We start from the raw sequence: 57,671 nt of genomic DNA, 5'->3' as shown, positions 1-57,671 counted from the left end.
GGCTCCGCCACCAAAGGCCTTGGCGATGTCGCCCGGAATTTTGCAGCCGCCGTCCGAGATAATCTGGCCACCCAATCCGTGGGCCGCATCGGCACATTCAATAATAGCAGAAAGTTGCGGATAGCCTACACCCGTTTTAACCCGTGTGGTACAAACACTACCGGGCCCAATACCGACTTTTACAATATCTGCCCCGGCAAGAATGAGTTCTTCCACCATTTCTCCCGTAACCACATTTCCGGCCATAATTATCTTGTCGGGATAGGTTTTTCGGGTTGTTTTTACAAAATCCACAAAATGTTCCGAATATCCATTGGCAACATCAATACAAATAAGCTGTAGCTTTGGGTGCTTTTCAACAATGTCGCTTAATTTCTCGGCATCCCTTTTGCTGGTTCCGGTACTTACCGCTATATAATTATAAAAGTCATCGTTTTTGTTCAAAAGGAAAGTACTCCATTCATCGACTGTGTAATGTTTATGGATTGCGGTAATTATTTGTTGCTGCGATAAAACCCGAGCCATTTCAAAAGTACCCACTGTATCCATGTTTGCTGCAATTATAGGGATACCGCTCCATATGTGGGAGCTGTGCTTAAATTTAAATTCGCGTTCCAGGCTTACATCGCTTCGGGATTTTAAAGTTGACCGTTTTGGGCGGATCATAACATCTTTAAACCCTAACTTAATATCGCTTTCAATTCTCATGTTGATGAGTTTTATTAAATGAATGTAGTAAAATTAATCAAAAAGAAGATGGGGTGTAAAAATCTTCTTAACCTTAACAAATATCTTTTTTAAATATTGGTAAGTGTATCTATTTCAGTATAAAATTTTTTATTTGAAGCTACGCGGTATTAAAACAGGCACTAAAACTTGTTTTGTATGTTGTTGAAAGGCGTTTGGTAGATGGTTTAAAAAGATATTTTAAATTTAATTTAGTAATTTTAAGAAAATCCATAAACTCCTTTCCATGCTTTTTCTATTGATTCAAGGCCAAGATGCACAAACCGAACTAAAAACGTCGGTATTAAACTTTGTAGATAATTTTATTGCCTCGATACCGCATTACATTTTCGGGTTGCTTATTTTAATTTTAGGAATATTTATAGCAGGGTGGATAAGCAATTTTGCAAGGGCCCGTATACATCACCGTACACAAGACCCGTTAATGAGCAAGTTTTTGGGTAGGGGCATCCGTTTTGTAATTTCTATTATTTTTATCATGTTGGCACTTAATGCTGCGGGAATGGGAAGGATTTCTGCGGGTATTTTGGCGGCGGCGGGGGCAAGTACCGTAATTCTGGGCTTTGCTTTTAAGGATATTGGTCAAAATTTTATAGCTGGGGTTATATTAAGCTTCAACCGGCCGTTTGATGTGGACGATACTGTAGAGATAGGCGATATTTTTGGGAAGGTTAAAGCATTGGAATTCCGGTATACAAAACTAAAGACCTTTGATGGTAAAGATGTATACATCCCGAACAGCGACGTTATAACCTTGCCTGTTACCAATTACACTGAAGATGGCTTTTTTCGTTGGGATTTCATTATCGGTATTGCCTATGAAGATAACATTGATGGAGCCAAAAAAGTGGTCTTAAAAGCATTAAAAGAAGAACCAATGGTCATCAACGATGGGGTGCACCATAATTTTGTAATCGAAGACGAATTGGCGACTAGCACCGTTAACTTAAAAGTATTTTTTTGGGTAGATACCAAAGATTTTAGAATGCAGGCGCTTATAACCAAAGGAAACGTTGTACGGCGCATAAAAGAAGCATTGGAAGATGCAGGTTACTACATGCCGGCCGATATCCAGGAAATTAAACTGTACGGAAAAGAATTGGAGCTTCCTTTAAGCTTTATAGATAAAGAAGCCAATAAATAAGCCTTCAGCAAAAAAATCTTAATGTATCGTGATTTTCTATGGTTTCACACGGTTACCATTTATCCGTTACCGCAATTTTGGATATTTACCCGGGTTGGTCTCGTGCATGATAGCGTAGACCTTTTCAAAAATATCTTCGGCATTGGGTTTGGAAAAATAATCGCCGTCACTGGCATAGGCTGGTCTATGGGCCTTGGCAGAAAGCGTTTGCGGGGCACTGTCCAAAAACTTGTACGCCCCTTGATTTTCCACGATTTCCTGTAGCAAATAAGCAGAGCATCCACCGGGAACATCTTCATCAATTACCAATAAACGGTTTGTTTTTTTAATACTTTTTAGCGTATCGTGATTTATATCAAAAGGCAGAAGTGTTTGCGCATCTATAACTTCGGCATCAATGGAGACTTCATGCAGTTCTTTGGCAACCTGTTCCACGATGCGTAATGTCGATCCATACGATACCAAGGTAATGTCGGTTCCTTCTTTTATGATTTCCACAACACCAATGGGCGTTTTTAATTCGCCTAGGTTTGCGGGCAGTTTTTCTTTTAAGCGGTAACCGTTAAGGCTTTCTATTACCAGTGCGGGTTCGTCGCTTTCCATAAGCGTGTTGTAAAACCCAGCTGCTTTGGTCATATTTCTTGGTGCCAACACATACATGCCCCTTAACAAATGGATTAAACCGCCCATTTGCGAACCTGCATGCCATATACCTTCCAGTCGATGCCCACGGGTCCTTATAATTACCGGGGCTTTTTGTTTGCCCACGGTTCTATACAAAAGCGTGGCAAGATCGTCGGTAAGCACATAGAGGGCATACATAATATAGTCAAGGTATTGTATTTCGGCAATCGGTCTAAGTCCTCTTAACGCCAATCCTATACCTTGTCCAACAATAGTGGCTTCGCGTATACCTGCATCGGCAATGCGCAAATCTCCATATTTTTTCTGAAGCCCTTCTAGCCCTTGGTTTACATCGCCTATATTTCCGCTGTCTTCTCCAAATATTACGGCATTGGGATTTTTGCCAAAGAGTTTGTCAAAATTATCGCGAAGCACGATCCTTCCATCAACCAGTTCACTGTTTTCGTTGTATTGGGGGGCTACTTCGGCAATATTGGTAGCGTTATTTTTTGTTTCGCTATATAGGTGGGAACTGTATTCCGGTTGTGTCCTTGTGTAAAAGGACTTGATCCATTGCTGTAAGGCCTTTTTAGCATCAGAATCTTCATGTATGGTATAGCGCAAGGCTTTCCTTGCTATGGATATTACATTTCGTTTAACAGGCTCGTCAATGGAGATAAGGTCGTTTTTAAGTCTGTTGATAAAACTTTTATTCTCGCTATTATTGGCGAGGTCTGCCAATAGGGAGACCACCATTTTTTTATCGGTCTTGATGGGTGCCAAAAATTCGCTCCAAGCTTCTTTTTTACCATCGCGGACTTCCTTTTTTATTTTTTTCTCTAGTTGATTTAACTCTTCGTCGGTTGCAAAATTATTGGCAATCATCCATTCGCGGAGCTTAAGGTTACAATCGTGTTCCTTTTCCCACTTCAATCTTTCTTCCGATTTGTACCTTTCGTGAGAACCAGAAGTTGAATGCCCTTGGGGCTGTGTTAGCTCTGTTACATGTAGGATAACTGGAACGTGTTCCTCCCTTGCAATTTTTCCGGCCTTGTTGAATGCTTCAATCAAAGAAGGGTAATCCCATCCTTTTACAACAATTATTTCGTAACCGGCCTCGGTTTCTGTACGTTGAAACCCTTTTAGGATTTCAGAGATGTTTTCTTTGGTTGTTTGGTGCTTGGCATGAACCGAGATACCATATTCATCATCCCAAATACTAATTACCATGGGCACTTGCATTACCCCGGCAGCATTAATGGTCTCGAAAAATATGCCTTCACTGGTACTTGCGTTTCCAATGGTTCCCCAAGCCACTTCATTTCCGTTTACCGAAAAACCTTCGGCTTTAACATCTTTGGCATGCCTGTATATTTTAGAGGCCTGTGCAAGCCCTAACAATCTGGCCATTTGCCCGCCTGTCGGGGAAATATCCGAGCTACTGTTTTTTTGTGCCGTCAAGTCTACCCAAGACCCATCGGGGTTATTGCTGGTTGTTAAAAAATGACCGCCCATTTGCCTTCCGGCACTCATGGGTTCTTTTTCAATATCGGTATGTGCGTACAACCCTGCAAAGAAATGTTTAATGCTTAATTCGCCAATGGCCATCATAAACGTTTGGTCGCGATAATAACCGCTTCTAAAATCGCCGTTTTTAAAAGCTTTTGCCATTGCCAGTTGCGGAAGTTCTTTTCCGTCACCAAAAATTCCAAATTTCGCTTTTCCGGTCAAGACTTCCCTTCGGCCCAACAAACTACATTCCCTACTGGTAACAGCAATCCTGTAGTCGTTAAGTATTTCATTTTTAAAATCTTCAAAGGAAATATCTTGCTTTGTTTCGGGTTTTGTTTGCATAGGGTTTTTTATGAGACGGAAACAAAAATAGCCAAAAAGAATGATTTTTGCAATTAAAAAAAGGTCTTGTAAAATGCTAATTTTTCAATAATAATTGTTAAAACTGAATTTATCTTAATAAAAGCACTTGTTTGTATTGTTTTGATAGGGATTTGTTAAAGGTTTTGTGAGATTGTTGAAAAAGCAATTTGGATGAATATTTTTTAAATTTTTGCTGAAATATTTAGCAGAAACAAATAAATTATGAAGCTGCTTTTACATATTGTTCTTTGCAATGAATTTATTAACATAACGGTTAAGAACATGAATAACAATAAAGATAAGGATAAAGAAGGTTTAAATGTATTCAATACAATATCAAAACCATTTACGGGTGAATAAACCGATAAGTGTTTTTGGACTTAAGGTTACAATAAACCTAATTTTTTCGTCATATTGCGGTTGGGCTATTTCCCATCCGTTGTTGGAGTATATGGGGAAATAAAGTTCAAAATAATCGGTTACTAAATTGAGCCTAATTCCCGAATCGTAGACAAAACGGGCATCTTGGTTCATGTTTCGTATCATTCCAACATCGCCGTACATTTCTATCCATCTCCAAATATTAAAACTGGCATTGGTAGTTACTATCCAGTCGTTTGCATAGGGATTTTCCAATTTCGATTTAAAGCCGCCTTCGGCAATAATAAGTTGTTGGCTAAAAATCCCGGTATCTTCCGAACGCCCCAAATAATCGTAATCAAACAAATAATCGGTAGGCCTGTCCAGGGCATAACTAAAATAGTCTGAATTGGTCTGGTTGTAAATAAACTTGCCCGCAAAAAAACGGATGTTAAGTTGCCTGTTGTTTTGAAAGAGCTTGCGGTATTCCCAGTTAAAGGAAACTTTTGCAAAATCGCTGGCAATCTGGAAATCGGCAAACCACGACTTGTAATTTATTATGCCGTTATTGCCATATGCATACCTTACGTTAAATACACTGTAATCGGGGTCTGTGTCTATATTTGGAGAGTAGTCCCTGAGCACGTTTACAAAGCGCATGTTAAGGAGTTCCCGTTCGTTGGACCTTAAATCGTCGTTTCTAAACCGGAAGGTCAGGGAAGGCGTAATGGTGCTGTAACGAAGCCCATCGGCATAATGGAAAGACGACCCGGCCAGAAAAGCATCGATAAGGTACATATTGTCGTGGTTTACATATTTACGGAACCTAAGTGTGCCCGAACCAACAAGTGCATTTTCACCAAAGGCATACGATGGTTGAATGTCGTATATAAAAGGTTTTGCCAAGAACGTTTTGTTGTACAGGCGCATTCCCGGGGTTATGCCGTCGTAAATATTAAAACTAAGCACGGGCACATAAAAAATCTGGTTGTAGTATGGGTCTTCGGTATCTTTAAAAAATTGAAACTTTAATTTTCTATTGGTCGACAGGAAACCGTTTACAGACTTCCAGTTGTCCCTTTCGTTAAATTCCGGGATAACACGGTCGTAATTTAAAACCAAACGCTTTACGTCTTTTCTGGGCACGCTTACGGTCTCGCTATTTTTTATATCCTCATACCAGTTTTTAAATAAAACCGAGTCGTTTTTGTCTATTCCGTAGAGCGTAATGGGAACATTGGTGTGCCTCTTGTTTTTTAAGGTCACAAAAATAGAATCGTCCTTTTTTTTGAACTTTTTTATCTTAAAATCTATTTTTTTATTGGTAGCCACATAGGTATTAAAAAACCAATCGATGTTTTTTGGGGCATCCCTTTTTAAGAGTTTCTCAAAATCGTTGCTGTTTACATCGTTGCTATTGTAGGTGGTATAAAATTCCTTGATCTTTTTATCAATATAATTATTCCCTAAATAACTGTTTAAATAGGCCAGGCCAACGCCCGATTTATATTTGTTTGCTATCCTTTCGTTGAATTTTATAAGCGAATCCCGCTGGCTGGTTAGAGGCTGGTCAGAATATGTCCTGGCCATTAACATATATAAATACGGGTATTGATCGTTAAAGTCCATTTGCGCCATATGGAATGACCGAATGCCCCATATCTTGGACAATTTGCCCAATAGCTTCATATCTTTGTAAAAGGCATCAACATATTTCATCAATAAATAGGTTTCTATGCCATCTTTTACCCAGTTTTCCTTTCGGTTGTCGAGGTATAAAGTATTGTTGAGATATTCGTGCAAGGCTGTTTTTAGTATTTTCAACTCGTACTGGAATTCTTCTGGAAACGGCCGCAGGAACGAGGGTAACTGGTTAAGGCCGTACAAAGGGTTCTTTTTATAGTCTTCTTCTGTTATTAAAAGTTTTTTATGTGGGTAACTGCCAAGGGTGCTATCGATATATTTAATAACCCGTTCGGCAGAAATTGCCATGACAACTTTGCTAAGGTCCTTGCTTTCTACATTGGAAATAAGCTCAAAGGCTTCGTCTTTGTATATCGAAAAATTGTTTTCCTTTAAAAAATAAAGCTTAATGTCGCCCCTGTTATTTCCGGTAAGGTGCTTTATATATGTAAGGCCATCATCTTGGGTATCTGTAGTGTTTAAATCGGTAATTACATGGTATAGCTTCGGGTATTTAAACGCAATATCTATATCACGGTTAAGGATATTAAGGTCGTTTAAGCTCTTATTGCTGTAAAGCTCCCATCCATTATTATACAAGGCTGGGGTTATGTACCAATATCTTAGCTGGTATTCGTTTGTATCTGTAAACCCATAACCGGTAAATTGGGCACTTGGAAGCTTTATTTTGTACGAAAGCTTTAAAACATACTCTTTTCCGGGATATATGGGAAATTTTAATTGAACCTTTAAAATATCGTCTTCTTCAATCCTTTCCCATTTTAAAAAATCAAAATTTTTATCTGTTAAAGAAATTATATGGGTAGCGCCACGGTCTTCTTCTTTTGCAAGATGAAGGCTTTTGTTAAACTCTTCGGCAAAACGTTTGGCCAAAGCTGTATTTTTATTGGCATACGCATTGTTCCAATCGTATAGATATAAATTGTTAAGCGTGTCGCTGCTTGTATTTCGGTAGGTGATTTCCTGCTGAATGGCTATTTCGTGCGTTTCCGGCAACAAGGTAGCCTTAATGTGCTGACTGTTCTGAGAAAACAAAAATTGAGCAAGAAAAACTGCTGTAAGTAGGAGGTATATGCGAGACGGTTGCAACATTAACTTTATATTGAATTATATTTTTCCTTTTTATAGGATTTTTTGTACCCGACTTTTTTGTCGAAATGAATTGATATTATTTTTTTAATACTTCATATACTGGTCGAGGCGGTTAATTAAAATAGATTAAAGTTGAACCTTTTTACCATTCTTTTTTGTTTTGGTTGAGTTGCATACAATATTATGAAAAAAATAAAGAAACCAAATAGAATAATTAATTTTGAACGTAAATTAGTCTTTTTAACAAACAACTTAAATAGCCATGCACATTTCGACCCTAAAAACCATCGAGTACAATAATTTTTACCACAATTACATAAGAACGCTGGGCGAAGTATCTCTGTTGCCCGAATTAAAGGACCGCAAAGATTCCATCGTTGAAATAATGAACTCTATAACCGAGTTTGATTATGGGTATTCTTATGCGGAAGGAAAATGGACAGTCAAGCAGCTTTTGTTGCATATTGTTGACACAGAAAGGGTATTTCAATACCGCGCATTTACATTTGCAAGAGAAGAAGGAGCCATGTTGAAAGGATTTGAGCAAGATGTATATGTAGGCAACTCTGAAGCTTCAATGCGTACCAAAGAAAGTTTGATTAAAGAGTTTATTGCCGTGCGCGATAGTACCCTAAATTTATTTGAGTTTTTACCAGAAAATGCCTTTGAAAACAGTGGCCAGGTAGAAGGCGTTGCGATGAGCGTTAAAGCTGCCGGGTTTATTATATGTGGCCACCAAAAGCACCATGAAAATATTTTAAAGGACCGATATCTTCCTTTTATGAATGTTTAACAATAGGGGGGTGCTATTTTATAACTTCACTAACAGAGATTCTGTATACAAATGGCTAGCTTTAGAAGAACCATAAAAACAGAATTATTATGAAAAGGATTGCAATTTTAGCTACAAACGGATTTGAAGAATCCGAATTGGCCTCTCCATTGGATGCTATTGAAAAAGAAGGTTGGCAAGCAGATATCGTGAGCTTAAAGCCCGGTTCAATTAAAGGCTGGAAAGACGGTAACTGGGGAAAATCGTTTAATGTAACCCTAACGGTGGAAAAAGGGCTGGCAGATAATTACGATGCTTTGGTATTACCGGGTGGCGTAATGAACCCCGATACATTGCGGACTAATGAAAACGTGAAAAAATTTATTAGGAACTTTTTTAACCAGCATAAACCGGTTGCGGCCATTTGCCATGGCCCGTGGAGTTTAATAGACGCCGAAGTTGTGGAAGGTAGGACATTGACCTCTTATATGTCCATAAAAAAAGACTTGGAAAACGCAGGGGCCAATTGGGTAGATAAGGAAGTTGTTGTAGACGAAGGCTTGGTTACCAGCAGGCATCCAGACGATTTGCCGGCATTTAACAAAAAAATAATTGAAGAGGTTAAAGAAGGCAAACATGCCCAACAGCATGCTTAATAATAAAGCATAGTATAAAAAAAACCGCCTGAAATTTCAGGCGGTTTTTTAGTTTTATTAATCGTCGTCGTCTTCCTGTTCTTCCGGGATTTCGATATCGTTGCCCAGCGAATCGTCCGTTCCAAAATCGTCGTCATCGTCATCTTCAAATTTTTCCATGGTATTGGCTAGGCGGGTACTTACTTTTACAAGATAAATAGTGTCTTCTGTGCGCACTTCTACCGCTTCGACCGTTTCGTTGTTGGCGTTCTTGAATTTTATAATATCATCGTCGCCATATCCGTCAGGATACTTTTCTACTAGCATAGAAAGTATCTCATTGGTTAATTTTTTGTAATCTACAATTACGCGTCTCATATTGTTGATAATTAATGTAGGTTAGTATATTTTAAAAATAGATATTTTTTTGTTTTCTGAAACATTTTTAATTACATATCGAGAAGATATGCAAAAATTAACGGTGCCACAATGGTAGCATCAGATTCTATGATGAATTTTGGCGTATCGATGTCCAACTTACCCCATGTAATTTTTTCATTTGGCACAGCTCCGGAATACGACCCGTAACTGGTTGTAGAATCGGATATCTGGCAAAAGTAGCTCCAAAACGGAATGTCCTCCATTTCCATGTCTTGGTACAACATTGGCACCACACAAATAGGGAAATCTCCGGCAATTCCGCCTCCAATTTGGAAGAACCCAATTCCTTTATCAGAATTTTTTATGTACCAATCTGCCAAATAGCCCATATATTCAATACCGCTTTTCATGGTCGAGGCTTTCAATTCGCCTTTCATTACATAGGAAGCAAAGATATTCCCCATGGTACTATCTTCCCATCCGGGAACCACAATGGGTAAATTCTTTTCGGCGGCGGCATACATCCAGGAATCTTTTAGATCTATTTCGTAATATTCTTCCAAAACACCTGATAATAGCATTTTGTACATGTATTCATGCGGAAAATAACGCTCACCTTTTGCTTCGGTATCTTTCCAGATTTTAAAAATATGCTTTTGCAATCTCCTAAAAGCTTCTTCTTCGGGAATACACGTATCGGTAACCCTATTGAGGCCTTTTTCGAGCAATGCCCATTCTTCCTTTGGCGTAAGGTCTCTGTAATTGGGTACCCGCTTGTAATGAGAATGCGCCACCAAATTCATAATATCTTCTTCAAGGTTGGCACCTGTACACGATATAATTTGCACTTTGTCTTGACGGATCATTTCTGCAAAAATTTTCCCAAGTTCCCCGGTACTCATGGCCCCTGCCAGGGTTACCATCATTTTAGCGCCCCCGTTTAGTTGCGCTTCGTAGGCTTTTGCGGCATCTACAAGTGCTGCGGCATTAAAATGCAGGTAATATTTTTCTATAAAATTGGAGATGGCCCCTTTATGCTTCGTCATCGTCTTCTTGATTTTTTGTGTTTGTGTACTTAAATTTATATGCTAGCATTTTATAATACAACTTTGCGGCTAAAAAATCGGAAGATTTTTCGTCTTTATTGGGGCAAAGCTCTACAATGTCAAAACCAACTACGTTTTTCTTTTTGAAAACCTTTTTTAAATAATCCAGCGTTTCATACCACAGTAACCCGCCCGGTTCCGGGGTTCCGGTAGAGGGGAGGATGGAAGGGTCGAAGGCATCCAGGTCTATGGTAATAAACACATTTTCTGTCATTTGGTTAATGGAATCGTTTACCCATTCATCATCTTGGTTGATATCTTCGGCAAAATAGGTTTGTTCCTCGACCATATTAACGACTTCAGAAATATCCATACTTCTAATGCCTACTTGAATCAGTTTTGTGTGTTGGCTGGCTTCATATACGGCGCAGGCATGGTTGCATTTACTGCCTTCGTATTCTTCCCTGAGGTCGGCATGGGCATCTATCTGTAAAACGGTTAAATCGTCAAAACATTCATTAAAGGCCCTTATGGAGCCTATGGAAATAGAATGTTCGCCTCCAAAAAGGGTTACAAATTTATCTTGCTTGATATAGTTTTTTGCAATTTTGTGTACCGTATCCACCATTTTTTCAGGAGTGCTGTTCTCTGTAACGGGCGGTGCTAGGTAAACTCCCTTTTTGTAGGGTTCGCTACGCGTTTCAATATCAAAAAGTTCCATGTTCTCAGAAGCGTGTAAAAAGGCTTCGGGGCCTTTATCTGCTCCTTTTTGCCAAGTACTGGTTCCATCGTATGGTACAGGTATCAATACCACTTTAGCATCGTCTAGCCGAGCGTATTTATCTGGTATTCCTGCGTAATTTTTCTTATTCATCGTAACCTAAAATTTTTAAAAAGTCGTTTGCAGTTTGTTGTTCAGAAAAAAGTTTGGTCGTTATGTTTCCTTCATCGTCCTTGTCGATAAGGACATGTTTGGGCGATGGAATTAAACAGTGTTGTAAACCGCCAAATCCTCCAATGGTTTCTTGGTAGGCCCCAGTGTTGAAAAAGCCGATATACAAGGGTTTTGCCCTGCTGTATTTTGGCAGATAGATGGCGTTCATGTTTTGCTCGGAATTGTAATAATCGTCGCTATCGCACGTTAAACCACCCAATAATACCCTTTCGTACTCATCGTTCCAGCGGTTAATGGCAAGCATGATAAAACGCTTGCTTATGGCCCAACTATCGGGAAGGGTTGTAATGAAGGAAGAGTTTATCATGTTCCATTTTTCCCGGTCGTTTTGTTGTTTTTGGTACAGTACCTCGTAAATGGCACCGCCACTTTCGCCAACGGTAAAGCTGCCAAATTCCGTAAAAATATTCGGAACGGGAACTTCGGCCTCGTCGCAGGCGGTTTTTATTTGATAGATAATCTCGTTTACCATATATTCATAGTCGTACTCAAAAGCCAATGAATTTTTTATGGGGAAGCCGCCGCCAATATTCAATGAATCTACCGTTGGGCATATTTTCCTTAATTGAATGTAAACCTTTAAGCATTTTAAGAGCTCGTTCCAATAATAGGCCGTATCGCGAATTCCGGTATTGATAAAAAAGTGAAGCATTTTAAGTTTTACTTTTTTATTATCTTTGATCTCGCGATTGTAAAAAGGGACAATATTTTTATAACCAATGCCCAATCGGCTGGTATAAAATTCAAACTTCGGCTCTTCTTCCGATGCAATCCTGATACCCACGTTAAAAGACTCGTTTATGGCTTCGTCTAAAAGGTTGAGCTCTTCATAATTATCAATAATGGGAATGCATTTTTTATGCGAGCCATTTATAAGCTCGGCAATGTTTTCTATGTATTTATCTCTTTTAAAACCATTGCAAAGAATGTAATTGTTCTTGTTGATCTTGCCTTGGGCAATAAGGCTCTTTACAATGTCGATATCAAAAGCAGAAGAAGTCTCGATATGGATGTTGTTTTTCAACGCCTCGTTGAGCACGTGGCTAAAATGAGAGCTTTTTGTGCAATAACAATAATGGTAATTTCCTTGATAATTGTGTTTTTCAATGGCATTTTTAAACCAATATTGTGCTCTTTTTATATTGTTGGATATTTGTGGCAAATAGGTAAACTTTAACGGCGCTCCATATTTTTCTACCAGCCCCATAAGGTCGATATCATGAAATTTTAAATGGTCGTTATCGTCTAGTGTAAATTCTTCCTGTGGAAAATAATAAGTTTGATCTATAAGATCGAAATACTTCGTCTTCATAGTTGCTTTTTTGTAATATTAAAAAAATGATATTTATTTTAATTTAAATTTATGTTATAAATAGCATTTCTGTTCAAATACGCAAATAGGCAGGGAGATAAGCCATAGGTTGTACGGCCCTGTTTTTTATGATGGTTTTGGAAGCTAAATTTAAGAACCGAGACCTCGTTCTACGAGATACATGTAAATACGACTTCCTGATATTTACATACACGGAGTTTAAAAAACAACTCATTAAATTCTATAAAATACAGAAACAAAAGTCATTAAATTTTTTTAATACACAAGAAAAAAAATTAATTTTTATAGTATTCCAAAGATTTGATTATAAGGTCTTTGCTTGCTTGTATGTCCAGAACGGGTTTTGAAATGTCTTCCAAAAGGACAAAATTGATATTTCCATGCGCATTTTTCTTGTCGAATTTCATCAGCCCGATAATGGTTTCCATGTCGTCTGTGTTAATTTTAACCTTATCGAAATAATGAAGAAAAGTTGCTTTAATAGCGTTTAATTTATCTTCAGGAAATTTGGTGAGCTGGGCAGAAAGATAAGTTTCCATAATCATTCCAATGGCAATTGCTTCTCCGTGTAGCAAAGTTGTTTTATCTTCCGACTGTAGAAAGTACGATTCTATGGCATGCCCGAGCGTATGCCCGTAATTAAGTATTTTCCTCAAGTTGTTTTCGCGGGGGTCTTTGGTAACCACTTCATTTTTAATTACAACAGATCGATGGATAAGTGTATCGAGATCTTCTAGCGTTAACTGGTCCATGTTTTGTAACTGCTTCCAGTATGCTTCATCATAAATAAGGCCGTGTTTTAGCATTTCTGCCAGTCCGCTTCGGAGGTGGTTTTGCGGTAAAGTGCTTAAATATTCGGTATCTACTATAACCATGACCGGGTTGATGATAACGCCGACCTGATTTTTCAAAACACCTAAATCTACTCCCGTTTTTCCGCCTACCGACGCATCTACCATAGCCAAAAGCGTTGTGGGAATATTTAAAAAGTCGATCCCCCGCATATAGGTTGCGCCAACAAACCCGCCAAGGTCGGTTACCACGCCGCCGCCAAGGTTTATGAGCAACGACTTTCTGTCGCCGCCAAGATCGGATATTGCTTGCCAAACCTGGCTACAGGTCTCGATTTGCTTGTATTCTTCGCCAGATTGTATTTCTATAATTTCAATATCATATGCATTTTCCAGTTTCTCTAAAAAAGGGGGCAAACATTGGGCATGTGTGTTTTCGTCGACCAATAGAAAAACCTTTGAATAATTTTTAGTTTCCAAAAGTTGGTTTAATTTTTTGTATGCTTTATCGCCAAAATGTACTTGGCTGCCCGTGCCTGATATGGAATTTAACATTGAATTGAAAATAAATTTTTATTTGATAGCAAAATAACGGGTTTTTCATGTAAAAATGTAGATTTTCTAACAGTATATTTGCAAAAATTTATAGCGGTTTATTAAATGAAAAACTTTTTTGATAATACGGAGATCGCTTTTCAACTAAAAAGCGATTCTGAGCTCGAAAGAGCTTATTTTTTGTTTAAAATGATTGCCCACCAACCTTTGGTAAGAATTGGTACGGTCGTGACCAATTTTGCCATTAAGGCACATTTGCCCGTTGATGGTTTAATACGGGCAACAGTTTTCGATCATTTTTGTGGGGGCGTAAGCGAGCTGGATTGCATGAAAACGGTCGATGCACTGTATACCGCTGGGGTATGTTCTGTTTTGGATTATTCTGTTGAAGGGAAAGAAACCGAAGAACAATTTGATGCCGTGGTGGCGCGAACCTTAAAGCTTATTGATTTTGTTAACGAAAAAGAGGCTATCCCGTATGCTGTTTTTAAACCAACGGCCATGGGGCGTTTCGATCTTTATGTAAAAGTCGGTACCGGAGAAAAATTAACTTCAGAAGAAAAAGAAGAATGGGAAAGGATTGTGTTCCGTTTTGATACTGTTTGTAAGAAAGCATACGAGCTTAACGTGGCCTTGCTTATTGATGCAGAAGAAAGCTGGATGCAAATTGCCGCCGATGACATAGTTGAAGAAATGATGCGCAAGTACAACAAAGAAAAACCAGTTGTTTACAACACGCTTCAATTATATCGTTGGGACCGATTGGATTATTTAAAGGAATTGCACAAAAGGGCAAAAGAAGAAGGTTTTATCATCGGGATGAAGTTTGTTCGCGGTGCCTATATGGAAAAGGAAAACGACCGTGCCGAAGAAATGGGCTATGCAACGCCAATTTGTGCTTCCAAAAAGGAAACCGATGACAACTTTAACAATGCTGTTCATTATATAATGGAGCATCTTGATACCATGCACCTATTTTTAGGTACCCATAACGAAGACAGTACCATGCTGGTACTAAACATCATGGAGGAAAAAGGTATAGCCAAGAACGATTCTCGGGTATGGTTTGGCCAATTATATGGAATGAGCGACCATATAAGTTATAATTTGGCTCACAAAGCATACAATGTGGCCAAATATTTGCCGTTTGGACCAGTGCGCGACGTAATGCCATATTTAATTAGAAGGGCAGAAGAAAATACCTCGGTGGCAGGACAGACCACAAGGGAATTAAGCCTACTCTCTGCTGAAAGAAAACGAAGAAAATTATAGTTTTTTAGTAAAAAACATGCTGTTACGCCACAGATATTGCTTATTTGTGGCGTTTTTTTTATGCTTCTTCAAGATTTATATTTCATGAAACCTTAAAAAATCACTTTTTGTTAATACGGATGATTTCAGCCTGAAAACGGCAATTTTTCACAACAAGTTCAATGGGTTCGTTGTTCACCTTTCCATCAATAAAATAAGTGCTGCATTTTTCTTGGGAAAGATCCTGGGTCCTGTCGACTTCACTTTTGGAAAAATTTACTTTGCCATTTGTTAGTACCGAATCTATTTGTTCTTTTGAAATGGTGTTGTTGTCCAATAATTGTTGCATCATTGGGGAAAAATCTATTTTTTCTTGCGTTCTAATGGCTTTTAGGGTCCTACAATTTGGAAGGTAGCAAAACTCCGAGCGTTTTTCCCGAAAGAAATAAGCAAGAAATATTAGCCCGATGGCAAAACCTATAAGATAGAACCCGATTCTTTTTAATAAAGGCATAGTAATTTTAAAATATCAAAAGATTTATATCGCGGTGCGAGAGGTCAAACCACTCTGCAACCGACTTGCTCGTTAGAATTCCGTGGTAAAAATAAAGTCCGTTTCTCAGGCCTTTGTCAAAGCGGAGGGATTGTTCCAAACCGCCATCTTCACCAATTTTTAATAAATAAGGAGTAAAAATATTGCTCAGGGAAACCGAAGCGGTCCTGGCATACCGGGCAGGGATATTTGGCACAGAATAATGTATAACCCCATGTTTGATAAAGGTTGGCTTATCGTGCGAGGTAACTTCACTGGTTTCAATACATCCACCCATATCAATGCTTACATCTATAATTACGGCTCCTTTCTTCATGTTTTTAACCATGGTTTCGGTAACTACAATAGGTGCCCTATCTATTCCCCTTACCGCACCAATAAGCACATCGCAACGTTTAAGTGCTTTTAAAAGGTTTTTTGGCTGTAGGGTAGAGGTGTGCAAAGACCTGCCAAGGTTGTTTTGTATGCAACGCAGCCGGGTAATGGAATTGTCGAAAATTTTAATATTTGCGCCCAAGCCTATTGCAGACCTGGCGGCAAATTCCCCTACGGTGCCCGCACCAATTATTACAACATCAACAGGAGGTACCCCGGTTATATTCCCGAACATGAGTCCGTTACCGCTATTGGCGTTGGTCATAAGTTCGGCGGCTATTAAAACAGAAGCTGTTCCGGCAATTTCACTTAATGCCCTAACAGCGGGATAATTGCCGTCTTCATCTTTTATAAATTCAAATGCAAGGGCGGTAATTCTTTTTCCGGCAAGGATTTCAAAATATTTTTTGCTCCTGGTTTTTATTTGAAGCGCAGAAATAAGAATGGATTGCGGGTTTATCAGTTCTAATTCTTTTAAAGAAGGAGGCTCCACTTTTAAAATAATGGGGCAGGAGAATACTTTTTTTGTATCGGTGGTAATTTCTGCACCGGCCTCACTGTATTCGGCATCAGAATAATTAGCATCAAAACCGGCTTTAGACTCTATAATAACTCGATGACCATGGGCAGTGAGAGCGTTCACGGCGTCGGGGGTAAGGCAAACACGGTTTTCCTGATATGAAATTTCTTTAGGGATCCCAATAAATAACTCTCCCTTTTGCTTTAGCAATTCCAGGGTTTCCTCTTGAGGAATAAGTTCCTGTTTGGTAAACGGAGTATTAGGATACGACATATTTTCACTTAAAAGCTCAAAGGTAAATAAACTTTTTATGTCTAAAAGAATTTGTTTTCTTTTTTAGAGGATGTCTCTTTCTGTTGATATTCCTTTAGTTCTTTGTCAATTTTATCAAGGTCGATCCCGTGGACTATCTTGTCAAACAATTTAAGCCTGATAAGATATACAATAGGGATAACAATCATCATTACAGGAATAATATAGTATATTTCAAATTCGTCTACATATTTAACATCGGCATTAAGGGTACTAACCAATTGAAAAACGTACATGCTAATTGGAATGAGTATAACATGATACCACCAGTGTTTGCAGGTAAAGAACCATATAATAAGCAACATAAGGGGCACGAACTTGTTCATAAAGTTCCATGCAGCCATATATAAAGACGAATAATAAGAAGTACTAAAAGTGTACAGCTTAGTTTCCCATACTTGTTCTAGCGGAAAGCTTTCATATAAATAAAAGAGATATGGTGATATGGCTATAAAAAACGCTACCGCAGACCCTAAGCTTATGAGTTTGGCTCTCTCATTTTTATTGGTATCACTTTTTTTCGGTTTTAATTTAGTATTCACTTTTATAAAGATTTGGATATACACAAATTAAATGAATAAAAGAAATATACACAAATCTATATTTAACACAAATTTAATAAATCAAGAAGGGTATATGATTAATTACCCGTTAGGCGGCATTTCAATTTTAGTCTTATCAACCCCTTGGTGATTATTGTACAAGGCATCTTGGTCTGCAACACTGTCGTTTGAGCACGAAACAAGGGTGGAAGCTAGAAGCAATACGGCGAAAACAGAAAATATTATTTTTTTGAAAGACATGATATTAGGTTTTTTAGGTGAATAGTTAATTATAAGTCTGGATAAAACGTCCAAATTACCCGTTAGGCGGCATTTCAATTTTAGATTTATCGACCCCTTGGTGGTTATTGTACAAGGCATCTTGGTCTGCAACACTGTCGTTTGAGCATGAAACAAGGGTGGAAGCTAGAAGCAATACGGCGAAAACAGAAAACATTATTTTTTTGAAAGACATGATAGTAGTTTTTTTAGGTGAATAATTAATTATAAGTCTGGATAAAACGTCCAAATTACCCGTTAGGCGGCATTTCAATTTTAGACTTTTCAACTCCTTGGTGGGTGTCGTATAAAGAGTCTTCATCGGCAACACTATTTGGAGAGCATGAAACTAAAGAAATTGCTAAAAGGCACAAGGCCATTACAGAGAAAATAATTTTTTTGAAAGACATAGTAGAATGTTTTTTTGGTTTTTGTTGAGACAAACCTACCAAAAAAATAAATGCGGATAATAAAAATCTTCGCCGTATATTAGTAAGTTTTTAATATACAGCCTGTTTGGGGCTATGTTGCAGAATTCAAATATAGAATATTATTTTAGATTAACGGTTCTTTTACCGTTTAATTGTGTCTTTATATCGATAATTGTAACCTCATTAGGTAGTAATTCGGCTATCTTTTCGGGCCATTCAATCAGGCACCATGCTTGCTCGTGAAGATAATAATCTAATCCAATATTGTAAACTTCCTCAATGTTATTTATTCTGTAGAAATCAAAATGATAGATAGGGCCTTCTTCGCCTTCATATTCGTTTACTATAGAAAAAGTCGGGCTTGAAACATTGTCTTTGCTCCCTAATTCTTTTACAATTTCTTTAATGAGCGTTGTTTTTCCAACCCCCATCTCACCATTAAACAAAAGAATTTTGCTCTGTGAATTGTCAATGATTTTTTTTGCTATGGCGGTTATATCGCTTAGGCTGTATTCGGCTTCAAGCATATTGAAAAATTTGTTCAAATTTAATAAACCTAATTATTTAATAAGCCAAATTTATGAAGATGGGTGTATTTACATTACTAAATTTGTATATTGACTACAACTGTTTAAATTAATATATTCGAAACTTGAACAATAAAAGTAAACGATTTCTTCTTTATGAAGGGATAATAATATTTGGTATTATACTATCTTCTTTTATGATTTATGCCCACGTTTTATGCCCCGAAAAAGAAAGATGGGTAACTATGCTGTTTGATATTTCAATAATCCATTATCAAACTGTTCAAATGTATTGTTTTCAACTTTTACTAAGCTTGTCATACTTGCTTTTGGCTACAATATGGTACATTACATGTAAATATCGGTGGAGGAATGCTATTTTGGTTCTTTTACTATTCAATGTTTATCAGTTAATAATAGTTGTATTTGGTGAAATCCAGATAGACAAGTCAAGCTTACAGTTTAAAATGATTCTTTATACTTTAACATTTTTATGGGGCTTACTATTTATTTGGTTAAGAAAAAAGCTTAATTATCCTTTATGGAGCAGGCTTCATGTAGATGCTATTGATGCAGAAGAAATTTTGAGATATAAATTTAAGAACACAAGGCACTATGCCAAAGTTTTGAATGGCCTTAATGAAGAAGTCGGCAACTCTACCTTGCAAGACGCCAAATCTATAATAGCAAAAGCTGTTGTACTAGCAGAAGACAATAGTGAAACAAATTCTCAAAACACAATTTTGCCTCCGAGCGAGAGAAGGGACTGGAGCGGGGTACTGATTTTTTTACTGATATTATTTATCCCGGTTTTTGCAAACCTCTACCGTTTAGCCTCCAATACAGCGTACTAGGATTTAGGATTATTTAGATTAGGTTCCTTTAACTTTCCGAATGTAAACATTTTTTTATGGTTTATAACGCTTAAACTATCGGTTTTCATAACCATTACCATATGGTTTTTAAGCAGTAGGTATTGGTGGAAATATTTTTTGCTTATCCCGTTAATAATGGTAAGTTACCAAATTATTACAACCCTTAATGTGGAAGTGACTGCTATAGACGAAAACGAAATATTTAGGGCCTTTCCCGTTTTGTTGATTCTAACGAGTTTTCTTTTATGGGTGTCTTTCAAGATTAGGAATTTCACGAAGGTAGAAGATTTAAAAAGACGTATTAAAGTGGAGATATTTAATATCGTCGCCCTTCTGGGGAAAAATAAAACCGATCAGCACGAGGATGTGAAAAATCAGCTTAACATGCTTATAAGGGATAAAAAGAAATATTCTTCTGAGGAGTACTTAAAAAGACTTGAAGAGTTAAAAGGAAAGTTGATGAAATAAAAAAGCACTTGACTTTTAAATCAAGTGCTTTTTTATTAATTTACTGGAAATTAACAACTAATTTCAAAAATAGGAAATATTACTATTCCATTTCTTTTTTGGTAGTTGCAATTTCTTTTTTAATCTGGTCCATCAAGTTCTTTAATTCTTGTTCTTGATGTGCTTTAATTTTCTGTTCTATTATCGCCTCAACTTCTTTATAAGTGAGCCTTTTATCTTGGGCGATGTCACTGCTTGAAGAAGACGATGAGTCTGTTCCAAACATAGTACCGTGACCAGTCACTACCCAATTAATGTTTACAAATGGATACTTTTCTACGATTCTTTCAAGAATGTCGCTTCCAACGGAAGCGTTGTTCTTTTTCATACGTAATGTGTAACCATTCGATGCGCCAATCGACATGTCGAATTGTCTTGCGCTCATTCCAAGTGATTGGATAATAGAAAAAATTCTATCAATTGCTTTTGCCATTGTTTTAATTTTGAGGGTTTATCAAAAATAGAAAAAAAACTCTACAAGAAACTAATATTTTTGACATTTTCACAAAAAATTAACATTTAGTCGTTATTTAACCCTTGAAACTAGTCGATTATCGGACACATGGTTTTCTACAAACAGTAGGATAAAGGTAATATTAACATTTTGCCCCATTTAGTATTAAAATTTGCTACCTAGGATTAAGCACTACAAAGGGGATAATAATTTCTTCAAGAGAAATCCCACCATGTTGGTATGTATTTTTGTAATAACTTACATAATGGTTGTAATTGTTGGGATACGCAAAAAATAGGTCTTCTTTAGCAAAAATAAAAGAACTGCTCATATTTATGCTCGGCAGGTGTATTTCTTTTGGGTTTTTAACACCATAGACTTCCTTTTCGTTATAAGACAGACTTTTGCCCGTTTTGTACCTTAGGTTTAAGCTGGTGTCGCGATCGCCTATTACCTTCGACGGACTTTTTACATTAATAGTCCCGTGGTCTGTGGTTATTATTAATTTAAAGCCGAGTTGCTGGGCTTGCTGCACAATTTCGATAAGAGGTGAATTTTTAAACCAGCTCTGTGTGAGCGATCTATATGCTTTGTCGTTTGCGGCTAACTCTTTTACAACTTCCATTTCTGTTTTGGAATGAGAGAGCATGTCCACAAAATTATACACCAAAACCGTGAGGTCGTTTTCCTTTTGCGACCTAAAGTTTTGTGCCAATTGTTTGCCGGCCCGTAAATTGGATATTTTATGGTATTCCCATTTTATGTCCAGTCCCAATCTACGTATTTGTGCTGTCAAAAAATCGGCTTCATGTAAGTTTTTCCCTCCTTCGTCTGTATCGTTTTTCCACAATTTTGGATGTAAACGTGCCATTTCCGAAGGCATTAAACCAGAAAAAATAGCATTTCTGGCATATTGAGTCGCCGTTGGAAGAATACTGTAATAAGGTACTTCCTTGACTTTTTTGTAGTAATTGGTTACGGTGCCCTCAAAAGCTTTCCATTGGTCAAACCTTAAATTATCTATAACTACCAGCAAAGTAGGTGTTTTTTTGTTGACCTCTTTGGATATTAAATCTTTAAACAGGGTATGAGACATAACGGGGCCATTGTCTTCCCGAAACCAGTTTTCATAGTTTTTTTCAATAAATTTTCCAAATTGTGTGTTGGCTTCTGTTTTTTGAGATTCCAGAATTTCCGTCATTCCGGTATCTTCAATGTTTTCCAGCTCGATTTCCCAATAAATGAGTTTTTTGTACAATTCTGCCCATTCTTCATAAGTATTTACCATGGTAAGGTCCATGGCAATTTTTCTAAATTCCTGTTGATAACTCGACGTAGTTTTCTCTGAAACAAGCCTAGAGTTATCCAGGTTTTTCTTTAAGCTCAATAAAATCTGATTTGGGTTTACGGGTTTTATAAGGTAATCGGCTATTTTAGAGCCAATAGCTTCCTCCATGATGTTTTCTTCCTCGCTCTTGGTTATCATTACCACTGGAAGGGTAGGCTTGAGCGCTTTTATTTCCGTCAAGGTTTCAAGGCCCGTTAGGCCGGGCATATTTTCATCTAAAAAAACAATATCAAAATTTGTAACCTTAACTTCTTCTACCGCTTCTGTACCGCTTTGGCATGTATGTACCTTGTAATTCTTCTTTTCCAAAAAAAGAATATGCGGTTTTAAAAGTTCAATTTCATCATCTATCCAAAGTATCTTTATCTCATTCATTCTATTGATGTATATTTGTATGTAATTTCACAATTTATTTAGTTTGAAGACAGCAAACAAGCTCAAAATATTTAACGATCCAATTTACGGATTTATTACCATCCCCAACGAACTGATTTTTGATTTAATTGAGCATAAATATTTCCAACGCCTGCGGCGGATATCCCAAATGGGACTTTCGTATTTAGTATATCCGGGAGCTCACCATACCCGGTTTCACCATGCAATTGGGTGCATGCATTTAATGAAGAAAGCAGTGCAAGTACTTCGTTTTAAAGGGATTGAGGTGAGTGATGAAGAAGAAAAAGGACTTTTGGCCGCTATTTTGTTGCACGACATTGGGCATGGTCCGTTTTCGCACGCAATGGAACACAGTATTGTAAACGGAGTTTCACACGAATATATTTCGCTTCAGTTCATGGAAGCTTTAAACGATGAGTTTAACGGAACTTTAACGCTGGCGATCCAGATTTTTAAGGGAGTTTACCACCGCAAGTTTATGAATCAGTTAATTTCCGGGCAACTGGACATGGACCGGGTAGATTATTTAAAACGCGATAGTTTCTATACGGGAGTATCAGAAGGGAATATAAATTCGGAGCGGATTATTTCCATGCTGAATGTGTTAGACGACCAGCTTGTTGTTGAAGAAAAAGGGATTTATTCAGTAGAAAAATTTTTAGTAGCAAGAAGGCTTATGTACTGGCAGGTATTTTTACACAAAACAAGCCTTGCAGCCGAACAATTGCTTATAAGGATATTGAAAAGGGCCAACGAAATCCATCATAATGGACATAAGCTACATGCCAGCAAGGCATTACAGTTTTTTCTGGATTATCAAATAGGAAAAGAAAATTTTAACAAGGAAATTTTGGAAACTTTTTCTCATTTGGATGATGTGGATATTTTGTCGGCAATGAAAGAATGGCAATTTAGTGAAGACTTTGTATTGTCCAATTTATGTAAAATATTATTGAACCGTGACCTTTTAAAGATCAAAATAAAGAAAAAACCCATAAAGCAACACAAAATAGAGACGCATTTGCAAAGCTTTATGGACAAGTACAAGGTAACGCTCGATGAAGCTAAATATTTTGTGTTTAGCGGGTTGATAGAGAACCAGGCGTATAATTTAGACAGGCAAAACATATGTATACTAATGAAGTCTGGGAAGATTGTGGACGTTGCAAAAGCTTCAGATCAATTTAACCTAAAAGCACTTTCTAAGCCGGTTACAAAATATTACATGTGCTATCCTAAAAAATAAATACTACTTTTTTTATACTTTTGCGTGGAAATGAAATTTACAGCAACTCAAATAGCAGGAATATTAGAAGGTGAAATAATAGGCAATCCAGAAGTGGAAGTGTCCAAACTTTCTAAAATAGAAGAAGGTACCGAAGGCTCGCTAACTTTTTTGGCAAACCCAAAGTATACTCCATATATATATTCAACAAAGGCTTCCATAACCATAGTGAACAAATCCTTTAAACTGGAACATGAATTAAGCACAACCTTGATTAAGGTTGAAGATGCTTATAAGTCGTTTTCTAAATTATTGGAATATTACAATCAGGTAAAACTGCACAAAGTGGGCATTGAGCAACCGGTTTTTTTAGCCGAAAGCTCTAATTATGGCGAAAATATATACATTGGAGCATTTACCTACATAGGCGAAAACGTAAAAATTGGCAACAATGTAAAAATATACCCGAACGCATATATTGGCGATAATGTTACTATTGGCAATAATGTGGTTATTTTTTCCGGAGCCAAAATATATTCCGAGTCAATAGTTGGCAACGGATGCGTAATTCATAGCGGATGCGTAATTGGCGCCGATGGTTTTGGTTTTTCACCCAACGAAAATGGCGAGTTTCAAAAAGTACCACAAACGGGTAACGTTATCCTTGAGGACCATGTGGATGTAGGGGCCGGAACAACTATAGACAGGGCAACCTTGGGGTCGACCATCATTAGAAAAGGTGTTAAACTGGACAACCAGATACAAATAGCGCACAACGTAGAAATTGGCGAAAATACCGTTATAGCTGCCCAGACAGGAATAGCCGGATCGACAAAAATTGGTAAAAATTGCATGATCGGAGGGCAAGTTGGTATTGTTGGCCATATTATTATTGGCGACCGGGTTAAAATACAAGCACAATCGGGAATAGGGAGAAATGTAAAAGACGACGAAACATTGCAGGGCTCCCCGGCATTAAACTATGGCGATTACAACAAATCGTACGTGCACTTTAAAAATTTGCCAAAACTGGTAGACAAGATTAATCAACTAGATAAAAGTAAATAGATACAATAATGAGTGATCAGGTTATAAAACAACGAACCATCGCTAAAGAGGTTTCTTTAACCGGAGTTGGACTGCATACAGGCATGAACGTTACCATGACCTTCAAGCCAGCGGCCGAAAATCATGGATATGCATTTAAGCGCGTTGACCTAGAAGGTCAACCAGTAATCGAGGCCGATGCCAATTATGTTGTAAATACCCAACGGGGTACCAACCTTGAAAAAATGGGTGTTAAAATTCAAACATCAGAGCATGTGTTGGCCGCATTGGTTGGATTGGAGATCGATAATGTTTTAATTGAACTCAATGCTCCCGAGCCACCAATTATGGACGGTTCTTCTAAATATTTTATTGAAGCTTTAAAAAAGGCAGGAATCGTAGCGCAGGAAGCAGAACGCGATGAGTTTATTGTAACCGATGTAATATCGTATACCGATGAAGAAACCGGAAGCGAAATTACCATAATCCCATCTGATGAATACCAAGTTACCACCATGGTAGATTTTGGCACCAAAGTTTTGGGAACGCAAAATGCCACTCTGAAACATTTATCAGAATTTGAAAAGGAAATTGCAAATTCCAGGACCTTTAGTTTCTTGCACGAAATAGAAACGTTGCTGGAACATGGACTTATTAAGGGCGGCGACCTTAACAATGCCATAGTATATGTAGACAAAGAATTGTCTAAGGAAACAATGGAAAAGCTAAAAGTGGCATTCAAAAAAGATTCCATTTCCGTAAAGCCAAACGGAATTCTAGACAACCTAACATTGCATTATCCCAATGAAGCAGCAAGGCATAAATTGCTTGACGTTATTGGCGATTTGGCTTTAATAGGTACAAGGGTTAGAGGGAAGGTAATAGCAAATAAGCCCGGACATTTTGTAAATACTCAATTTGCAAAAAAAGTTTCAAAAATCATCAAAATAGAAAAGAGAAATAAGGTTCCAAAAATAGACCTAAACCAACCACCGCTCATGGATATCAACCAGATTATGAAAATGTTGCCGCACAGGCCACCATTTTTATTGGTCGATAGAATCTTAGAACTTTCCGATAGCCATGTTGTGGGGATGAAAAACGTTACAATGAACGAACCTTTCTTTGTGGGCCACTTTCCGGGCGCGCCCATTATGCCGGGAGTACTCCAGGTAGAGGCATTGGCGCAAACAGGGGGCATCTTGGCACTGAGCACGGTACCCGATCCGGAAAATTACCTTACTTATTTCATGAAAATCGATAATGTAAAATTTAAGCAGCAGGTAATCCCGGGCGATACGCTTATCTTTAAAATGGATTTAATATCTCCTATACGAAGGGGAATTTGCCATATGCAGGCCTATGCATATGCCAATGGCAAACTGGCCACAGAAGCAGAGCTAATGGCTCAAATAGTAAAAGTTAAAGAAGAAACTAAAAAATAATGAATCAACCACTCGCATATGTGCACCCTGGGGCAAAAATTGCCAAAAATGTGGTAATCGAACCTTTTGCTACCATCAACAACAATGTGGTAATTGGAGAGGGAACCTGGATAGGGAGCAACGTAACTATTATGGAAGGTGCCCGGATAGGAAAAAACTGTAATATTTTCCCCGGAGCCGTAATTTCTGCAATTCCTCAGGATTTAAAATATAACGACGAAGATACTACCGCCGAAATTGGCGATAATACAACCATTAGGGAATGTGTGACCATAAACCGAGGCACCACCGATAGGATGAAAACCATTATAGGAAAAAATTGTTGGATCATGGCATACAGCCACATAGCTCACGATTGCATTGTTGGGGATCATTGTATTTTTTCAAACAACAGCACCCTTGCGGGGCACATTACCGTTGGAGATTACGTGGTATTGGCCGGAATGACCGCCGTTCATCAGTTTTGTTCTATTGGAAATCACGCCTTTGTAACTGGCGGTTCACTGGTGCGTAAAGATGTCCCTCCTTATGCCAAGGCGGCAAGGGAACCCCTGTCGTATGTAGGGATTAATTCCGTAGGGTTAAGAAGGAGAGGGTATACCACTGAAAAAATTAGGGAAATTCAAGATATATACCGTATTTTATATCAGAAGAATTACAACAATTCTCAAGCGGTAGAAATTATTGAAGCCGAAATGGAGGCAACTCCGGAACGCGATGAAATACTTCAGTTTATTAAAGATTCCCAAAGAGGGATTATGAAGGGTTACTTTAGTTCAAATCATTAAAAAAATATGTAAAATTTAAGAGTTGATCAGGTATAGGGTTAACGTTTTTAGAGGTTTAGGGATTATAAAATCTTTAATTTAAAACTATCAACTATCAACTATCAACTATCAACTATCAATTAACAATAAAAATATGGCATCTACATCAGATATTAGAAAAGGATTATGCATCCGTTACAATCACGATATTTATAAAATCATAGAGTTTTTACATGTAAAACCGGGAAAAGGCCCAGCTTTTGTAAGAACAAAGTTAAAAAGTGTAACTACTGGCAAGGTTTTAGACAATACCTTTTCTGCCGGGCACAAAATAGAGGATGTTCGTGTAGAAACACGTTCATATCAGTTTTTATATGCTGAAGGGGATACCTATCATTTTATGAACACAGACGATTATAACCAGATCACACTTCAAAAAGATGCGCTCGATACCCCCGATTTGTTAAAAGAAGGAGAAGTGGTAACCATCTTGTTTAATACTGAAGATAGCATGCCGCTTTCTGTAGACATGCCGGCACATGTTATTTTAGAAGTTACACATACAGAGCCTGGGGTAAAAGGGAATACGGCAACAAATGCCACAAAACCTGCTACCGTTGAAACCGGGGCCATAATCAATGTGCCCTTATTTATTAACGAAGGCGATAGAATAAAAATAGATACCGAGAAAAGTTCGTACATGGAACGTGCAAAAGAGTAGCTTTTTCAATAAGCTGTTTTCAACTATGTGCAAATACCATGAAAATAGCTTAACGATATAACAGCTTAACAAATTAACATCAGCAATAATATGAAGTTTCCTCAAAAACATACCCTAAAACAGATTGCCACAATTTTAAATTGCAATTATGTGGGGAACGACGATTTTCCTGTTATGGGAATGAACGAAATACATGTGGTAGAACCCGGGGATATTGTTTTTGTGGACCATCCAAAATATTATGATAAGGCCCTTCAGTCGGCGGCAACAGTTGTGCTTATCAACAAAGAAGTAGATTGCCCTGCGGGCAAGGCGTTGTTGATTTCAACCGATCCTTTTAGGGATTTTAATACCCTTACCGATTTTTTCAGGCCTTTTCAAAAAGCAACTTCCTCTATTGCAGCATCGGCAAAAATAGGGGAGGGCACTATTGTGCAGCCCGGAACTTTTATTGGAAACAATGTTGTTGTTGGAAAAAACTGTTTAATCCACCCCAATGTAAGTATTTACGATAATTGTATAATTAGAGACAATGTTACAATCCATGCCGGTACGGTACTTGGTGCCGATGCCTTTTACTATAAAAACAGACCGGAAGGGTTCGATAAATTACTTTCGGGAGGAAGAGTGGTTGTAGAGAACAATGTAGACCTTGGCGCTCTGTGCACCATAGACAAGGGTGTTACGGGCGATACCTTGATTAAGGAAGGCAGTAAAATAGACAATCAGGTACATGTGGGCCATGATACGGTTATTGGTAAAAAATGCTTAATTGCCTCTCAGGTAGGAATTGCAGGTTGTGTAATTATTGAAGACGAAGTAACAATTTGGGGGCAAGTAGGAATAGCAAGTGCAATTACAATCGGTACAAAAGCTGTATTGTTGGCGCAATCTGGGGTAAGCAAGTCCCTGGCCCCTCATAAAACATATTTTGGTTACCCGGCCGAAGAAGCCAGAAGGAAATATAAAGAACTTGCATCCATCCGTCAAATACCATCAATAATTGAAAAATTAGGATAATATGGCACAATCGATTAAAAAGATCGTTCAGGATTTTTACCAATCAGAGCCCATTAAAAACAATAAAATCTTAAAAGAGTATCTGCACGATGACTGTCAACTTTTTTGGAACAGTAGCAAAGGGTTTACCAAGCTTAACAAAGAAGAGTTGATTTCACTGGCCATGAATATGGCAGAAGCCTATCATTCCATCAGGACCGAAATAAGTCATTTATTAAGAGATGGAAATAGTGTTACCGTGCGCTATACCTACCATGTAAAAGCCATTGAAACCCCCGATGAAGAACAACCTTTGGCACATTTTATCACTATTTGGGAGTGTAAAGACGATAAATTATACCGAGGTTACGAAATTAGCCAGCTAGCCGATGATAATCCGGTAAACCTTAATTCTTTCCTTCCGGTAAAGCAGTAAAAGGATTTTAAAAAAATATAACAAATAAATTATTTAATAGATTTCTCAAATCATATTCAAAAGGCTATTTTTGCATAGCTTAAATAAAATTCAACCCTAATGAGTGTATTAGTAAATAAAAATTCAAAGATAATAGTACAAGGATTTACAGGCAGTGAAGGAACATTTCACGCAGAACAAATGATTGAATACGGCACCAATGTTGTTGGAGGCGTGACTCCCGGAAAAGGAGGGCAGGAACATTTAAACAAGCCAGTATTCAACACTGTAAAAGAAGCCGTAGACAAAGTAGGTGCAGACGTATCTATTATTTTTGTGCCACCGGCATTTGCCGCCGATGCCATTATGGAAGCGGCCGATGCAGGGATCAAGGTTATTATTACTATTACTGAAGGAATTCCCGTTGCCGATATGATCAAGGCATCAGATTACATTAAAGATAAGGACTGTAGGTTAATAGGTCCCAATTGTCCGGGAGTTATTACTCCGGGTGAAGCAAAAGTAGGAATTATGCCCGGTTTTGTTTTTAAACAAGGAAAAGTGGGGATTGTTTCCAAATCGGGAACACTTACCTACGAAGCGGCCGATCAGGTTGTAAAACAAGGATTAGGTATTACCACCGCAATAGGTATTGGCGGAGACCCAATTATAGGAACTACAACCAAAGAAGCCGTTGAGCTTTTAATGAACGACCCTGAAACGGAATGTATCGTGATGATCGGGGAAATAGGCGGGCAATTGGAAGCAGATGCCGCCCGTTGGGTAAAAGAAAATGGCAATAAAAAACCTGTAATTGGATTTATTGCAGGTGAAACCGCACCAAAAGGAAGAACAATGGGACATGCCGGTGCTATTGTTGGCGGTGCCGATGATACCGCGGAAGCTAAAAAACGTATCATGAACGAATGTGGCATTCATGTAGTAGATTCTCCGGCAGAAATTGGAAAAAAAGTTGCCGAAGTTATAAAATAACACATAATATATAAAATATTATCTATATATTTATCCATTCCTTGATTTTCAGGGAATGGATTTTTTATTTTAACTAATAACTTAATTATTATGATAATGAAGTTTTTCAAACCTATTTTATTATTGCTTTTGGTTGTTGCAGTTGGCTGTAAGGAGTCCAAGAAGAACCAAGTTATTACCGAAAAACATACAGACCCCAATGGGTTTAACTACGAAATCGTTACAAACGACCCAACCGGACTGCGTTTATATACTTTGGATAACGGACTAAAAGTGTATCTAAGCAGAAATACGGATGAACCTAAAATCCAGACTTTTATTCCGGTACGGGCCGGATCGGTATACGATCCCGGAGATAATACAGGTCTTGCCCATTACCTTGAACATATGGTTTTTAAGGGAACCGATGAGATTGGAACCCAAGACTGGGAAAGCGAAAAAGTATTGCTTCAGGAGATATCCAATCTATACGAAGCACATAAAAAAGAGACGGACACCCTTAAAAAAGTTGCCATTTATAGGCAAATCGACAGTGTTTCACAGTTGGCCTCCAAGATATCCATTGCCAATGAATATGATAAAATGGTGAGCTCCTTGGGAGCAGAAGGAACAAATGCATGGACTTCCCATGAAGAAACGGTTTATACCAATAAAATTCCATCCAACGAATTTGACAAATGGCTAAAACTGGAAAGTGAGCGCTTTAGTCAGTTGGTATTGCGCTTGTTTCATACCGAGCTTGAGGCCGTTTACGAAGAATTTAACAGATCTCAAGATAGCGATGGTAGAAAAGAGTACTACGAAATGCTGAAAACACTTTTTCCAGAGCATCCTTATGGTCAGCAACCAACTATTGGAATCTCCGAACATTTAAAGAATCCTTCAATGGTGGCCATCAACAACTATTTTAATAAATATTATGTGCCAAACAACATGGCCGTGATTTTGGTAGGAGATTTGGAATTTGATGAAACCATAAAAAAAGTAAACGATGCTTTCGGGTCGTTCAAGGCCAAGGAAGTTACTTATCCGGAACGACCAAAAGAACAGCCAATTACTGCTCCCATTGAAAAAGAGGTATTTGGCCCAGAGGCCGCCCGGGTTAGCATAGGCTTTAGAACTGCTGGAATAGGGTCCGACGAGGAAAAATACATCACCTTAATCGATATGATCTTGAACAATAGCGAAGCAGGGTTAATAGACTTGAACCTTAATCAAAAACAAAAAGTACAAAGAGCAGGTTGTTATCCTGTATTTAATAATGATTATGGAGTACATACTTTTTATGGATATCCTAAGTCAAATCAATCCTTAGAAGATATAAAAGCACTTTTATTGGGTCAGATTGAAGAAGTTAAAAAAGGAAATTTTGACGAATGGATGATTCAAGCGGTGGTTAACGACTTGAAATTATCAGAAATCCGTCAGTACGAAAATGCAACTTATGTTGCCTATGCATATGTAGATGCCTTTGTGCATTTTCAAGATTGGGAAGCTGAAGTTAAAAAACTGGATGAGCTTAAAAAAATAACGAAACAGGAGCTTGTGGATTTTGCCAATAAATTTTATGTAGACGATTATGCGGTGGTTTACAAAAGGCAAGGCGAAAGTAGAAACCTTGTAAAGGTTGAAAACCCACGAATTACGCCTATTGAGCTTAATAGGGATAAGCAATCGGCTTTTTTAAAGGCTTTTAACGAAATAGAAGTTTCGCCAATTAAACCTCAGGAAATAGATTATAGCACCGCTATCAAGGAAACTTCAACTAAAAACGGACTCAAGGTTTCTTATATAGAAAACGACGTAAACGATCTGGCCGAGCTCGATGTTATTTTTGACATGGGGAAAGACAGCAATAAAAAGCTTCAGCAGGCAATTGGTTATGTGGAATATCTGGGAACCGATAAATATTCGCCTGAAGAACTTAAAAAAGAGTTTTACAAATTGGGGATTAATTATGGCGTAAGTACTGCCGATGATTATTGTTATGTATCTGTAAGCGGTTTGAGCGAGAATATGGACAAAGGACTGGAACTTTTCGAGCATTTATGGACCAATGCCGTTGCCAATCAAGAAACATACGATAAATACGTGCAGAATATTGGAAAACGAAGGGAAGACGGAAAGGCCAACAAAGGAAATATTTTATGGAACGGTTTGATGAATTACGGTATGTATGGCGAAAATTCCAGATTAAGGGATATTTATACTATTGATGAGTTAAAGTCAATTTCTCCGGAAGAACTGGTAACTATTTTCAAAGACCTTAAAAACTACAAACAGCGTATTTTTTATTTTGGCAACAACTTACAAGGGGCTATAACTTCTCTTGATGAAAAACACCAAATCCCGGAAAGCCTGGAAGAATATCCAAAGGCCAAGGATTATATGGAAAAGGAAACCGGCGGGCATGTGTATTTTGTTAATTACGACATGGTACAGAGCGAAATGCTGTTTTTGGCAAAGGGAGAAACCTTTGACCCTAAAAAAATGGCGGCATCTGCATTGTTCAACACTTATTTTGGAAGTGGATTGTCATCTATTGTTTTTCAGGAGATAAGAGAATCCAAATCCCTTGCATATTCGGCGTTCTCTTCATATAGGAATGCATCAGAAAAAGGTAAGCCAAATTACACCTATGCATATATTGGTACACAGGCCAATAAAATGCCCGAAGCAGTTGATGCCATGATGGAGCTTATGACAAACATGCCGGAAGCAGAAAAACAGTTTCAGGCCGCAAAAGAATCAACATTAAAACAGCTTGCAGCCGAGCGCATTAACCGTCAGGATATTTTTTGGGAATACGAGCGTTTAAAAAAGCGCGGCATAACCGAAGATAACAGAAAAGAAATGTACAACGAAATTCAACAAATGGATTTTAACGACCTTAAAAATTTCTTTAACGAGAACATAAAAGGAGAAACATACGATGTAATGGTAATAGGAAACAAAAACGATGTAGATATGGAAGCCTTGAAGAAACTAGGCGAAGTAGAAGAAGTAGATGTGGACTATCTGTTTAATTATGAGAAACCTAAGCCCATTAAATCATAACCTTTTTAATGCAAAATAAGTTCAATGTAAAAACCCTGCTAAAAATGCAGGGTTTTTTGTTAGTTAAACTTGGTATTTGCTATATTTGATGATAGAATGAAAAAGTCATTTTAAACCAGAAAGAGTAGTTGTAAAAAATACAAATAGGTTTTACAACACAGTGATAAACACAATAAATGCCTTTTGGAAATTATGTTGCCAAAACATCCAAACAGGCATATTAAGAACGAACAAAAAACAACGAATGAAACTTTTAGAAGGGAAAACAGCTATTGTTACAGGAGCCAGTCGCGGTATTGGTAAGGGCATTGCTCAGGAATTTGCAAAACAAGGAGCCAATGTGGCCTTTACGTACAGCTCGTCTGAATGGCCTGCTAAAGAATTGGAAAAAGAGCTTGTTGCATTTGGAGTAAAAGCAAAAGCATACAAAAGTGATGCTGCAAGTTTCTCGGCCGCCCAGGAATTGGCAGATGAAGTGACAAAAGAATTTGGAGCTATCGATATTTTGGTAAATAATGCCGGGATTACAAAAGACAACCTCTTGATGCGTATATCCGAAGAAGATTTTGACAAAGTAATAGAAGTAAACCTAAAATCGGTTTTTAACATGACCAAAGCTGTACAACGCACTATGTTGAAGCAACGTAAGGGGTCGATTATCAATATGAGCTCTGTAGTAGGAGTGAAAGGAAATGCCGGACAGACAAACTATGCAGCTTCCAAGGCCGGAATTATAGGCTTTTCTAAATCTGTGGCTTTAGAATTGGGCTCCAGGAACATAAGAAGCAATGTGGTGGCACCGGGATTTATTGAAACCGAGATGACAGGTGCGTTGGATGAAAAAGTAGTGCAGGGGTGGAGAGATGCCATACCTTTAAAAAGAGGTGGAAACCCTGAAGACATTGCCAATGCTTGTGTATTTTTAGGTTCGGATATGTCTGCCTACATCACCGGGCAGGTGCTTCAGGTAGACGGAGGAATGCTTACTTAGTAAACTACCTCGTGGTAGGCTCATGAGGCATTTTAGGAGGAAAAATATTTTGATTTCGAGGCAAGCTTCCGAGCATTCAAACCTCGATTATCGAGATAGATAAATAAATTTAATATAGCCATGAAAGTTTGTAAGGTTGTTTATTAAATAACTTTATAAACTTTCAGCATTATAAAGCATATGCATGGTGGGAGCTAACCAAGTTATTTTCATTTTAATTGCGGTACTTGTAGCCTTTTTGCTGGTTCTTTTTCAATACGGAAAGGAAGCAAGAAAAGGAGGTGTATATCTTTGGTTGGCAATTTTAAGGTTCTTCGGGATTTTCTGTATCCTCTTTTTAATAATCAGTCCGAAATACAAAAAAGAAACCTTTTATACCGAAAAACCCAATTTGTCCATATTAATGGATAATTCTGCTTCCATCCATGAATTAGGGTTTGATAGTGTTGCAAAAAATACTTGGGAAAAAATTGCAAACGATAAAGAATTAAACGATAAATTTTCAATAAGTTCTTATGTCTTTGATGCAGGTATTGAGCCACTAAATAAACTTTCGTTCAACGGCAAACAAACCAATATTACCAAGGCATTAAATACCTTGTCTTCCATAAACAGAAAACGCCAAGGTGCAGTATTGCTGTTTTCAGACGGAAACCAGACTTATGGTGCCGATTATCAATATTTGGGCAATAACTATAAAACGCCTGTTTATCCCATTGTCGTGGGAGATTCTACCACATATAGCGATTTAAAAATTGCGCAATTAAACGTTAACAAATATGCTTATTTTAAGAACAAATTTCCTGTTGAAATCTTTCTTGATTACGAAGGAAAAGACAGTATCGTATCAACTTTTAAAATAATTAAAGGAAAGCAGGTATTGTTTTCAAAAAAACTTTCTTTTGATAAAAACAATACTTCACAAGTTATTAATACCCAATTGTTGGCCAATTCAATAGGGATACAAACCATGCAGGCAGTTATTGTACCATTGACCAACGAAAAAAATAAGGTAAACAATCAAAAGTTGTTTGCCATGGAGGTAATTGATAAAAAAAATAACGTTGCCATTGTAACCGATGTGCTGCATCCCGATATTGGGGCGTTAAAAAAGACTATTGAAAGCAACGAATTTCGAAAAGCAGATATTATAGATGTTAGAAATTTTAAGGCCACGCAGGACAATAGTTACCAACTGTATGTTTTATATCAACCCAACATATTGTTCAAACCTGTTTTTCAGGAATTAAACAATAGAAAGGCAAATTTCTGGATTATAACCGGGATGGATACCGACTGGAATTTCTTAAATGGACAACAATTGGGGTTTAACAATGCTCAAGGTAGGGGCGACGAAGAAATAATACCGGCTTATAATCAAAATTTTCACACATTTCAAACAGAAGACATTGGTTTTGATGATTTTCCGCCATTAAAAAGCACATTGGACGAAATTAGCTTTATGAGCCCGGGCCAAACATTGTTGTTCAAAAAAATAAGCAATGTTCCTACCAGTTATCCATTGTTGACCGTTATGGAAAACCAAGACCAAAAAAAGGCATTGTTTTTGGGCGAGGGCATATGGAAATGGCGGGCGGCAAACTATGTTTCAAATCAAAACACAGAAGCTTTTGATGCCTATTTCGGGAAATTAATTCAGTTTTTATCTTCTAAAAAACAAAGGGAGCGTTTAACTGTAGCGGCCGAATCTTTTTATTATGGAAACTCCCAAGTATTGTTGTCGGCTTCCTATTTTGACGAAAATTATGTTTTCGACCCGGACGTTTCTATTGAAATTATTACCGAAAACCGGGAAACTAATCAAAAACCTACCTTTTCCATGCTGTATGGAAACAACAGCTACCAAGCAAACCTAAATACGCTACAGCCGGGCACATACAATTTTACGGTCCGTGTGCCATCGGCAAACATTTCTAAATCGGGAAGTTTTACCATTTTGGACTTTAACGTAGAACAACAGTTTGTAAACCCGGATATCGAGAGGTTAAATACATTGGCCAATAATACGAACGGAAAAATATTTTATTTAAATGATTTTCAAAAACTTAAAAACGAATTGCTTGATAAGGGCAATTATCAGGCCGTTCAAAAAAGTATGGAAAATGTTGTACCTTTAATAGACTGGAAATGGCTGTTGGCAATAATAATACTTGCCTTTTCTTCTGAATGGTTTTTAAGAAAATACAGCGGACTTATTTAAAATAAAATTCAATGAAATTAGTAAAGGATCAAGTGGCTTTGGTAACAGGTGCCAGCTCGGGAATTGGTAAAACAGTTGCTTATTATTTGGCCAAGGAAGGGGCAAAGGTAGGCGTGAATTATTATTCTGATGAAGAAGGTGCCAATGATGTTGTAAAAAAAATTACTGAAATAGGCGGGGAAGCCTTTCCAGTTCAAGGCGATGTTGGAAATGAAGAAGACGTACTGAAAATGTTCAATAAAGTATACGAAACCTATGGAAACTTGGATATTTTGGTAAGCAATGCCGGGATACAGCGTGATGCCCCCATTGAAAAAATGACATTAAAAGATTGGGAAACGGTTATTAGGACCAATTTAACCGGTGCTTTTTTGTGTTCCAGGCAGGCGGTACAATATTTTTTAAAAAGGGGTGTGGTAAAAGGCATAAGCAAATCTGCCGGAAAAATTATTTTTATGAGTTCGGTGCATCAGGAAATACCGTGGGCTGGGCATATAAACTATTCGGCATCCAAAGGCGGACTTACAGAATTGATGCGCTCCTTGTCTCAAGAAACGGCCAACAAGCTCATCCGTGTCAATAGTGTGGCTCCCGGGGCTATAAAAACCCCGATAAACGAAGATGTTTGGAAAGACAAGGAGAAAAAAGAGCATTTATTGAAATTAATTCCTTATAATAGGCTAGGGGAGCCCGAAGATGTAGCCGAGGTCGTGGTTTGGCTCGCGTCAGATAAATCGGAATACGTAAACGGAACAACTATATTTGTGGATGGGGGTATGACCCTCTATCCCGGATTTATAAACAACGGATAATTTTTAAATTTTACTTTTTTATATGGATAAATTACCTAAAATTGGAATACCTATTGTAATTATTGCAATTGCCCTGATTATTTTTATTGCAAAATCTACCGTAACGATTGAGTCTGGAGAGGCAGGCGTATTGTTTGAAACTTTTGGCAACGGTGTGGTAACCGATGAGCCTCCTTTATCCGAAGGTTTTCATTTGGTGGCGCCTTGGAATAAGGTTTTTGTATACGAGGTAAGGCAACAGGAAGTATCTGAAAAAATGCAGGTGCTGTCTTCAAACGGGTTGGAAATTAAACTGGATGCCTCTGTTTGGTTTCAGCCATTGTACAGCAAACTAGGTTCCTTGCACCAAGAAAAGGGCGTAGATTATGTGGCAAGGGTATTACAACCCGCAGTACGGTCGGCCGCCAGAAGCGTGGTTGGTAGGTATACGCCAGAACAGTTGTATTCTAGCAAAAGGGATGCCATTCAGGAAGAAATTTACGATGAGACCAAAGAAATTTTAAAAGACCAATTTGTGCAATTGAATGAGATTTTAGTACGCGACGTTACTTTGCCACCTACCATTAAAGACGCCATTGAACGCAAATTGAGGCAGGAACAGGAATCGCTTGAATATGAATTTAGGATTGAAAAGGCAGAAAAAGAAGCCGAAAGGCAACGGATTGAAGCACAGGGTAAAGCAGATGCCAATCAAATTTTAAGCACATCGTTAACCGACAAAATCCTTCAGGACAAAGGCATTGAAGCTACCATTAAACTATCTGAGTCGCAAAATTCTAAAGTAATTGTTATTGGCAGTGGCGATAAAGGCCTGCCCATTATTTTAGGAAACCAGTAGAACTATACATTCACTAAAAAAATAAGGCATACAGAAGAGGAACAATATTAACCTCTTTTGCATGCCTTTACTTTTATTAAAAGTTACTTTATAAATTCCTTTATTTTTGCTTTTCTTTTAGTTTGGATTTGTAATCAAACAGGCCTTTTTCCTTGATGAGCTCTGCAATCCCTTTCGGAAGCATTTCTTCCCATCCTTTTTCACCGGTTGCAATCTTTTTAAGCACTTCCCGCGAGAATATGTCCAGAATGGAATCGTCATAATCAAAAATATCAACTACTTTTCCATTGTACTTAAAGAACTTGTAGAGCTCCTTCATACGTGGGTGAACCTTTAGGTTGTTACTGGTAACCGTTAATCCGGTTTCCTGGTCTATCATTGGGTATAGGTAGACTTTTAAATCTTTGTAAAAAAGTTTCCCGAAGGCTTCCAATATCCCACCACTTAAATGGCGGTAATATTTTTCATCAAAGATATCTACCAAATTATTTACACCCATGGTAAGGGCCATGCGTTCTTTGGAATATTCAGAGAAATATTCAACCAATTTGTAATATTCCTGGAAATTGGAAATCATTACCGTTTGTCCAAGCGAACATAGCAGGCGTGCCCTGTCCATGAAGTCTTCTTCGTCAATTTCGCCTTCGGCTCGTAAATTGGATAGGGTAATTTCAAAAACTACCACGGTATTATCGACATCAACTTTATTTTCACGTATAAAAATTTCATAAGATTTCTTGTACATGTCCATATTTACCGAGGTAACCGGTCGGAAACTTCCGCGTAGCGCCAAAATGTTTTTCTTGTATAAAATGGCCGCCGGAAGGATATTGTTTCCATCGGGCCCGAACATTACGGCTTCTGTCATCCCGTTTTTAACAAGCTGCAAGCTCATTAAGCGGTTGTCTACTTCTTCAAAGCGGGGCCCTGAAAAGTTTATGGTGTCTATCTCAATGGTATCGTTGTCTATATGGTCGTATAGGTATTTCAATAATTTTTTTGGTTTATGGTGCTTGTAAAAGGCTCCATAAATAAGGTTTACCCCAACAATCCCCAAAGTTTCCTGTTGCAATCGGGCTTCGTTTTGTTTAAATCGGATGTGTAGAATAATTTCGTTGTAATCTTCATTGGGATCCAATTGAAAACGAATGCCCAACCAACCATGCCCTTTAAACTTTTTGGCAAAGTCGATGGTGGCAACGGTATTGGCATACGAAAAGAATATCTTATTGGGATTGTCCTTTCGGGGAATACGCTGCTCCATGAGCATCATTTCATGCGAGAGCATTTTTTTTAAACGGGCTTCGGTAACATATCGGCCATCATCTTCAACTCCATAAATGGCATCGCTAAAGTTTTTATCGTAGGCACTCATTGCTTTTGCAATAGTTCCGGAAGCTCCACCGGACCTAAAAAAATGCCTAACTGTTTCTTGCCCCGCACCAATCTCGGCAAAAGTCCCGTAAATATCTTCGTTGAGATTTATGCGTAAAGCTTTGGCTTTTAGCGAAGGAACATTTTCAAAGTTCTTATCCCCTTTTAAAACTAATGTCATAGCTGTTTTATATTTATGGCAAAGTTAAAAAAGTTTCATGAAGCTATTCGGAATATAAGTGATAAATTTGATGAAAAATGAGATTTTGAAGATAACTTTCCTCGGTACCGGAACATCGCAGGGAATTCCAATAATTGGAAGTGACGACCCTGTGTCTAAAAGCAAAGACCCAAAAGACAAGCGTTTAAGGGTTTCTGTTATGGTAGAATGGGCCAATTATTGTTATGTTGTAGATTGCGGCCCCGATTTTAGGCAACAAATGCTCGCCAATAACGTAAAGCGTATTGACGGGATTTTATTCACGCACGAGCACGCCGACCATATTATGGGACTGGACGATATACGCCCTTTCTTTTTTAGGCAAGGAGATATCCCGATTTATGCACATTCCCGTGTTTTGGATTCCCTGCGTATTAAATTCGACTATATTTTTGCAACCAAAGACAGGTACCCGGGAGCGCCGGCCGTACGGGGGCATGAAGTGGTAAACAATAAGCCCGTTTCAATAGGGAACCTTCAGGTAATACCAATAAACGCTTTTCATAATAGATTGCAGGTTTTTGGATATAGATTTGATAAATTTGCATATTTAACAGATATTAAAAGCATAGATGCAGAAGAAATTGAAAAACTAAAAGGCGTGGAAGTGCTTGTGGTAAATGCACTGCGCAAAGAAAGGCACCATTCGCATTTTAATATTGATGAAGCTTTGGAATTTATTGAGCTTGTAAAACCAAAAAAGGCATATCTTACGCACATAAGCCCCATGATGGGATTTCATGAAGAAGCACAAAAAGAATTGCCAAAAAACGTTTATATTGCTTACGACAATCAAGTCTTGGAAATATAAAGCTTGATAAACAATAGTAAACAGCCCCGGTGCAAGCACACGGGGCATTAAAATATATAACATTTCGACGCAAGCGTCGGAGCATCTTAAATCTCACTTAGTGAGTAAATAATTAAAAAAACACCAAAAAACACTCCATATACTATGAAACGTAATATTTTTATGTACCTTTTTTTCTTTGCGGTCCTCTATATTGTTTATCAATATGTAAGCGCCAAGAAATATTTTGAAAAAGAAACCGTAAAAATTGAACACCTTGAAGAAAGCAATGTACGTTTAAACGATTCTATTGAAACGCTCACATTGAACAATCTTGACCTTCAATATTTTTCTTTGGAAAACAACGACGATGCATTGGCATATTACGATCATTTACAACTAGAAAATCCTTCGCGCTACATAGCCGATAAATTATTGGAGACCAATGAGCAAAAAGGGAACAATCCGTTGGTACCTTATGACGGAATGTCCGGAGCCCCAATGAAAATTAATAAAATAAAAATATTGAACCATAAATGGATTATTGCCGACTTCTCCGACGGAAAATACTGGGGCGAGCTTATGCTTGAATACCAATTGAAAGACGATTTGGGTGTGGACTTTACGGTTTTGGACCATTTGCTGTATACTAGAAATTAACTTTTTATGATTGTTTGGATATCGTTTATAACACTGATTGTAATTTTTTTAGCAATCGATTTGGGGATTTTTAACAAAAACCCCCATGAAATAACCAATAAAGAAGCATCTATGTGGACCGCCATTTGGGTGAGTATTGCCATGCTTTTCTCCTTATTGGTGTTTTTTATATTCAAACATGGTTGGATAGACAACGTAGACCAACTTTCACCTTCAAATGCTACCTTAAAATATATTACGGGATATTTAATAGAACTTTCCTTGAGCGTGGACAATATCTTTGTAATTGCCGTAATATTTACTTCGTTTAAAATTCCTAAAATCTATCAGCACCGCGTATTGTTCTGGGGAATTATCGGGGCTATTGTCTTTAGGGCATTAATGATTTTGTTTGGCGTATACCTTATTAAAAAATTCGATTGGATTATTTACGTTTTTGGCGTATTCCTTATCTATACGGCCATTAAGCTTGCTTTGGAAAAAGACGACGATGCTTACGACCCCAAAAAATCTTTTGTATACAAAGCTATAAGAAAGGTTATTCCGGTAACCACACATATGGATTCCGAACACTTTTTTACAAGAAAAAAGCATTTATTGGTTGCTACGCCGCTTTTTATAGCACTAATTATTATTGAGTTTACCGACATACTTTTTGCTTTAGACAGTATTCCGGCTATTTTGGCCATTACTTCCGATCCGTTTTTGGTGTTCAGCTCCAATATAATGGCCATTTTAGGACTGCGTTCCATGTATTTCTTTCTGGCAAATATGCTGGAACGTTTTGGGTACTTAAAATACAGCCTCGTGGTAATATTGACTTTTGTGGGGATTAAAATGATCCTTTCCCATCATATAGAAATTCCCGAATGGCTTTCGTTGTCTGTCATTGGGGTTTCCTTGGGTGCAGGGGTATGGTTTTCCCTTCATAAAGAAAAAAAGGAAGAGACTGCTTAAAAAATCTTTTATAATAAAATGTTTTTCAGGCCATCTTTTTGGCTCACGATTTTATCTTAGTCAATGGTTTCTTTTTAATCATTCCGCCCTTGGTGTCCTTTACCGAGTTCATAATAATAAAGGCATTCTTGTCTATTTTATCAATTTCGGTTTTCAGGGTAGACATTTCCAAACGTGTTATTACCGTATATACCACATCTATGTCCTTTAGTTGGCTGTTATCGGCAGAAAAGCCCCTTTTTCCTTTATAAATAGTGCAACCACGTCCCATTTTATGGATAATGGCCTTACGGATGGCGTCGTGCCTCTCGGAAATAATGGTAACGCCAATAAACTCCTCGATGCCATCTATAACAAAATCTACCGTTTTTGAAGCCGAAAAATAGGTTAAAATGGCATACAGCGCTATTTCGGTGGTAAAAATATAAGCGGCTGTCATAAAAATAACAATATTGAAAAGCAGTATAACATTTCCAACGGTTAAACTCGATTTTCTACTTATATATATGGCCAGCACCTCGGTACCGTCTATAATGGCCCCGCCGCGTATGGCCATGCCAATGCCCAGCCCAAGAAAGAAACCGCCAAAGGCCGCAATAAGAATTTTATCGTTGGTAATTGTGGGGAAGGGGATAAAATGGACCGCCAAGGCCAATAATAAAATGCCGATAATGCTATTGATGGCAAACCTTTTATTAATGGCAATATAAGCAAGGATTACAAAAGGAAGGTTGAGGATAAAAATAAGAATGGACAATGGCCAACTGGTAAGCTCGCTAACGATTAACGAAATACCCGTAACGCCACCGTCTATAAACGAACTTGGCAATAAAAACCCCTTTAAGCCAAACGAAGCCGCCAAGACCCCGATAAATAAGTATAAAATATCGTGTATTTCATGGCTTATCTCAACTTCAAGGTCTTTTACCTGTTGCTTAAAACTATCGTGCTCGGTATGCGTGGTCTTTTTATACTTTTTACGTACACGGTCTACTATTATTTTTCTGAAAAATAAATTCATATAGCAATTTTATGAGCTTAAAGATAATTATTTAAAGGATATATTAAGCCTCTATTTTTTGATTGACTTTTAGAAGGATATCAGATAGGTTTGCGGTATGGTCAAACCAAAGAATGTCTTCGTCTTTTCGCAACCAAGTTAGTTGCCTTTTGGCAAAGCGTCGTGTATTTTTTTTTATTTCTGAAACTGCAAAATCCAGTGTCCATTTGCCGTCGAAATAATCAAACAATTCTTTGTAGCCTACCGTTTGCAGGGCGTTTAAGTTTTTATACTGATGTAGTTTCCTTGCTTCTTCCAGCAGGCCGTTTTGCATCATGATGTCCACCCGTTGGTTGATGCGGTTGTAGATTGTTTCCCGTTCGGCGGTCAAGCCAATTTTGATGGTCTGGAAATTGCGCTGTTCTTTTTTTTGATTTAAAAATGAAGAATAGGGTTTTCCCGTTCCCATACAAATTTCCAGTGCGCGGATCAACCGGTGCGGGTTTTGAACGTCCATATTGTTAAAATGATCGGGATCCAAAGATTTTAACCGGTCCTGCAATGCTTCAATGCCATCGTTTTTTAACTGTTGGTTTAATTGCTGTCTTATGCTTGGGTCTATGTCCGGAAAGTCGTCGAGGCCCTTTATTACAGCGTCGTTGTACAGACCGCTTCCCCCGGCCATGATAACAAAATTGTTTGATGTAAAAAGTTTATGGAGCATTTTGGAGGCTTCTTTTTCAAAATCGCCTACAGAATAATCTTCAAATATAGATTTGTGCTGGATAAAATGGTGTTTTGCTTCTGCCAGTTCTTCTTCTTCGGGCACGGCGGTACCAATGCGCATTTCTTTGTAAAACTGTCTAGAATCGGACGATATGATTTCAGCATGATATTCCTTGGCGAGTTTTATGGCCAGCGAAGTTTTTCCAATGGCGGTGGGCCCTACAACTGTAATAAGGTACTTTTTATTGTTCATTTAATATATTTCCGCAGTTATAACAAAAGGTGGCATTGTCTTTATGGTGTTCTGCATTGCAATGTGGACATACCTGTGTATTGATGTCTATGTGTTGTTTTTTTCCTCCTTGTTTGGCAAATTCAACGGTTACAATACCTGTTGGAACTGCAATTATTCCATACCCGAGAATCATGATAATAGCGGCAATAACCTGCCCGATATCCGTTACCGGGGCTATATCTCCATAGCCCACGGTGGTAAGTGTAACAATGGTCCAATAAATACTCCTTGGAATACTTGTAAACCCAGCTTCTTCACCTTCTATAAGGTACATAATGGTGCCCATGATTACCGAAAGTATAAGTACCGTGTAAATAAAAACGGCAATTTTGGTGCGGCTCGATTTTATGGCTTCCTTGAGTTGAGAGGCTTCGCCCATAAAGCGCACTAATTTTAATATCCTGAATACCCTTAACAGCCTAAGCGCCCTAATGGCCAGCAACACATGTGCACCACCAAAAAACAGCGATAAATACAGTGGGATCGTAGAGATAAAATCTATTATGCCATAAAAACTGAAAATATACCGTTGCGGTTTTTTTATTGAAATGATCCTGGCAATATATTCCAGGGAAAAGAATACCGTAATAGCCCATTCTGCCGTAATTAGATATGTGTGGTACCGTTTGTCGAAAGATTTGATGCTTTCCAGCATTACCAAAACAATACTAAGGATTATGATTAAAAACAGAATGATGTCAAACCATTTTCCCATAGGGGTGTCTGCCTCATAAATTATTTCATGAAGTTTTCTTTTCCAGTTCCCCTTTGTTTGGCGTTGTTGCATTGTATATTGTTATACTTGTTTTTTGGCAATCAAGGATTCGTTGTTCTGGATATTAACTGCTTTTGTAAAAATAGCTTTCAACTCTTTGTACTCTTCTGTTGGATAATACGATTTATTTAGGTCAAAATTATATAATATATTGATAATGTTGCCTTTTTCTTGCTTGATAAGGGTCAATTTGCCCCCATTTTCTATTAAAAGGGTTGTTTCGGGTTGAATTGTATTTTCTACTTTATAGTTTTCGGGAAAGGCAACCGAAATATTACTGCTAAATTTTTTAGGATAGCCTATATCTACGGGATAACCTCTATCTTCAACTTTAAACGGGTTTTCCGTAAGGTCTTTAAACAGGAACGGGGAGAAGATAATATTGCCGTTTACAATGGTTACGCCTTCGTTTATTTTAAAGGAAAACGTCTCGGTTATGGAATTTCCCATTTCCGACGTATTATAATCCGTTATTTCTATATTTTGGAACCTGCTGCCCAATTCTTCAATATATTTCTCTTTCGATTGGGTTTTTATCTCCTTCAACTTAGAAAACATAAAATAGCCGGAACTTGTATGTCTAAATTTTCCGTTTAGGTTCCCTTCTTCGTCTATCTTTACAGAAGTTGTAAGTATATGGTGGTTTTTTTTGTATGGCGAAACTTCAATCCAATAGCTATCGTTTTTAAAGTCCATGACCCTCCCAATATGGTTCAAGGCCCTAAATGGCAATATCCCAAAAGGGGCATATTTATCTGATGCGTCCAACAATACCATGCCGTTGTTTATTTCCAGCATGGCAATGCAGTAATTAAAGTCGGAAATAATAGGGTGCAGTTTGGTAGGCAAGCCATTTTGGCGCGTGGAAAGCAATACCAATTTTGCTTCCAGTCCGGCTGCTTTCAATGCATTTATCAACGATATGTTTATTTCTGAAATGTTCCCCGATTTTTCTTTGTATGCATCGGTAATCCTAGAATCGCTAAATAATCCATATTTGCCGTTCCATGTATAATATTCTTTGATTAAATTATAGATTTTTTCGGCCTTTTTTATGTTGTTTTCTTCGTTTAAGGCTTCCTGCGGAATAATATCCTTGAAAAAATTAACCTTGTTGAGTTGCCTGCCAATATCTTTATCGTACCTAAACTCTTTGTCTACGTCTTCCCAGCTTTTGGTATATTTATGGCTGCTTCCGCGGAAATCATGAAATTCTGACAATTCAAATTTAATGCGTGAAATATAATTTTTTTCAGAAAGCATGTATTCTTCTTCCTTAAAGGCAGGGACGTCAACCATTTCATAGGTCAATTTTTCGCAATCTGCACCATTGGAAGCCCCGTCCAGATAGAAACAGCTCTTTTTTAGGGATGCATCGTTGACGGCCAGTTTTTGAGAACCGAACAATGTCCGGTTATAAACATAATTGCCCGGAATTAGAGCGGTGAACCTACTTTTTACTTTTGGGATATGCGATTGGAACTGCCACCCTTCAAAATTAAAGAAAAAAGGCGATTTTAACGTATAGCGGTATTCCAGCACGCTACCTTTTTTTACATCAGAAAAAGTAAAACGGTAAGCAGACCAGTGTTCGTTTATGTCGGTAACATATATATCATTTTGGCCGACTACTATTTTTTGAGGACCATTGTGGGTCATGGCTTTTATATTGCTAATTTTTTCTGTTTCCTTATCTGCATGGTAAAAGGGGATTTCTATATTGGCCTCGTCAAACCCTTTTTCGTTTAAGATTTTTATTTTGCAATAGTATTGTTTTATAAGTCTTATAAACTGAAAATTGCCTTTTCGTTCCACCTCAAAATAATTATTGCCTTCTTCATAAAGTACCACAGCGTTTGCAGTAGTGTCTTTTTGATAGATGGCCATTTCCAGTTCTTCATTGGTAACATCATCAATTTCCCTTCCTTTTTTTTCTTGGGCAGCTGTATAAAAAGAAGATAAGTGTAACAATAAGCAGGGTAGTAGTATTAGTAGTTTTTTATACATATTTAGTTGAAGTTTAATTTTTTCAAATTTCTCTTTTTTCGAATGTAAGCATGTATTAAATGTTTGGCATTTTTGGTGTGCTGCATGGGAGCCAAAATAGATTTTACAATTTCTATATTGTTAATTTGATGGTTTAAGTCAAAATACCCAATTCCTTTAAAATCACCACCCTCTATAAAAACAAAACTATGCTCGCTTGCATTTCTTCCTTTGTCTATAATAAGCATGGTTTTATGGTTTATACTATATTCAAAAATGGCCTTTTTCACCCTTTTATTGTATGTTTGGGTAGGTTCTGTGCAAATACAGGCACCTTTGCATTTACCAATGGTATAATTATAGCAATTTTTTTTTGCTTCCGATAGTCCGTTTAATTTATTGCAGAGTTCAAATTCTTCATCAAGCTTGTGTAAAAAGTTATATGCCTGTTGGTAATTAGAGAAAGTGGTTACACAGTTTCCGGTGCTTTCTGCTTTTTTTATTTTTAAGGAAAGATATCCGTTTTTATCTTCCGACAGGTACAAACCATGTGTGAACAATTTTTTGCTTTTTTTATTGTAAGGAGGTTTGTTTAAATTAACTTCTGAATTTTCCTTTAGGAGCGCAATAAGTTCATTACCGGTTTCGTCGTACGTTACCGCCCTTACTTCCTTTTGGATTTTCATGAATTTTCGGGAGGTGTTCACAAAAATTTGATTAACCCTTTTTTGGATATTCCTGCTCTTGGCCAAAAACATAATCTTTCCGTCAAGATCGTGCATGTAAAAAACCCCGACGGCATTTGGGAGGCGCTCCACAATGTCTATGAGCCTGGGGTTAAGTTGGCCTACGTTTTCGGCCCTTATGTTGTTTTGGATGATTTTTTTTGAAGCATCCTTGGTGAGCAACATTTTAAAAAGCTTAACGGTTGCTTGGGCGTCTCCATTTGCCCTGTGACGATCGCTAACGGGTATGCCCAACGACCGCACCAGTTTTCCCAAACTGTACGATGGCTGTTCGGGAATGAGCTCTTTGGCCAGCTCTACCGTGCAAACCGATTTTCGCTGGTAATCGTAGCCCAGCCGTTTAAACTCGGTTTGCAATATCCTGTAATCAAATTGGGCATTGTGGGCTACCAAGGTGCAATTTTCGGTTATTTCCACAACCCTTTTGGCAATTTCAAAAAATTTGGGAGCCGTTTGCAACATGGCATTGTTGATGCCCGTGAGCTTGACTACAAAGGGCTGTATTTCTTTTTCGGGATTTACAAGACTTATAAACTGGTCGGTTATTGTATGGCCGTCGAACCTATAAATGGCAATTTCCGTAATACCTTCTTCATTATATTTTCCTCCTGTGGTTTCTATATCGAGTATTGCGTACATTAATATATTTGGTAGTGTTTATTGTATAATCGATTATTTAAAAATAGTTAAAAAGCAACAAAAAAACCGCACTCCAGATTTAATTATAATTTCGGGCCCCAAAAATGTTGCTCCCAATCCTTACCATATTGCTTCCGCAGGCTATGGCTATATTGTAGTCGCCGCTCATTCCCATGGAAAGGGTGTCGATGTTAATTTTGGCCGAAGCGGGGTAAATTCCCTTTAATTTTTTAAACAGGCCATGAAGAAAGGTAAACTCATCTTTTATTCGGGTTTCATCTTCGGTAAAGGTAGCCATGCCCATCAAGCCCATTATTTTAATATTTTGCATGTTTTTAAACTCGTCCGAAGCCAGTAAAGAAATAACTTCTCCTTCATCCATGCCAAATTTTGTATCTTCTTTGGCAATATGTACCTGTAACAGGCAGTTAATAATACGGTCGTGCTTTTGCGCTTGCTTGTTAATTTCCTTTAAAAGTTTTAGGCTGTCTACCCCGTGTATCAAGCTAACAAATGGTGCCATGTATTTAACCTTGTTGCGCTGTACGTGTCCAATCATGTGCCACTTTATGTCCTTCGGAAGATTTTCCCATTTAGAGGTCATTTCCTGTACTTTGTTTTCTCCAAAAACACGTTGTCCGGCACCGTAAGCAATCATTATGTCGCTTTCTGGTTTTGTTTTGGAAACGGCTACAAGGGTTACATTTTTTGGTAACGATGTTTTAATCTGTTCTAAATTTTCTTTGATGGACATTTTTTATCTTTTTTAACTAATGCTTTCTAAAACTCATAAATAGTGAGTCCGCTTTTAAGTTTGGGCTCTATGTAAGTCGATTTTGGCGGCATTTTAAGGCCTTCGTCCGATATTTTTTTCATTTGATCCACCTTTACGGGAAAAAGGCTGAAACCAACCTTAAATTTATCCTGATCGATGAAGTCTTTCATTTTAATGGTATTGTATTTCCCATAACCATATTCAATTCTATTGTCGTTTCTCAGGTCTTCTATCCCCAAAATGGGTTTTAACACCGTGATGTATAAAATATGAGTGTCCAGTTCGCTCAATGAATTGCTGAACTCGTAATGTTTTCTAAGGTAGAGCGAATAGAACTCACCATCAAGATACATACCGAAATGGTGTTTTTTTGAAGGCTTGTATAGGTCGTCGCCACGGTTTTCAATTCTAAAATGCTCGTCGAGCTGAATTAGGAACTCCTCTTTGCTCAATCCGTTCAGGTCTTTTACCATCCGGTTAAAATCGTATATTTTTAGGTTGGATTCCGGTATAAAATAGCTCATAAAATAATTGTAAGGCTCTTTTCCGGTATGGTCTGGGTTGTTGCTCTTTAATTCTTCTGACAATAAATTGGACGATGCAGAACGGTGATGCCCATCAGCAATATAAACGCAATCCATTTTTTTAAATACCTGCTGTATGGTATCGATAATTTTTAAATTACTGATTTTCCATAAATAATGAACTGCCTTGTCGGTGGTAGCAAACTCATATTCGGGTATTTCTTTGGTAACCGTTGTTATAATAGCATCGATTTCTGCATTATCGGGGTAGGTAAGGAGCACTGGCTCTGCATTAAAGCCTACTGTTTTTAGGTAATCCTTAAACAATTCTTCCCGTGTTTGTAATGTGGCTTCATGTTTTTTTATGCTGTTATTTTGATAATCTTCTACGCTGGCCCCAGCAAAGATGCCGCAAAAATCCCCTTTTCGGGTTTTTATTTTATAGATATACAACGACGGACTTTCATCTTTTGTAAAAACATTTTCTTCTATAAATTCCAAATAGCGGTTCCGCACCAATGAAAAACGCCTTTCGCCAGAGATGTCATGATGAAATTTATACCCCGGGTTGATAATGTGCAAAAAGGAAAAAGGATTGTATGATAAAGTGGCGTTAAGCTCGTTGGTGGGGTAATCTTCATACGACCTGGACACTACAAGGCTCACTTTGTCCTTGGTAGGTCGTACTGCCGCAAATGGAATGATTTTTACCATACTTTTTTCTATTGATAGTTAACGATTGTTTTTTTGTTTCAGATTTAAGGTTTCAGGTTTTTGGTTGTTATGCTGCTATCATGCTATGTTGTTGAGGGTTGAGAGTCCAGAGGTTCAAAGGGTCAAAGTTTAATAACTTATCCCTAATCCCTTTTCACTAATCACTATTTGAGGTTTCAGGTTTTTGGTTTATTTTAACTACCAACTATTTACAAAAACTGTTTAGCTAGCTTTTCGGCTTTTTTACTTTCGGAATAATCGTAAAAACCTTCTCCGGATTTTACGCCCAGCTTTCCTGCGGTAACCATGTTTACCAATAACGGACATGGTGCATATTTTGAATTTTTAAATCCGCTATACAATACGTTTAAAATGGACAAGCAAACATCCAAACCAATAAAATCTGCCAATTGCAAGGGTCCCATGGGGTGGGCCATTCCCAGTTTCATAACGGTATCGATTTCGTAAACTCCGGCAACACCGTTGTAAAGCGATTCTATGGCTTCGTTGATCATGGGCATTAATATTCTGTTGGCAATAAAGCCCGGATAATCGTTTACTTCCACGGGAACTTTCCCTATGGTTTTAGAAAGTTGGAATATGGTAGATAGCACTTCGTTGCTGGTGTTATAGCCTTTTATGACTTCTACCAATTTCATGATGGGAACGGGATTCATAAAATGCATGCCGATAACACGCTCGGGATGGGCAACCGCCGTTGCTATTTTTGTAATGGAAATAGAAGATGTATTGGTGGCCAAAATGGTAGAACTTGAGCAAAATTTACCTAAATCGCCAAAAATCTTAAGTTTTAGGGCCTCATTTTCGGTTGCGGCCTCAATAACAAGATCGGCATTTTCAACACCTTTTTTTGTATCTGTAAAAGAGTTGATATTTTTTAAGGTACTGGCTTTTTCTTTTTCAGAAATTTTTTCTTTGGCCAGCATACGGTCAAGGTTTCTTTCTATGGTCTGTAGTCCGCGCTGTATGGAGTCTTCAGAAATATCAATCAAATTAACCGAAAAACCGTTTTGTGCAAAAGTGTGCGCAATGCCATTTCCCATTGTTCCAGCACCAATTACTGCTATTTTTTTTAGAGTTGTCATATTTAATATTTGTAATTAATAACCCCGGTTTTAGCCGCGTTCCACAAGACTTACAATTTGCATGGCCACTTTTAGGGCTGCCGTGCCTTGTTCCAGGCTAACCGCGGTTTCCGTATTGTTGTTAATTGCATCGGCAAAAGTTTCCAGTTCATCTAGAATGGCATTGTTCTGAGTTACTTTGGGGTTTTCAAAATAGATTTGCTTTTTATCGCCTTCTGCATTTTGTAATACCAGTGCATACTCGTCCGGTTTCTTTGGAGCATCCTTCATTTTTACAACTTCCACCTGTTTTTCAAGAAAGTCTACCGAAATATAAGCATCGCGTTGAAAAAATCTTGATTTACGCATGTTTTTAAGCGAAATCCTGCTAGCCGTTAAATTGGCAACGCAACCATTTTCAAATTCAATCCGGGCATTGGCAATGTCGGGAGATTTGCTAATTACCGAAACCCCGCTTGCGTTAATGCTTTTTACCGGAGACTTTACCACACTTAAAATAATGTCAATATCATGGATCATAAGGTCTAGGACAACGGGAACGTCCGTACCACGGGGATTAAACTCCGCCAATCGGTGCGTTTCTATAAACATGGGGTTTTCTATCTTGTCTTTTACAGACATAAATGCGGGATTAAAGCGCTCCACATGCCCAACCTGTCCCTTTACATTGTTTTCCCTGGCCAATAAAATAAGTTCCTCGGCCTGTTCAACGGTTTTGGTAATGGGTTTCTCCAAAAAAACGTGTTTTCCCTTTTTAATGGACTGAACGGCACATTTGTAATGAGATAGCGTGGGCGTTACAATGTCAACAACGTCAACGGCATCTATAAGTTCTTCGATGGATGGATAATATTTATAACCAAATTCTTTTACAATTTTTTTGGCGTTTTTTTCGTCAGGGTCGTGAAAACCAACCAGTTGGTATTTATCAGATTGATTGATAAGCCTTAAATGAATTTTTCCAAGGTGACCGGCACCTAGAACACCTGCTTTAAGCATACTATATGTTTTTTAACAAAAATAAGGTTATTGATGGATTCTTTCAACCTTATTAATAAGTGTTTTTAAAAATAGCATAAAAAAAGAGAATAAAGATGCTGTTGCTTTTTGTTTTCTGAAGGAAATACGGTATCTATAAGCCATGGGGTATACAACGCAATTAATTGTTGGCAATACCATTGTTGAAAACTTTAACTTGTTATTTTACAGCTGATAATGATATAAGTAGAAAATAGGGCATAGAAGTTCGATTGAAAATTTATAATTTTACTCCACGATTAAAACAAACCTAACACTTGAAAGATACCTATAGACACCAAGGAATGCGTAACAAACTGGCCGGGATTGTACAGGAAAAAGGAATTTCGGACAAGCGGATTGTTAATGCCGTAAAGAAAATTCCCCGGCATTTGTTTATGGACAGCAGTTTTGAAGATCATGCCTACCAAGACAAAGCTTTTCCCATTGGTGCCAGTCAAACTATTTCCCAACCCTATACAGTTGCTTTCCAAACGGAATTGTTGAACATAAAAAAAGGCGACACAATTTTGGAAATAGGTACTGGAAGCGGATACCAGACAGCCATGCTGCTGGAATTGGGTGCCGTGGTCTATACCATTGAAAGACAAAAGGAATTGTTTAAAAAAACAAACCTATTCCTCCCGAAACTGGGATACAAGCCCAAAAAAATGATTTTTGGAGATGGCTACAAGGGCTTGCCGGACGAGGCTCCATTTGATGGTATTATTGTAACCGCCGGAGCTCCTTTTGTGCCCAAACCCCTTATGGCGCAACTTAAAGTAGGGGGCAGGCTGGTAATTCCGGTTGGTGATGCCGTTCAAACCATGACATTGTACACGAGAAAGTCCCCCAAAGAATTTGAAAAACATGAATTTGGCGAATTTAGGTTTGTGCCAATGCTTGAAGATAGAAATTAAACATATAAAATATGCTCGACAGATTATTTTTAAATAAACTTACCAAAAAAGGAAAAACTGCTTATTGGATTATTCAATTAGGACTAGACGTTATTTTGGGGATCGTACTTTTTGGCGTGTTGGATTATACGTTGGACAGGGGTAATGACGGAAGGACGTTTTTTATAGTAGGTGCAGTTGCCTCTTTGTTGATATCCGGACTGATATGTTTAAGCATTTGGAAGGCACCAAAAGAAATTGCTGTTGTAGATGAAGATAAAAAGGGCTGATTTTTAGGCTTTACGTCTTGTTAATGGTTGTTTGTTGACTGTGAATTTGTCAGTTCTCGTTGTTACGATGTTACGCTGTTATGTTGTTACGATGCTATGTGTTGAGAGTTCAGAGGTTCAAAGTTCAACAAACAACCATTAACAAATAACTAACCACCTAATCACTCTTCCCTTTTCACTAATCCCTAACACTTAATAACCATCTGAAAAACAACTAATTATAAGTTTTTTTTATCCTATCCAGATTGCGCTTGTTGTCGCGGTCTTTTATGGTTTCGCGTTTGTCGTACAGTTTTTTACCTTTTGCCAGCGCAATTTCCATTTTGGCCAATCCGCGGTCGTTAACAAACAACCGTAGCGGTACAATGGTGTTTCCCGATACTTTTACCGATTTATGCCATTTTTTCAACTCCCTTTTGTTTAGCAAAAGCTTGCGGGCGTTTTTTGGGTTATGGTTAAAATGCGTAGCATGCGTATACTCTTCAATGGTCATGTTGATAACAAAAAGCTCGCCCGCATCATTAAATTCGCAGAAACTTTCGGCAATGGAAGCCCTACTTTGCCGAATGGACTTTATTTCTGTCCCCGATAAAACGATGCCCGCCACATATTTGTCTAAAATTTCATATTCAAAACGGGCCTTTTTGTTCTTTATGTTTACATGTTGTTGCATAAGTGTCAAAATTAATAACATTTATTGAATTGACAGCTTTACAAGGTTAATTTATGGGGAATTGCTAGATTATTTGTATATATAATCTACATTTAAACGAAGTTTGACGTTGCCGGTTTTCAGTTTTATTACATGGAAACTTAATTTATGCATCAACAGAAAGTTATTCATATAAAAATTAAAAAATTCAATATTAAATAGCGTCCTTTGCAATTATTTTGTTACAATTATAAAATGATACAGATAGGAGAATATAATACGCTTGAAATATTAAGGGAAACTTCTGTGGGCTTGTTTTTGGGCGATGATGATGGAAACGATATACTTTTGCCCAATAAATACATGCCCGAACATTACGAAATTGGAGATACGTTGGCAGTATTTTGCTACCTGGACCATGAAGAACGTCCCATAGCCACAACGTTGACCCCGAAAATAACCAAAGACACATTTGCACTGTTAAAAGCTGTAGAGGTAAACAATATTGGCGCATTTTTAGACTGGGGGCTTGAAAAACATTTATTTGTGCCGTTTAAAGAGCAGGCCCGAAAAATGGAGGCCGGCAAATGGTATTTGGTATATGCTTATCTAGACGACGAAACCGATAGGATGGTTGCTTCCAGTAAAACAAACCAGTATATGGATAACGATGTCTTGACGGTTGAGGCTTATCAAGAAGTAGAACTTATTGTGTCCCGTTTTACCGAGATAGGGGTAGAGGTTATTATCAACCAGAAACATAAGGGGTTGGTTTACAACGACGAAATTTTTGAAGACTTAAAACTGGGCCAGCACATAAAGGGGTATGTAAAAAAAATTAGGGAGGACCATAAAATAGACATTAGTCTGCAACCTATTGGTTTTAAAAATTTAGAGCCAGCTTCTCAAAAAGTACTGGAGGCCATTAAAAGGAACCACGGGTTTTTAGGCCTGCACGATAAAAGCAACCCAGAAGACATAAAAGCTATTTTAGGGATGAGCAAAAAAAGCTTTAAAAAGGCTATTGGTGTTTTGTACAAAAACAAGCAAATCCTGATAAAAGAAGACGGAATATCCTTGGTATAAACATTTAGAGCGTTTTTTTAAGGAAAAAATGGCAAAAAACTGCTTTGAGGCGTTGCATTTGCTCAAAAAAACGGGCATTTATTTAGAAATGCAAAGTTTATCTGTTACATTTGAAAAAAATACCAATAAGTATGAGCTTACCACAGTGGGAAACTGTTAAGGAATTTGAAGATATTACCTATAAAAAATGCAATGGTGTAGCCAGAATTGCATTTAACCGTCCCAATGTTAGAAATGCATTTAGGCCAAAAACGACCAGTGAATTATACCAAGCGTTTTACAATGCGCAAGAAGATACAAGCATTGGGGTTGTTTTGTTGTCTGCCGAAGGGCCTTCTACAAAAGATGGTGTTTATTCCTTTTGTAGTGGTGGCGACCAAAAAGCGCGCGGCCACCAAGGATATGTTGGAGAAGATGGGATGCACAGGTTGAATATTCTTGAAGTTCAACGACTTATACGTTTTATGCCAAAAGTGGTTATTGCCGTAGTTCCAGGCTGGGCCGTTGGTGGTGGACATAGTTTGCACGTGGTTTGCGATATGACGCTGGCAAGCAAGGAACACGCCATATTTAAGCAAACAGATGCCGATGTTACCAGCTTTGACGGTGGCTATGGCTCTGCCTATCTTGCTAAAATGGTAGGGCAGAAAAAGGCTCGGGAGATTTTCTTTTTAGGAAGAAACTATTCCGCACAGGAAGCTTTTAACATGGGCATGGTAAATGCCGTTGTTCCACACGACGAGCTCGAAAGTACGGCCTATCAATGGGCGCAGGAAATATTAGAAAAATCCCCCACATCCATAAAGATGCTCAAATTTGCAATGAACCTTACCGATGACGGTATGGTTGGTCAACAAGTCTTTGCCGGAGAAGCAACCAGATTGGCTTATATGACCGAAGAAGCGAAAGAGGGAAGGAATGCATTTTTAGAAAAAAGAAAACCTAATTTTAAAGATATAAAGTGGATTCCATAGCATAAAATAACTGATTGTTTAATCAAAAAGATATGTATTATGCCATACATTGACGAACATCACTTAGTAGATTTGCACAAGACTATCGAATCTAAAGAGGTTACCGAAGAACGCCTTTTAAACGAATTGCGTAAACAAAGGGAAGAAAAAGAAGAGATATTGAGAAAAAAGGATATTTTTAAATGGACCTCAATTTCACTTGTAATGATTCTTGTTGTTGGAGTTACCCTATATTTTGTAAGACCTTCCGTGTATGTTAACGACACATACCTGCAATCCAAAAACAAAAAGCTTATCAATACAAATGAAATTGATAATTACCAGCAACAAATATCCATGCTCGAAACCAAGGTCGAAAGTAATATTCCACAGGAGATAAGCACCATAGATTACAGGGACCTTAATTCTGAAGTTATTTATGCCGTACAAATTGCTGCACTGGAAAACAGAGATCTTTCTTTATATTCAGAAGAGCTTCGGAACATTAATCAATACAAGGACAAACCCTACAATAAATATTCACTGGGCAATTTTACTTCATTAGACGATGCAAAAATATTTAGAAAGGAACTCATAGCACTTGGCTTTCAAGATGCTTTTGTAGCTTCTTATAAAAACGGAAAGCGTATCAAGATTGAAGATGGCCTATAATTTATTTGAATGACAAAAATAAAAACTCTTTTATCGGCTGCCAGACTTAGAACATTGCCCCTTTCAATATCTGGTATTATTGTTGGTTCGGCCATTGCTTTTTCAGAAGGTTTTTTTAATGGCACTATTTTAATACTGGCCTTAATTACAACCGTTGGGCTACAGGTACTCTCTAATTTTGCCAACGATTATGGTGATGGGGTAAAAGGTACCGATAATATGGAACGTATTGGCCCCATGAGGGCACTGCAAAGCGGTATTGTAACCGACAGGGAAATGTTGACGGCAATTATCATTACTACTATTTTAACCTTGGCCTCGGCTATTTTTCTTATTTATGTGTCTTTTGAAAACCGAAATTTCAATCACTCCATTATATTTTTTCTTTTGGGAATAGCTGCAATTGTAGCGGCCATAAAATATACCGTTGGAAATACCGCATATGGTTATAGGGGCTATGGAGATGTTTTTGTATTTGTGTTTTTTGGCTTGGTGAGTGTTTTAGGTACTTATTTTTTATATACGCAACAGTTAAGCATTGATGTTTTTTTACCTGCTTTTTCGGTCGGGTTGTTAAGTGTAGGGGTTTTAAACCTCAATAATATGCGGGACATGAACAGCGATAAAAAAGCCAATAAAAATACATTGGTCGTTAAAATTGGTATTGACAAAGCCAAAATTTACCATTTTAGTATTATTATTTTGGCAATGGCTTTTGGGATTATCTATTTAATTTTGAATTATAATGCTGCATACAACCTGTTATTTTTAATCTCGTACCTGCCTTTAATAATGCATCTTAAAAGGGTAAAGCATACCAAAGATGCAGCAAAATTAGACCCTGAACTAAAAAAATTAGCACTGAGCACTTTTCTATTTGCAATCCTGTTCTTGCTTGGT

56 protein-coding genes (2 of these 56 cut by a window edge) are annotated in these 57,671 nt (G+C 37.8%); 28 read left to right on the top strand and 28 right to left on the bottom strand.

The features are described 5' to 3' along the window. Positions 1–708: the 5' portion of a GMP reductase gene (locus PSF86_RS07560; RefSeq protein WP_277899452.1), read on the bottom strand. It extends 330 nt beyond the left edge of the window; 708 of the gene's 1,038 nt are visible here — the first part of the coding sequence; the start codon lies at positions 706–708; its stop codon lies off the left edge, out of view. Positions 709–973: 265 nt separating this feature from the next. On the opposite strand from PSF86_RS07560, the gene PSF86_RS07555 reads away from it, so the two are divergent. After that, positions 974–1,891, top strand: a complete 918-nt coding sequence (locus tag PSF86_RS07555; protein WP_277899451.1) for a mechanosensitive ion channel family protein — start codon at positions 974–976, stop codon at positions 1,889–1,891. A gap of 66 nt (positions 1,892–1,957) precedes the next feature. On the opposite strand, the gene PSF86_RS07550 is transcribed toward PSF86_RS07555, so the two are convergent. Together PSF86_RS07550 and PSF86_RS07545 are read right to left on the bottom strand one after the other, a co-directional pair. Continuing rightward, positions 1,958–4,369, bottom strand: coding sequence for an alpha-ketoacid dehydrogenase subunit alpha/beta (locus PSF86_RS07550; RefSeq protein ID WP_277899450.1), 2,412 nt, complete (start codon positions 4,367–4,369; stop codon positions 1,958–1,960). Between the two features lie 357 nt (positions 4,370–4,726). Beyond that, on the bottom strand, positions 4,727–7,546 hold the full coding sequence (locus PSF86_RS07545; protein ID WP_277899449.1) for a gluzincin family metallopeptidase: 2,820 nt from the start codon (positions 7,544–7,546) through the stop codon (positions 4,727–4,729). Positions 7,547–7,808: 262 nt separating this feature from the next. Between PSF86_RS07545 and PSF86_RS07540 the strand changes: the two genes are divergently transcribed. Together PSF86_RS07540 and PSF86_RS07535 are read left to right on the top strand one after the other, a co-directional pair. Next, entirely contained in the window at positions 7,809–8,339 is a 531-nt protein-coding gene (locus tag PSF86_RS07540; protein ID WP_277899448.1) for a DinB family protein, read from the top strand. A gap of 86 nt (positions 8,340–8,425) precedes the next feature. Further along, the gene (locus tag PSF86_RS07535; protein ID WP_277899610.1) at positions 8,426–8,974 is read left to right on the top strand and encodes a type 1 glutamine amidotransferase domain-containing protein; all 549 of its coding nucleotides are present in this window, start codon (positions 8,426–8,428) and stop codon (positions 8,972–8,974) included. Between the two features lie 57 nt (positions 8,975–9,031). Here the strand turns inward: PSF86_RS07535 and PSF86_RS07530 are convergent, their stop codons facing one another. The 5 genes from PSF86_RS07530 to aroB form a co-directional block, all read right to left on the bottom strand. Further along, on the bottom strand, positions 9,032–9,331 hold the full coding sequence (locus PSF86_RS07530) for a hypothetical protein (protein WP_277899447.1): 300 nt from the start codon (positions 9,329–9,331) through the stop codon (positions 9,032–9,034). Positions 9,332–9,402: 71 nt separating this feature from the next. Beyond that, a complete protein-coding gene (locus PSF86_RS07525; RefSeq protein WP_277899446.1) occupies positions 9,403–10,380 on the bottom strand; it encodes a deoxyhypusine synthase family protein in 978 nt (325 codons plus the stop codon). Next, positions 10,367–11,254, bottom strand: a complete 888-nt coding sequence (gene speB, locus PSF86_RS07520) for an agmatinase (protein WP_277899445.1) — start codon at positions 11,252–11,254, stop codon at positions 10,367–10,369. Before speB ends, PSF86_RS07525 begins: the two co-directional genes overlap by 14 nt. Then, complete coding sequence (locus PSF86_RS07515; protein WP_277899444.1) at positions 11,247–12,647, bottom strand: arginine decarboxylase; 1,401 nt, start codon at positions 12,645–12,647, stop codon at positions 11,247–11,249. Before PSF86_RS07515 ends, speB begins: the two co-directional genes overlap by 8 nt. A gap of 296 nt (positions 12,648–12,943) precedes the next feature. Beyond that, the gene (aroB, locus tag PSF86_RS07510; RefSeq protein WP_277899443.1) at positions 12,944–14,014 is read right to left on the bottom strand and encodes a 3-dehydroquinate synthase; all 1,071 of its coding nucleotides are present in this window, start codon (positions 14,012–14,014) and stop codon (positions 12,944–12,946) included. A gap of 105 nt (positions 14,015–14,119) precedes the next feature. Between aroB and PSF86_RS07505 the strand changes: the two genes are divergently transcribed. Continuing rightward, positions 14,120–15,286: a proline dehydrogenase family protein gene (locus tag PSF86_RS07505; protein ID WP_277899442.1), complete on the top strand. Its 1,167-nt coding sequence runs from the start codon at positions 14,120–14,122 to the stop codon at positions 15,284–15,286. A 100-nt stretch (positions 15,287–15,386) separates the two neighbouring features. Here PSF86_RS07505 and PSF86_RS07500 read toward each other — a convergent pair whose 3' ends face one another. From PSF86_RS07500 to tsaE, 7 genes are all read right to left on the bottom strand, one after another. Further along, entirely contained in the window at positions 15,387–15,779 is a 393-nt protein-coding gene (locus tag PSF86_RS07500; protein WP_277899441.1) for a DUF4258 domain-containing protein, read from the bottom strand. Positions 15,780–15,786: 7 nt separating this feature from the next. Further along, positions 15,787–16,986 (bottom strand): alanine dehydrogenase, encoded by a 1,200-nt coding sequence (locus tag PSF86_RS07495; RefSeq protein ID WP_277899440.1) that lies wholly within the window; start codon positions 16,984–16,986, stop codon positions 15,787–15,789. Between the two features lie 41 nt (positions 16,987–17,027). Continuing rightward, on the bottom strand, positions 17,028–17,567 hold the full coding sequence (locus PSF86_RS07490) for a hypothetical protein (RefSeq protein ID WP_277899439.1): 540 nt from the start codon (positions 17,565–17,567) through the stop codon (positions 17,028–17,030). Between the two features lie 102 nt (positions 17,568–17,669). Then, entirely contained in the window at positions 17,670–17,828 is a 159-nt protein-coding gene (locus tag PSF86_RS07485) for a hypothetical protein (RefSeq protein WP_277899438.1), read from the bottom strand. Between the two features lie 55 nt (positions 17,829–17,883). Continuing rightward, positions 17,884–18,042, bottom strand: coding sequence for a hypothetical protein (locus tag PSF86_RS07480; RefSeq protein ID WP_277899437.1), 159 nt, complete (start codon positions 18,040–18,042; stop codon positions 17,884–17,886). Positions 18,043–18,097: 55 nt separating this feature from the next. Next, positions 18,098–18,256, bottom strand: a complete 159-nt coding sequence (locus PSF86_RS07475; RefSeq protein ID WP_277899436.1) for a hypothetical protein — start codon at positions 18,254–18,256, stop codon at positions 18,098–18,100. Between the two features lie 140 nt (positions 18,257–18,396). After that, positions 18,397–18,804: a tRNA (adenosine(37)-N6)-threonylcarbamoyltransferase complex ATPase subunit type 1 TsaE gene (tsaE, locus tag PSF86_RS07470; RefSeq protein WP_277899435.1), complete on the bottom strand. Its 408-nt coding sequence runs from the start codon at positions 18,802–18,804 to the stop codon at positions 18,397–18,399. Positions 18,805–19,271: 467 nt separating this feature from the next. Here tsaE and PSF86_RS07465 point away from each other — a divergent pair, with 467 nt between their 5' ends. Both PSF86_RS07465 and PSF86_RS07460 read left to right on the top strand, forming a co-directional pair. Further along, positions 19,272–19,658, top strand: coding sequence for a hypothetical protein (locus PSF86_RS07465; protein WP_277899434.1), 387 nt, complete (start codon positions 19,272–19,274; stop codon positions 19,656–19,658). A gap of 156 nt (positions 19,659–19,814) precedes the next feature. After that, the gene (locus PSF86_RS07460; RefSeq protein ID WP_277899433.1) at positions 19,815–20,147 is read left to right on the top strand and encodes a hypothetical protein; all 333 of its coding nucleotides are present in this window, start codon (positions 19,815–19,817) and stop codon (positions 20,145–20,147) included. Positions 20,148–20,229: 82 nt separating this feature from the next. Here the strand turns inward: PSF86_RS07460 and PSF86_RS07455 are convergent, their stop codons facing one another. Together PSF86_RS07455 and porX are read right to left on the bottom strand one after the other, a co-directional pair. Further along, positions 20,230–20,571, bottom strand: coding sequence for a hypothetical protein (locus tag PSF86_RS07455; protein ID WP_338424020.1), 342 nt, complete (start codon positions 20,569–20,571; stop codon positions 20,230–20,232). 244 nt (positions 20,572–20,815) lie between these two features. Continuing rightward, positions 20,816–22,363, bottom strand: coding sequence for a T9SS response regulator signal transducer PorX (porX, locus tag PSF86_RS07450; protein ID WP_277899431.1), 1,548 nt, complete (start codon positions 22,361–22,363; stop codon positions 20,816–20,818). 43 nt (positions 22,364–22,406) lie between these two features. Here porX and PSF86_RS07445 point away from each other — a divergent pair, with 43 nt between their 5' ends. The 13 genes from PSF86_RS07445 (at position 22,407) to PSF86_RS07385 (ending at position 37,915) form a co-directional block, all read left to right on the top strand. Then, positions 22,407–23,630 (top strand): HD domain-containing protein, encoded by a 1,224-nt coding sequence (locus tag PSF86_RS07445; protein WP_277899430.1) that lies wholly within the window; start codon positions 22,407–22,409, stop codon positions 23,628–23,630. Positions 23,631–23,660: 30 nt separating this feature from the next. After that, positions 23,661–24,677: a UDP-3-O-(3-hydroxymyristoyl)glucosamine N-acyltransferase gene (gene lpxD / locus PSF86_RS07440; RefSeq protein WP_277899429.1), complete on the top strand. Its 1,017-nt coding sequence runs from the start codon at positions 23,661–23,663 to the stop codon at positions 24,675–24,677. 8 nt (positions 24,678–24,685) lie between these two features. Further along, positions 24,686–26,101, top strand: coding sequence for a bifunctional UDP-3-O-[3-hydroxymyristoyl] N-acetylglucosamine deacetylase/3-hydroxyacyl-ACP dehydratase (locus tag PSF86_RS07435; protein ID WP_277899428.1), 1,416 nt, complete (start codon positions 24,686–24,688; stop codon positions 26,099–26,101). Further along, positions 26,101–26,889 (top strand): acyl-ACP--UDP-N-acetylglucosamine O-acyltransferase, encoded by a 789-nt coding sequence (gene lpxA, locus PSF86_RS07430; protein WP_277899427.1) that lies wholly within the window; start codon positions 26,101–26,103, stop codon positions 26,887–26,889. The genes PSF86_RS07435 and lpxA overlap by 1 nt, the downstream gene beginning before the upstream one ends. Positions 26,890–27,022: 133 nt before the next feature. Then, positions 27,023–27,589, top strand: coding sequence for an elongation factor P (gene efp, locus PSF86_RS07425; protein ID WP_277899426.1), 567 nt, complete (start codon positions 27,023–27,025; stop codon positions 27,587–27,589). A 90-nt stretch (positions 27,590–27,679) separates the two neighbouring features. Then, entirely contained in the window at positions 27,680–28,609 is a 930-nt protein-coding gene (locus tag PSF86_RS07420) for a UDP-3-O-(3-hydroxymyristoyl)glucosamine N-acyltransferase (protein WP_277899425.1), read from the top strand. Between the two features lies 1 nt (position 28,610). After that, positions 28,611–29,024 carry a nuclear transport factor 2 family protein gene (locus PSF86_RS07415; protein ID WP_277899424.1) on the top strand — a complete coding sequence of 138 codons (414 nt, stop codon included), beginning with the start codon at positions 28,611–28,613 and terminating at the stop codon, positions 29,022–29,024. Between the two features lie 99 nt (positions 29,025–29,123). Continuing rightward, positions 29,124–29,996, top strand: coding sequence for a succinate--CoA ligase subunit alpha (sucD, locus tag PSF86_RS07410; protein WP_277899423.1), 873 nt, complete (start codon positions 29,124–29,126; stop codon positions 29,994–29,996). A 96-nt stretch (positions 29,997–30,092) separates the two neighbouring features. After that, positions 30,093–33,053 carry a M16 family metallopeptidase gene (locus PSF86_RS07405; RefSeq protein ID WP_277899422.1) on the top strand — a complete coding sequence of 987 codons (2,961 nt, stop codon included), beginning with the start codon at positions 30,093–30,095 and terminating at the stop codon, positions 33,051–33,053. A gap of 244 nt (positions 33,054–33,297) precedes the next feature. Continuing rightward, complete coding sequence (gene fabG, locus PSF86_RS07400; RefSeq protein ID WP_277899421.1) at positions 33,298–34,044, top strand: 3-oxoacyl-[acyl-carrier-protein] reductase; 747 nt, start codon at positions 33,298–33,300, stop codon at positions 34,042–34,044. A gap of 184 nt (positions 34,045–34,228) precedes the next feature. Next, positions 34,229–36,265 carry a VWA domain-containing protein gene (locus PSF86_RS07395; protein WP_277899420.1) on the top strand — a complete coding sequence of 679 codons (2,037 nt, stop codon included), beginning with the start codon at positions 34,229–34,231 and terminating at the stop codon, positions 36,263–36,265. Between the two features lie 11 nt (positions 36,266–36,276). Next, the gene (gene fabG / locus PSF86_RS07390) at positions 36,277–37,077 is read left to right on the top strand and encodes a 3-oxoacyl-ACP reductase FabG (protein WP_277899419.1); all 801 of its coding nucleotides are present in this window, start codon (positions 36,277–36,279) and stop codon (positions 37,075–37,077) included. A gap of 22 nt (positions 37,078–37,099) precedes the next feature. Further along, positions 37,100–37,915, top strand: a complete 816-nt coding sequence (locus PSF86_RS07385; protein WP_277899418.1) for a prohibitin family protein — start codon at positions 37,100–37,102, stop codon at positions 37,913–37,915. A 100-nt stretch (positions 37,916–38,015) separates the two neighbouring features. On the opposite strand, the gene PSF86_RS07380 is transcribed toward PSF86_RS07385, so the two are convergent. Continuing rightward, positions 38,016–39,470 carry a TonB-dependent receptor gene (locus tag PSF86_RS07380; RefSeq protein ID WP_277899417.1) on the bottom strand — a complete coding sequence of 485 codons (1,455 nt, stop codon included), beginning with the start codon at positions 39,468–39,470 and terminating at the stop codon, positions 38,016–38,018. An 85-nt stretch (positions 39,471–39,555) separates the two neighbouring features. Here PSF86_RS07380 and PSF86_RS07375 point away from each other — a divergent pair, with 85 nt between their 5' ends. From PSF86_RS07375 to PSF86_RS07365, 3 genes are all read left to right on the top strand, one after another. Beyond that, the gene (locus tag PSF86_RS07375) at positions 39,556–40,320 is read left to right on the top strand and encodes an MBL fold metallo-hydrolase (RefSeq protein ID WP_277899416.1); all 765 of its coding nucleotides are present in this window, start codon (positions 39,556–39,558) and stop codon (positions 40,318–40,320) included. A 144-nt stretch (positions 40,321–40,464) separates the two neighbouring features. Then, positions 40,465–40,959, top strand: a complete 495-nt coding sequence (locus PSF86_RS07370; protein ID WP_277899415.1) for a hydrolase — start codon at positions 40,465–40,467, stop codon at positions 40,957–40,959. A gap of 6 nt (positions 40,960–40,965) precedes the next feature. Continuing rightward, positions 40,966–41,916 (top strand): TerC family protein, encoded by a 951-nt coding sequence (locus PSF86_RS07365; protein WP_277899414.1) that lies wholly within the window; start codon positions 40,966–40,968, stop codon positions 41,914–41,916. A 43-nt stretch (positions 41,917–41,959) separates the two neighbouring features. Here PSF86_RS07365 and PSF86_RS07360 read toward each other — a convergent pair whose 3' ends face one another. The 9 genes from PSF86_RS07360 to PSF86_RS07320 all read right to left on the bottom strand — a co-directional run bounded on the left by PSF86_RS07360 (position 41,960) and on the right by PSF86_RS07320 (position 52,201). Further along, positions 41,960–42,937 carry a YitT family protein gene (locus PSF86_RS07360; protein ID WP_277899413.1) on the bottom strand — a complete coding sequence of 326 codons (978 nt, stop codon included), beginning with the start codon at positions 42,935–42,937 and terminating at the stop codon, positions 41,960–41,962. 43 nt (positions 42,938–42,980) lie between these two features. Next, positions 42,981–43,895: a tRNA (adenosine(37)-N6)-dimethylallyltransferase MiaA gene (gene miaA, locus PSF86_RS07355; RefSeq protein ID WP_277899412.1), complete on the bottom strand. Its 915-nt coding sequence runs from the start codon at positions 43,893–43,895 to the stop codon at positions 42,981–42,983. Beyond that, positions 43,885–44,724: an ion transporter gene (locus PSF86_RS07350; RefSeq protein WP_277899411.1), complete on the bottom strand. Its 840-nt coding sequence runs from the start codon at positions 44,722–44,724 to the stop codon at positions 43,885–43,887. The genes miaA and PSF86_RS07350 overlap by 11 nt, the downstream gene beginning before the upstream one ends. A gap of 9 nt (positions 44,725–44,733) precedes the next feature. Further along, positions 44,734–46,719: a DUF3857 domain-containing protein gene (locus tag PSF86_RS07345; RefSeq protein WP_277899410.1), complete on the bottom strand. Its 1,986-nt coding sequence runs from the start codon at positions 46,717–46,719 to the stop codon at positions 44,734–44,736. Positions 46,720–46,721: 2 nt separating this feature from the next. Continuing rightward, entirely contained in the window at positions 46,722–48,083 is a 1,362-nt protein-coding gene (locus tag PSF86_RS07340; RefSeq protein WP_277899409.1) for an exonuclease domain-containing protein, read from the bottom strand. Positions 48,084–48,162: 79 nt separating this feature from the next. Next, the gene (locus tag PSF86_RS07335) at positions 48,163–48,837 is read right to left on the bottom strand and encodes a YggS family pyridoxal phosphate-dependent enzyme (RefSeq protein ID WP_277899408.1); all 675 of its coding nucleotides are present in this window, start codon (positions 48,835–48,837) and stop codon (positions 48,163–48,165) included. 26 nt (positions 48,838–48,863) lie between these two features. Continuing rightward, positions 48,864–50,096, bottom strand: coding sequence for a DUF1015 domain-containing protein (locus PSF86_RS07330; RefSeq protein ID WP_277899407.1), 1,233 nt, complete (start codon positions 50,094–50,096; stop codon positions 48,864–48,866). A 209-nt stretch (positions 50,097–50,305) separates the two neighbouring features. Continuing rightward, positions 50,306–51,202, bottom strand: a complete 897-nt coding sequence (locus PSF86_RS07325; protein ID WP_277899406.1) for a 3-hydroxyacyl-CoA dehydrogenase family protein — start codon at positions 51,200–51,202, stop codon at positions 50,306–50,308. 30 nt (positions 51,203–51,232) lie between these two features. Next, complete coding sequence (locus PSF86_RS07320) at positions 51,233–52,201, bottom strand: Gfo/Idh/MocA family protein (protein ID WP_277899405.1); 969 nt, start codon at positions 52,199–52,201, stop codon at positions 51,233–51,235. A gap of 296 nt (positions 52,202–52,497) precedes the next feature. Between PSF86_RS07320 and PSF86_RS07315 the strand changes: the two genes are divergently transcribed. Together PSF86_RS07315 and PSF86_RS07310 are read left to right on the top strand one after the other, a co-directional pair. After that, a complete protein-coding gene (locus PSF86_RS07315) occupies positions 52,498–53,139 on the top strand; it encodes a protein-L-isoaspartate(D-aspartate) O-methyltransferase (RefSeq protein WP_277899404.1) in 642 nt (213 codons plus the stop codon). A gap of 11 nt (positions 53,140–53,150) precedes the next feature. Continuing rightward, positions 53,151–53,408 (top strand): hypothetical protein, encoded by a 258-nt coding sequence (locus PSF86_RS07310; RefSeq protein ID WP_277899403.1) that lies wholly within the window; start codon positions 53,151–53,153, stop codon positions 53,406–53,408. A 214-nt stretch (positions 53,409–53,622) separates the two neighbouring features. Here the strand turns inward: PSF86_RS07310 and smpB are convergent, their stop codons facing one another. Next, on the bottom strand, positions 53,623–54,081 hold the full coding sequence (gene smpB, locus PSF86_RS07305; RefSeq protein WP_277899402.1) for an SsrA-binding protein SmpB: 459 nt from the start codon (positions 54,079–54,081) through the stop codon (positions 53,623–53,625). A 234-nt stretch (positions 54,082–54,315) separates the two neighbouring features. On the opposite strand from smpB, the gene PSF86_RS07300 reads away from it, so the two are divergent. The 4 genes from PSF86_RS07300 to PSF86_RS07285 form a co-directional block, all read left to right on the top strand. Further along, positions 54,316–55,146 (top strand): CvfB family protein, encoded by an 831-nt coding sequence (locus tag PSF86_RS07300; RefSeq protein WP_277899401.1) that lies wholly within the window; start codon positions 54,316–54,318, stop codon positions 55,144–55,146. 131 nt (positions 55,147–55,277) lie between these two features. Continuing rightward, positions 55,278–56,120 (top strand): 1,4-dihydroxy-2-naphthoyl-CoA synthase, encoded by an 843-nt coding sequence (locus PSF86_RS07295; protein ID WP_277899400.1) that lies wholly within the window; start codon positions 55,278–55,280, stop codon positions 56,118–56,120. Positions 56,121–56,159: 39 nt separating this feature from the next. Then, positions 56,160–56,771 (top strand): SPOR domain-containing protein, encoded by a 612-nt coding sequence (locus tag PSF86_RS07290; protein ID WP_277899399.1) that lies wholly within the window; start codon positions 56,160–56,162, stop codon positions 56,769–56,771. A 9-nt stretch (positions 56,772–56,780) separates the two neighbouring features. Next, on the top strand, positions 56,781–57,671 hold the 5' portion of the coding sequence (locus tag PSF86_RS07285; RefSeq protein WP_277899398.1) for a 1,4-dihydroxy-2-naphthoate polyprenyltransferase. Its footprint extends 18 nt past the window's final position; only the first 891 of its 909 coding nucleotides appear in the window; the start codon lies at positions 56,781–56,783; its stop codon lies beyond the right edge, outside the window.

The organism is Galbibacter pacificus, assembly GCF_029603165.1.
Classification (GTDB): domain Bacteria; phylum Bacteroidota; class Bacteroidia; order Flavobacteriales; family Flavobacteriaceae; genus Galbibacter; species Galbibacter pacificus.
The sequence above is the reverse complement of the archived record's forward strand: the minus strand, read 5'-3'. Positions and strand labels throughout refer to the sequence as shown.

What these genes read in the sequence shown, in the direction of transcription:
- PSF86_RS07555 (WP_277899451.1), top strand. Translation starts at nt 974, where the DNA reads ATGCTTTTTCTATTGATTCAAGGCCAAGATGCACAAACCGAACTAAAA.
- PSF86_RS07550 (WP_277899450.1), bottom strand. Translation starts at nt 4,369, where the DNA reads ATGCAAACAAAACCCGAAACAAAGCAAGATATTTCCTTTGAAGATTTT.
- PSF86_RS07545 (WP_277899449.1), bottom strand. Translation starts at nt 7,546, where the DNA reads ATGTTGCAACCGTCTCGCATATACCTCCTACTTACAGCAGTTTTTCTT.
- PSF86_RS07540 (WP_277899448.1), top strand. Translation starts at nt 7,809, where the DNA reads ATGCACATTTCGACCCTAAAAACCATCGAGTACAATAATTTTTACCAC.
- PSF86_RS07530 (WP_277899447.1), bottom strand. Translation starts at nt 9,331, where the DNA reads ATGAGACGCGTAATTGTAGATTACAAAAAATTAACCAATGAGATACTT.
- PSF86_RS07525 (WP_277899446.1), bottom strand. Translation starts at nt 10,380, where the DNA reads ATGACGAAGCATAAAGGGGCCATCTCCAATTTTATAGAAAAATATTAC.
- speB (WP_277899445.1), bottom strand. Translation starts at nt 11,254, where the DNA reads ATGAATAAGAAAAATTACGCAGGAATACCAGATAAATACGCTCGGCTA.
- PSF86_RS07515 (WP_277899444.1), bottom strand. Translation starts at nt 12,647, where the DNA reads ATGAAGACGAAGTATTTCGATCTTATAGATCAAACTTATTATTTTCCA.
- aroB (WP_277899443.1), bottom strand. Translation starts at nt 14,014, where the DNA reads ATGTTAAATTCCATATCAGGCACGGGCAGCCAAGTACATTTTGGCGAT.
- PSF86_RS07505 (WP_277899442.1), top strand. Translation starts at nt 14,120, where the DNA reads ATGAAAAACTTTTTTGATAATACGGAGATCGCTTTTCAACTAAAAAGC.
- PSF86_RS07500 (WP_277899441.1), bottom strand. Translation starts at nt 15,779, where the DNA reads ATGCCTTTATTAAAAAGAATCGGGTTCTATCTTATAGGTTTTGCCATC.
- PSF86_RS07495 (WP_277899440.1), bottom strand. Translation starts at nt 16,986, where the DNA reads ATGTCGTATCCTAATACTCCGTTTACCAAACAGGAACTTATTCCTCAA.
- PSF86_RS07485 (WP_277899438.1), bottom strand. Translation starts at nt 17,828, where the DNA reads ATGTCTTTCAAAAAAATAATATTTTCTGTTTTCGCCGTATTGCTTCTA.
- PSF86_RS07480 (WP_277899437.1), bottom strand. Translation starts at nt 18,042, where the DNA reads ATGTCTTTCAAAAAAATAATGTTTTCTGTTTTCGCCGTATTGCTTCTA.
- PSF86_RS07475 (WP_277899436.1), bottom strand. Translation starts at nt 18,256, where the DNA reads ATGTCTTTCAAAAAAATTATTTTCTCTGTAATGGCCTTGTGCCTTTTA.
- tsaE (WP_277899435.1), bottom strand. Translation starts at nt 18,804, where the DNA reads ATGCTTGAAGCCGAATACAGCCTAAGCGATATAACCGCCATAGCAAAA.
- PSF86_RS07465 (WP_277899434.1), top strand. Translation starts at nt 19,272, where the DNA reads ATGATTCTTTATACTTTAACATTTTTATGGGGCTTACTATTTATTTGG.
- PSF86_RS07460 (WP_277899433.1), top strand. Translation starts at nt 19,815, where the DNA reads ATGGTAAGTTACCAAATTATTACAACCCTTAATGTGGAAGTGACTGCT.
- PSF86_RS07455 (WP_338424020.1), bottom strand. Translation starts at nt 20,571, where the DNA reads ATGAGCGCAAGACAATTCGACATGTCGATTGGCGCATCGAATGGTTAC.
- porX (WP_277899431.1), bottom strand. Translation starts at nt 22,363, where the DNA reads ATGAATGAGATAAAGATACTTTGGATAGATGATGAAATTGAACTTTTA.
- lpxD (WP_277899429.1), top strand. Translation starts at nt 23,661, where the DNA reads ATGAAATTTACAGCAACTCAAATAGCAGGAATATTAGAAGGTGAAATA.
- PSF86_RS07435 (WP_277899428.1), top strand. Translation starts at nt 24,686, where the DNA reads ATGAGTGATCAGGTTATAAAACAACGAACCATCGCTAAAGAGGTTTCT.
- lpxA (WP_277899427.1), top strand. Translation starts at nt 26,101, where the DNA reads ATGAATCAACCACTCGCATATGTGCACCCTGGGGCAAAAATTGCCAAA.
- efp (WP_277899426.1), top strand. Translation starts at nt 27,023, where the DNA reads ATGGCATCTACATCAGATATTAGAAAAGGATTATGCATCCGTTACAAT.
- PSF86_RS07420 (WP_277899425.1), top strand. Translation starts at nt 27,680, where the DNA reads ATGAAGTTTCCTCAAAAACATACCCTAAAACAGATTGCCACAATTTTA.
- PSF86_RS07415 (WP_277899424.1), top strand. Translation starts at nt 28,611, where the DNA reads ATGGCACAATCGATTAAAAAGATCGTTCAGGATTTTTACCAATCAGAG.
- sucD (WP_277899423.1), top strand. Translation starts at nt 29,124, where the DNA reads ATGAGTGTATTAGTAAATAAAAATTCAAAGATAATAGTACAAGGATTT.
- PSF86_RS07405 (WP_277899422.1), top strand. Translation starts at nt 30,093, where the DNA reads ATGAAGTTTTTCAAACCTATTTTATTATTGCTTTTGGTTGTTGCAGTT.
- fabG (WP_277899421.1), top strand. Translation starts at nt 33,298, where the DNA reads ATGAAACTTTTAGAAGGGAAAACAGCTATTGTTACAGGAGCCAGTCGC.
- PSF86_RS07395 (WP_277899420.1), top strand. Translation starts at nt 34,229, where the DNA reads ATGGTGGGAGCTAACCAAGTTATTTTCATTTTAATTGCGGTACTTGTA.
- fabG (WP_277899419.1), top strand. Translation starts at nt 36,277, where the DNA reads ATGAAATTAGTAAAGGATCAAGTGGCTTTGGTAACAGGTGCCAGCTCG.
- PSF86_RS07385 (WP_277899418.1), top strand. Translation starts at nt 37,100, where the DNA reads ATGGATAAATTACCTAAAATTGGAATACCTATTGTAATTATTGCAATT.
- PSF86_RS07380 (WP_277899417.1), bottom strand. Translation starts at nt 39,470, where the DNA reads ATGACATTAGTTTTAAAAGGGGATAAGAACTTTGAAAATGTTCCTTCG.
- PSF86_RS07370 (WP_277899415.1), top strand. Translation starts at nt 40,465, where the DNA reads ATGAAACGTAATATTTTTATGTACCTTTTTTTCTTTGCGGTCCTCTAT.
- PSF86_RS07365 (WP_277899414.1), top strand. Translation starts at nt 40,966, where the DNA reads ATGATTGTTTGGATATCGTTTATAACACTGATTGTAATTTTTTTAGCA.
- PSF86_RS07360 (WP_277899413.1), bottom strand. Translation starts at nt 42,937, where the DNA reads ATGAATTTATTTTTCAGAAAAATAATAGTAGACCGTGTACGTAAAAAG.
- miaA (WP_277899412.1), bottom strand. Translation starts at nt 43,895, where the DNA reads ATGAACAATAAAAAGTACCTTATTACAGTTGTAGGGCCCACCGCCATT.
- PSF86_RS07350 (WP_277899411.1), bottom strand. Translation starts at nt 44,724, where the DNA reads ATGCAACAACGCCAAACAAAGGGGAACTGGAAAAGAAAACTTCATGAA.
- PSF86_RS07345 (WP_277899410.1), bottom strand. Translation starts at nt 46,719, where the DNA reads ATGTATAAAAAACTACTAATACTACTACCCTGCTTATTGTTACACTTA.
- PSF86_RS07340 (WP_277899409.1), bottom strand. Translation starts at nt 48,083, where the DNA reads ATGTACGCAATACTCGATATAGAAACCACAGGAGGAAAATATAATGAA.
- PSF86_RS07335 (WP_277899408.1), bottom strand. Translation starts at nt 48,837, where the DNA reads ATGTCCATCAAAGAAAATTTAGAACAGATTAAAACATCGTTACCAAAA.
- PSF86_RS07330 (WP_277899407.1), bottom strand. Translation starts at nt 50,096, where the DNA reads ATGGTAAAAATCATTCCATTTGCGGCAGTACGACCTACCAAGGACAAA.
- PSF86_RS07325 (WP_277899406.1), bottom strand. Translation starts at nt 51,202, where the DNA reads ATGACAACTCTAAAAAAAATAGCAGTAATTGGTGCTGGAACAATGGGA.
- PSF86_RS07320 (WP_277899405.1), bottom strand. Translation starts at nt 52,201, where the DNA reads ATGCTTAAAGCAGGTGTTCTAGGTGCCGGTCACCTTGGAAAAATTCAT.
- PSF86_RS07310 (WP_277899403.1), top strand. Translation starts at nt 53,151, where the DNA reads ATGCTCGACAGATTATTTTTAAATAAACTTACCAAAAAAGGAAAAACT.
- smpB (WP_277899402.1), bottom strand. Translation starts at nt 54,081, where the DNA reads ATGCAACAACATGTAAACATAAAGAACAAAAAGGCCCGTTTTGAATAT.
- PSF86_RS07300 (WP_277899401.1), top strand. Translation starts at nt 54,316, where the DNA reads ATGATACAGATAGGAGAATATAATACGCTTGAAATATTAAGGGAAACT.
- PSF86_RS07295 (WP_277899400.1), top strand. Translation starts at nt 55,278, where the DNA reads ATGAGCTTACCACAGTGGGAAACTGTTAAGGAATTTGAAGATATTACC.
- PSF86_RS07290 (WP_277899399.1), top strand. Translation starts at nt 56,160, where the DNA reads ATGCCATACATTGACGAACATCACTTAGTAGATTTGCACAAGACTATC.